We start from the raw sequence: 57,671 nt of genomic DNA, 5'->3' as shown, positions 1-57,671 counted from the left end.
AATCGACGTGCGCACACTCGATGTTGGTGCCCTGCCGACATCGCCACCCAAATTGTCGTCACGTCTGAGCGATCTCGGATACCGGCGCCTCGAGGCCGCCCGGATGTCGGATGCGGTGCTGAGCCCACATGAGGTGGACGGCAAGTACACCGGTGGAGCCGCGGCGGCCGCACACACCGAGGCGAGGTCGGTGACCTTCTACTTGGCCGATGCCGTCGTACCGGTACTGCAGAAATACGACTTCGTCGTGGGGTTCTCGACTGGATCCGCCGACGACTCGCGCCCTCTGACCAAAGCCACGCATGGTAGTCACGAGCGGGAGGGTCTGGTGATAACGGTGCTTCGGTTTCCGGATGCGACGGCGGCAGAGGCCGCGGCTAAGGAACTCGATACCGTGGATTTCGGGCTCAGTCCAGAGAATGTCGCGGTCACGCTGCCCAAATATCCGACATCTAGCGCGCACTGGCGACCGGCGGTTCCTACGCTCGGCAGTACGACCGCGCACGGGGTTTACGTGGTGAGCGTCCTTGCGGATGCTCGGTCAGCGGATCTCACTCGGCTGACCGAGATGACGCAGAAATACCTCGACGCGGAACTCCCGGAACTGGACAAATTCGTACCAACGCCGATCGGCAAATTAAATACCCTTCGTCAGGATCCGGATAGCGTCCTCATTCGTGCTCTGCATGCTGGTGGAGTCGTTCCGGAACCCGATGGTCAAGGCGAGGTCGTCTACACCGCGCGTGGCTATCTGAACTACATCCTCGATCAGGGCGGACGATTCCCGGTGTTGCAGCGCGCTGGCGTGGATCGGGTCGCGATGACGCCGAGCGTACTGGTGTTCCGAACCCGAGACGACGCGGCCGCAACCGTATTCGTCGCTGAATCGGTGGAATTGGGTGCGGCGGTTGATCGCCGTGCGGTGGATCCACCCGAGGACGTTCCGAATACGGCCTGTGTCCAGGACTATTCGGCGCAATCGTCCGACGCGCAGTTCCGGTGTTTCGTCACCTACCGGTGCTACGTCGCATTGCTCCTGGGCCGTCGATTGTGGGAGACCCAGCAGAGGGCAGCGGCACAGTACGCCTTGTTCGCCAACAGTCGATGACGTCTTGTTCGCTCGCCGTCAGTAGCCGCGGTATGCGCCACCGGAATTGACCGCCGCGACACCTGGCACATTGCCGAGCGATCCGTATGTGTCGATCGAGTACCGAACCCCAGCGATGATGTTGTCGACCGGATTCCAGATGTCGTCGTGGCCGGGCGCTTTGTAGGCGTTGAAAGTGCTGTCGATGGTCTGCATGAGCCCTTTGGACGGATGTCCGGCCACCCAGTTACTATCCCAGCGGTTTTCGGCGTACGGATCGCCAGCCGATTCGTGCTGGATGATCAGTGCGATCGCGTTCTCATCGATATCCTTCGGGTCGTAACCCATAGCGATGAGCGCCTTTTTCGCATCCTCGATCCACTTGGCCACATCGCCGGACGGCTTCGCCCCGGTTGGTGCGCTCGAGCTCGTACCACCGGAGTACAGCGAGCTGGAAGGGGATCCGGAGCCGCTGCCGTTGTGGTTGCTCGACACATAACTGGGCTTGCCCGTGTTGGGTGTGGAGGTGGTGGTGGAGGTCGGTGTTGTGCTGGTGTGCTGTGTCTGCGGCGCAACGGCATTCGGGTCGCCGAGGCCGTCGTAGGAGGTTTGGAGTTTCTCGACGGCCTCAGTCACCTTGTCTTTGGCGCGATCAGCCACGCGTTCTGCCTCTGCCAGCGCGTTGACGATTTCCCTTTGCCGGGACGCAGCGTCCAGGGTGGCCTTATCGGTGAGTTGGTTGGCCTCGGACTCGCTCAGATTCGCCTTGTACCAGGCGATTCGGTCATTGGCGTCGACGGTGCCGTCCGAAGCCACATGGAAGCCCGGTTCGGTCTTCGTGCCAGGGACCGGGCAGGTCGGGCTGGTAGCCAGATCGCGTAGCGAGAGCACGCTCCGCTTGGCCCTGTTCAGGTTGTCCACCTCGGCGGTGAACGCCGTCTGGAGATCGTGCACCGCTTGACTCACCGCGGAAGCGCCGGTCTTTTCGGTCTCCATCCGGGTATCGGCCGCAGTAGCGGCCACGCCGGACCACGTCTTGTCGGTTCCCAGTTTCGCGGTGTCTTCGGTGCCCTTGCGGACCGCGGTATCCAGATCCGTCGAGATCTTGCCCGCATTGTTCGCGGCGGTGGTGAGGTGGTCGGGCTCCCATTTGGCGACATCGTCGATGGTGAGGGTCATGGCAGTTGCAGCCCGATCGTCTTCAGGTTGTTGGTGAAGTCGGCCTCGGCGACTTCGAAGGCGCCCGCCACATTGTGGGTGATCGACGCGATCTTCTCGAGGCGCTCGCCGATTCGGGTCAGGCTGCGGTTGACGATATCGGTGGCCGGTTGCACCGCGGCGCCGAATTGGGTGCCGGGCAATGCGTTGATCGCCGCATTGAAGCCGTCACCGGCATTGAGCTTTTTGATGCCGCTCGCCTCGTCGCCAAGACTTTTGGCGAAGGTCTGTAGCGCGCCCGCGTCGACTTTCAATGTCCCCGGGTCATTGGTGTCCGCCACGGAAAACTCCCCCTTCGTCCCCACCTCAGGTCGCGGTCAGCATAGCAAAAACGGGTGGTGTGGACAGGGGGTCGATGGGGGCGGTTAGGTTGGTTACGGCGTCGGTGATGGTCTGAGTGTCGCCGAGTGGACAGAGAGGTCGGCATATGCGCGCAGCCCAGGTCAGCAAGCTGGAGGGGCCGGAAGCGGTCGAGGTCGTCGAGATTGCCGAACCCGCGGCATATCCCGGCAGTGTGGTCATCGACGTGCACGCGGCCGGGGTGGCGTTTCCCGATGTGCTGATGACGCGCGGTCTGTACCAGATGAAGCCGGAGTTGCCGTTCGTCGTCGGCGGTGAAATCTCCGGGATCGTGCGTGAGGCCCCGGAGGGCGCGCACGTCGAGGCGGGCGACCGGGTGGTCGCGCTGACGCTGCTCGGCAATGCCATGGCCGAGGTGGCGGTCGTACCGGCGCAGATGGTGTTCCGCCTGCCGGACAACGTATCGCTGGAGGCCGGGGCCGGGATCCTGTTCAACGATCTGACCGTGCACTTCTGCCTGCGCAACCGCGGCAGACTGGCCGAGGGGGAGACCGTTCTCGTGCACGGTGCGGCCGGTGGCATCGGCACCTCGACGCTGCGCATGGCGGCGGCGCTGGGTGCGGGCCGGGTCATCGCGGTGGTGAGTACCGAGGAGAAGGCGGCGGTCGCGCGCGCCAACGGCGCCACCGATGTGGTGCTGACCGACGGCTGGCTCGCCGCGGTCAAGGAACTCACCGGTGGTCGCGGTGTGGATATCGTGCTCGATCCGGTCGGCGGCGACCGGTTCACCGACAGCATCCGCAGCCTGGCCTCGGCGGGTCGCCTGCTGGTTGTCGGCTTCACCGCGGGGGAGATCCCCACGGTCAAGGTGAATCGACTGCTGCTGAAGAACGTCGAGGTGACCGGTGCGGCCTGGGGCGAATGGATCATGACCCATCCGGGCTACCTGACCGAACAGTGGGCCGAAGTCGAGCCGCTGCTGGCCTCCGGCAAGATCACCCCGCCGGAGCCCGTGCGCTACCCGCTGGAGCGCGCCGCCGAGGCCGTCGCCTCTTTAGAAAATCGCACCGCCACCGGCAAGGTCGTCGTCACCCTGCGCTGATCATGCTGTCCAATCGGGTACTGAATCGGACCTTGCTCACGCGTCAGCATCTGCTGGAGCGTTCGACGCTGACTGTGTTCGAGATGTGTGAGCGTCTGGTCGGGCTGCAGGCGCAGGATTCGCCGCCGCCGTTCGTCGGATTGTGGAGTCGCATAGCGGATTTCGATCCGGCGACGGTTTCGGCCGGGCTGGAGGATCGCTCGCTGGTGCGGATCACATTGATGCGCGGCACAATTCATCTGGTGACGCCGCCGGACGCGCTGCGTATTGCGCCGCATATTCAGCCGGAACTCGAAAAGGTACCCTTCCGAAAGGGTTTCAACTACGGCGCAATGGTCGGGTTGGATCCGGATGAGGTGCGCGAACACGGCGAGGCGGCGCTGGGCGATGAGCCGATGTCGGCGGCCGATCTGCGCGCCGAGGCCGCGGCGATCTACCCGGATCGCGATGCCGGTGCGGTGCTGCAGACCTGGCTGTACCAATTGCCCGTGCTGCAGACCCCGCCGCGCGGCAAGTGGAAGGACAACAGCAGGCCGGTGTGGTCGCGTGTCGAACCCTGGCTCGGCGCACCGCTGGATCCGAGCTATCCACTGGCGGAGTTGGTCTTTCGCTATCTGCGCGCCTTCGGCCCGGCCAGCACCATGGATATGCAGACCTGGTCGAAGCTGACCGGTATGAAGGCCGCCGTGACACAACTCGGCGATCGCCTGCGCACCTACACCGACGAACGCGGCCGCACCCTCTACGACGTCGCCGACGGCGAACTCGCCGATGCGGATGTGCCCGCTCCGGTCCGGCTGCTCGGCTGGTACGACAACGCGATCCTGTCCCATCAGGATCGGTCGCGAATCGTGCCCGATGGCGCGGCGCCGCCGCTGCGGGCATTCGCCGCCGCGGTTTCACCGGTACTGGTCGATGGCTTCCTCGCGGGTTTCTACAAGATCTTCCTGGCGAAGGGCGTCGCCCGACTGCGCATAACGCCGACCAGGAAGTGGACGGCCGCGGAGCGCGCAGCGGTGGATGCCGAGGCCTATGCGCTGGTCGGCTTCCTGGAGGCGGATAAGCAGCCGAGCGTCGAAATCCTCGATGTGGGCGCCGATTTGCGACCCTGACGAGGTCGGCCGGGACGGCGTTGACTGCGCCTACCTGCCCGGTGCTACATCGAGCGCGGTTGCCGCCGCACCCGGACCACGGGCAACGGTTGACCGGGTCCGGCCACCATCTGCTCGGCGATATCGGTTGCCACCAGCACCGCCGCGGTGAGTCCGACCACGGCGATGGCGGGCAGCAGCGACGACACCAGCGCGACGACGATCAAACCCAGCGCCGCCGCAATGCGGGTCGTGGCCACATTGCCCAGCATTCGCCACCGATTCACCACCAGCGCCATGAGGAATAGCGCAGCGCCGCCCGGTGCCAGTGCGGCGGCAACACCGTGCGCGATGTGACCGGGATCGGCCACCGCATGACCCAGCCCGACCGCCACCGCGACCAGTCCGGCCACCAGCCCCAAATGCCCATAGCTCAGCACATCTCGCACGATCAACCCGGGCGCGGGCATGGTCGTCAGCGCGTGCTCGAGCAATCGCGCCGAGCGATGGAAATAGATCCACCACAGCCCTGCGCCCACCAGGAAGGCCAGCACCAGCGTGGTCACCACCTGCGGATCGAGGTCGTTCGATGCGGCCTGCGCGCCCGCGTCGACCACCGATTCACCCAGCGCGATAATGATGAACAGGCCGAACCGCTCCACCAGATGCGAGACCCCGATCGCCCGGTTGCGCACGGCCCTGCCGTACAGCAGCGGTGCGCCCAACTGCACGATGAGCGCCCCGGTCCAGACCCAGATGCGGGTATGTTCCGGCAGCGGCGCGCTCGCGAAAATCGCTATCGCGGTGACCAATCCGATGCTGAACGGATTGATGGTGGTCTCGAAGCCGTGCGTGCGGGTGACGGCGATGAACAGCACGATGCGCAACAGTAGATGCGCACCGGCGAAAACCATTGCGGCCCCGCGTGGTTGGTCCAGTGCCGCGGGCGCCGCCACCGCCATCAAGTAGATGAACAGCCCGCAGCCGAACAGCACGAGACGTTGGGCATTGGTCTCCTCGACGGTATTCACCAGAATGGTGACGCCGACCCAGCCCCACCACAGCGGGGCGAGCAGGACCAGGGCGTGGCCGAGGGTGGCGATCGAGGTGTGGTAGCCCAGCACATGCGCGGTCTGGGTGACCGCGAAGACCAGGACCAAATCGAAGAACAACTCGGCCCAGGTGGCGCGGGCATGGGGTGTGGCGGTGTTGGATTCGGCAGGCTCGCTCATCGGAATCTCGTACTCGGTGACACAGGAATACGAGCCTAGATGGGTTCAGCGCTCCGGGTTGTCCCGGTAGGCGGGCGCTTTGGTGGTCCCGGTCGGTGTCAGCGTGCGCAATAGCGGCAGCGTTCGGTGCGCGATGACCGTCGACAGCACGATCACGCTGTGCGAACGCACCACCGAACTCGTCCGATCGATACTCAACAGCACCGCCTGCAGCCCGGCATGCGAATCCGCGCCGATCCGGCACAGCACATCGCCCGAGCCCGTGGTCGCGTATGCCTCCAAAACCCCTGGAATCGCATCGAGTTCGGCCGCCACGGCATCCAGCGCGCCCTGTGCGATCTCCAGCGTGACGAAGGCCTGCACATCGAAACCCGCTGCGGTGACATCGATCTGCGGATCATAGGAGGCGATGACGCCCGACTCCTCCATTCGTCCGATGCGCGACTGGACGGTGGCCCGCGCGACCCGGGTGCGCCGGGACAGTTCGAGAATGCCCGCCTTCTGATACTCGTGCATCGCGGTGAGGATGGCGAGATCGAGTTCATCCAGTTTCGCGGGCGTGCGCGACATGACGGCCTCCGTTCGGGGCGCGACCGGCGTGGTGCTGGTCGCTCTGATGCTATTCAAATTGTCCAGCATCAAGGGTGAGTTCCTAGCCGAATTCACCACAGTGTCTATCGAAAATCGATGATGTTGCCTATCCGCAGGGGCGGCGATTTCCTTGGATCATGACCATCGAGCACCTGCCGAACTCCCAGCGACACAGCGGCCCGCTGCCCACCGACGGTGAGCTGCGCAGGCTCGTCGGGCTGGTCGATCACGATGACGCCGTCGATCCGTTCCCGGTCATCGGCTGGGACGCGCTGGTCTGGGTGGTCGGCAACGCGACCCAGACCGCCCACTTCCTCGAGTCCGCCTTCGGCATGCGGCTGGAGGCCTACTCGGGCCCGGAGACCGGCAACCGCGATCACAAGGCCTATGTGCTGCGCAGCGGCGCGGCCAGATTCGTCATCACCGGAGCGGTCGCACCGGACAGCCCGCTGGTCGCCCACCATGACCGGCACGGCGACGGCATCGTCGATATCGCGCTGGAGGTGCCGGATGTGGACCGCTGCATCGAATGGGCGCGCACCCACGGCGCGACGATTCTCGCCGAACCACATGACGACACAGACGAATTCGGCACCGTCCGGTCGGCGGCACTGGCCACCTACGGTGAGACCAGGCACACACTGATCGACCGCTCCGGGTACCACGGGCCGTATCTGCCCGGATATATCACCCGCCGCTCCGGCCATCAGCCGCGCCCCGGCACGCCGACCCGGCTGTTCCAGGCCATCGACCATGTCGTCGGAAATGTCGAGCTGGGCATGATGGACGAGTGGGTCGAGTTCTACCGCCGGGTCATGGGTTTCACGAATATGGCCGAATTCGTCGGCGACGATATCGCCACCGAGTACTCGGCGCTCATGAGCAAGGTGGTGGCCAATGGCAATCATCGGGTGAAGTTCCCGCTCAACGAACCCGCGGTGGGTAAGAAGCGTTCCCAGATCGACGAATACCTCGAGTTCTATCGCGGCCCCGGCGTACAGCACATCGCACTGGCCACCAGCGACATTCTCGAATGCGTCGACGTATTGCGCCGCGAGGGCATCGAATTCCTCGAAACACCCGACACCTACTACTCCGATCCCGAACTGCGCGCCCGCATCGGCCATGTCCGCGTCCCGGTGCGCGAACTGCAAAGCCGCGGCATCCTGGTCGACCGCGACGAGGACGGCTATCTCCTGCAGATATTCACCAAACCGCTCACCGACCGCCCCACCGTCTTCTTCGAACTCATCGAACGCCACGGCTCCCTCGGCTTCGGCAAGGGCAACTTCAAGGCCCTGTTCCAGGCGATCGAACGCGAACAGGCCGCCAGGGGCAACCTCTGAACCAGCCCGGTCGGTGCAGCCCGCACCGCACAGCGGGCTGCACCCCGGGTTCCGCCGGTATTGTTCACGGCATGCGGATCCCGTCGGCGATCGTCACCGGTCTGGCCCTGGCATTGACGCTAGCGGCCTGCGGCTCGGACGGTGACTCCGATTCCTCCAACGCCCCGTTGCGTCCGCCGCCGAAGGTCGCCGCGCTCGGCCCGTTCGTCGGTGAATGTGGCCATGTCACCGAACAAGAGGTCCGCGATATCGCCGGACTGACCCAGCTTGCGCGGGTGTATCGGAACTCGGTCGGCTGCAACTTCCAGGCCGCCGGACTCGCCTCGCCGAGTGTCACTTTCGCGTCGTATCGGGGTAGCCCGATCGATCGCGAGAAGGCCTGGGTCTCCAATGTCGGTCGCAATCCGGAGACCATCGATGTCGGCGGTCGCAAGGGATTCCAGGCGCTCGACCCCAGTGGCGCGGTCTGCGATCTCGCGGTGCAGCTCGATGACGACTTCTTCGAATGGTCGATGTCCTACGGACTGTTCTCCAGTCAGGGCAATCCGTGTGACCGGACCCGCAAGCTGGCCGAGTTGACCGTGCAGCGGTTGCAGTGAGGGGAGCACAGATGAGTTCACGTCCGGGCCTCCGGATCGCGGCCGTCGCCGCCACGGTGTGCGCGGTCGCGCTGACCGCCGGTGGCTGCGGTAAGACCGTCAAGGGTTCGGCGCATCCGGCGGGCGGCAGCGGAGCCACCACCGTCAATACCAATTTCGACAAGCTGCTGCGCGAATGCGAGGTGGTCGGGCTCGACCAGATCGGTTCGGCGGTGGGCAATGCGAAGGTCGTCTCGTCGTCGTTCAACGGCGCGGTCTGCATGTGGGATGTCGAGGATGCACCCGGCGGCTCGGCCATGGTCACCCTCAATTGGTACGAGGAAGGCTCACTGAATAACGAGAAGTCCAATAACGACAAGCTGGGCTACAACACCGAGAACATCACCGTGCAGGGGCGGCGCGGTCTGAAGACGACGCGTCCGAACGATCCCGACTCGTGCGGAGTGAGTGCGGGCGCCGCCGATACCGGCATCATCGGCTGGTGGATCAACTATCGACCGGGCGGCCATCCCGATCCGTGTGCCGGCGCCCAGAAATTGGTCGAGCTGACCCTGAATCTGGCCAGGTAGCCCGGCCGGTGATAGTGGCCTTTCGGCCGCGTCGGCCGACCCCACTTTGACCATGTGTCGAGGCCACGGGTATCGTGGATCGCTGTGCCCGGAAGCATGCGGGCAAGTTCGTGCGCAAACGTAGGCCAGCGAGAGCGGCCGACCTTTCCGGCGTGCCCGGAATTCGGACTATGTCTTGCGTGCGACACGCCCGACCTCGGGACGCGAGAAACGTGGTCGGACGTGCGGGTGAAGACTCGATGACACAGACATGAAGTTCCAGACACCGCGTTAACTAATTAAGGAAAGCCGGTCTATGCCAACCATCAACCAGCTGGTCCGCAAGGGTCGTCGCGACAAGGTCACCAAGACCAAGACCGCGGCCCTCAAGGGGAGCCCGCAGCGTCGTGGCGTGTGCACCCGCGTGTACACCACCACCCCGAAGAAGCCGAACTCCGCGCTGCGCAAGGTCGCGCGTGTTCGCCTGACCAGCGCGGTCGAGGTCACGGCCTACATCCCGGGTGAGGGCCACAACCTGCAGGAGCACTCGATGGTGCTCGTTCGCGGCGGTCGTGTGAAGGACCTCCCCGGTGTTCGCTACAAGATCATCCGCGGCTCGCTCGACACCCAGGGTGTGAAGAACCGCAAGCAGGCCCGCAGCCGCTACGGCGCCAAGAAGGAGAAGAGCTGATATGCCACGCAAGGGCCCCGCACCCAAGCGTCCGCTGATCAACGATCCGGTCTACGGTTCGCCGCTGGTTACTCAGCTGGTCAACAAGATCCTGCTGGACGGCAAGAAGTCCACCGCCGAGCGCATCGTCTACGGCGCGCTGGAGCAGGCGCGCGAGAAGACCGGCACCGATCCGGTCGTCACCCTCAAGCGCGCGCTCGACAACGTCAAGCCTGCCCTGGAGGTGAAGCCCCGCCGCGTCGGTGGCGCCACCTACCAGGTCCCGGTCGAGGTTCGTCCCGGTCGCTCCAACACCCTCGCGCTGCGCTGGCTGGTCAACTACTCCCGCGCGCGCCGCGAGAAGACCATGGTCGAGCGGCTGGCCAATGAGCTCCTCGATGCCAGCAACGGTCTCGGTGCTTCGGTGAAGCGCCGTGAGGACACCCACAAGATGGCCGAGTCCAACCGGGCCTTCGCGCACTACCGCTGGTGACGTCTGCCCGGCCCGTCGTTTTCTGGGTCGGGAGGCACAGTCGGAATGCGGCACTAACCTGCCGCTTCCGGCGTTGACATAGAGACGACCACAGGGTCGTCCCCGAAAATCCCATCTAGCTACGAGCGGGGAAGATTTCCGTGGCACAGGACGTGCTCACCGACCTGAACAAGGTCCGCAACATCGGCATCATGGCCCACATTGATGCGGGCAAGACGACCACAACTGAACGCATCCTCTTCTACACCGGTATCACCTACAAGATCGGTGAAGTTCACGATGGCGCCGCCACCATGGACTGGATGGAGCAGGAGCAGGAGCGTGGTATCACCATCACCTCTGCGGCTACCACATGCTTCTGGAACGACAACCAGATCAACATCATCGACACCCCCGGGCACGTCGACTTCACCGTCGAGGTGGAGCGGTCGCTGCGCGTGCTCGACGGCGCCGTTGCGGTGTTCGACGGCAAGGAAGGCGTCGAGCCGCAGTCCGAGCAGGTGTGGCGTCAGGCCGACAAGTACGACGTGCCTCGGATCTGCTTCGTCAACAAGATGGACAAGCTCGGTGCGGATTTCTACTTCACCGTGCAGACCATCAAGGACCGCCTCGGCGCCAAGCCGTTGGTCATCCAGCTGCCGATCGGCGCTGAGGACACCTTCGAGGGCATCGTCGACCTGGTCGAGATGAACGCCAAGGTCTGGAAGGGCGAGACCAAGCTCGGCGAGAAGTACGAGATCGAAGAGATCCCGGCCGATCTGAAGGACAAGGCCGAGCAGTACCGCCAGGAGCTCCTGGAGACTGTCGCCGAATCCGACGAGGCGCTGCTGGAGAAGTTCTTCGGCGGCGAAGAGCTCACGATCGATGAGATCAAGGGCGCCATCCGCAAGATGACGGTCAACTCCGAGCTGTACCCGGTCCTGTGTGGTTCGGCGTTCAAGAACAAGGGCGTGCAGCCCATGCTCGACGCCGTGATCGACTACCTGCCGACGCCGCTGGACGACGGTGGCACCGACGGTCACGTGCCGGGCAAGGAAGACGAGATCATCCACCGCGACGCCAGCACTGCTGAGCCGTTCGCCGGTCTCGCCTTCAAGATCGCCGTGCACCCTTTCTTCGGCAAGCTGACCTACGTGCGCGTGTACTCGGGCAAGGTCGACTCCGGTGCCCAGGTCATCAACTCGACCAAGGGCAAGAAGGAGCGCCTGGGCAAGCTGTTCCAGATGCACTCCAACAAGGAGAACCCGGTCACCGAGGCCGTCGCGGGCCACATCTACGCGGTCATCGGCCTGAAGGACACCACCACCGGTGACACCCTGTGCGATCCGCAGAACCAGATCGTGCTCGAGTCCATGACCTTCCCGGACCCGGTCATCGAGGTCTCGATCGAGCCGAAGACCAAGTCCGACCAGGAGAAGCTGGGCACCGCGATCCAGCGCCTCTCCGAAGAGGATCCGACCTTCTCGGTCAAGCTCGACCAGGAGACCGGCCAGACCGTCATCGGCGGCATGGGCGAGCTGCACCTCGACATCCTTGTCGACCGCATGCGCCGTGAGTTCAAGGTCGAGGCGAACGTCGGTAAGCCGCAGGTGGCCTACCGCGAGACGATCACCAAGAAGGTCGAGAAGCTCGAGTTCACCCACAAGAAGCAGACCGGTGGCTCCGGCCAGTTCGCGAAGGTCATCATCGCTCTCGAGCCGTTCGTCGGCGAGGACGGCGCGACCTACGAGTTCGAGAACAAGGTCTCCGGTGGCCGCGTGCCGCGCGAGTACATCCCTTCGGTGGACGCCGGTGCGCAGGATGCCATGCAGTACGGTGTGCTCGCGGGCTACCCGCTGGTGAACCTGAAGGTCACGCTGCTCGACGGCGCTTACCACGACGTCGACTCGTCGGAAATGGCCTTCAAGATCGCTGGCTCGCAGGCCCTGAAGGAAGCGGCCCGTAAGGCCGGTCCGGTGATCCTCGAACCGCTGATGGCGGTCGAGGTCATCACGCCCGAGGATTACATGGGCGATGTGATCGGCGACCTGAATTCCCGCCGTGGCCAGATCCAGGCCATGGAGGAACGCAGTGGTGCCCGTGTCGTCAAGGCGCTGGTTCCGCTCTCGGAGATGTTCGGTTACATCGGCGATCTGCGGTCGAAGACCCAGGGCCGGGCGAACTACTCCATGGTGTTCGATTCGTACGCGGAGGTTCCGGCCAACGTGTCGAAGGAGATCATCGCCAAGGCGACCGGCGAGTAGGTGTCTTCGGGCACTCCGCAGGCTCCGCGCCTGCACGATGGGGGCAGGTGCAAGACTTGCCCCTATCAGCCGGGAGTCAGCACGACCCCCAATATGTAAACCGCACTGCTGCAACTGCACGCACCAACAAGTCCAGGAGGACACCAAGTGGCGAAGGCGAAGTTCGAGCGGACGAAGCCGCACGTCAACATCGGCACCATCGGTCACGTCGACCACGGCAAGACCACGCTGACCGCAGCGATCACCAAGGTGCTGGCTGACAAGTACCCGGATCTGAACGCGGCGTTCGCGTTCGATCAGATCGACAAGGCGCCGGAGGAGAAGGCTCGTGGTATCACGATCAACATCTCCCACGTCGAGTACCAGACGGAGAAGCGCCACTACGCTCACGTCGACGCGCCGGGTCACGCCGACTACATCAAGAACATGATCACCGGTGCGGCGCAGATGGACGGTGCCATCCTCGTGGTCGCCGCCACCGACGGCCCGATGCCGCAGACCCGTGAGCACGTGCTGCTCGCCCGTCAGGTCGGCGTGCCCTACATCCTGGTCGCGCTGAACAAGTCGGACATGGTCGACGATGAGGAGATCCTCGAGCTCGTCGAGATGGAGGTCCGCGAGCTGCTGGCCGCCCAGGAGTTCGACGAGGACGCGCCGGTCGTGCGGGTTTCCGGTCTGAAGGCGCTCGAGGGCGACCCGAAGTGGACCGAGGCGATCGTCGAGCTGATGAACGCGGTCGACGAGTCCATCCCGGACCCGGTTCGTGAGACCGACAAGCCGTTCCTGATGCCGGTCGAGGACGTCTTCACGATCACCGGTCGTGGCACCGTCGTCACCGGTCGTGTCGAGCGCGGCATCATCAACGTGAACGAGGAAGTCGAGATCGTCGGCATCCGCGAGAAGAGCACCAAGACCACCGTCACCGGTATCGAGATGTTCCGCAAGCTGCTCGACCAGGGCCAGGCCGGTGACAACGTCGGTCTGCTGGTTCGTGGTATCAAGCGCGAAGATGTCGAGCGTGGCCAGGTTGTCGTGAAGCCGGGCACCACCACCCCGCACACCGAGTTCGAGGGTCAGGCCTACATCCTGTCCAAGGACGAGGGCGGCCGCCACACCCCGTTCTTCAACAACTACCGTCCGCAGTTCTACTTCCGTACCACGGACGTGACGGGCGTTGTGACGCTGCCCGAGGGCACCGAGATGGTCATGCCCGGTGACAACACCGAGATGACCGTCAAGCTGATCCAGCCGGTCGCCATGGACGAGGGTCTGCGCTTCGCGATCCGCGAGGGTGGCCGCACCGTCGGCGCCGGTCGCGTCACGAAGATCGTCAAGTGATTCACTGAATCGCTTATCGAACGGCGTCGCTCCGAAAGGGGCGGCGCCGTTCGGCGTTTCGGGGGTTGGCAGCCGCGAGTTTGGTGGGCGGGGGACAACAGTCGGTATCCAATAGGATTTGGCTCCTACCGAAAGGGCCGCTTCCTTGCGGGAGGAGGCCCTTTGTGCACTAATGCCGATTTATCGACGCTGTACAGGCGCGAACAGAAGTTGAATGAAGCAATTAGCGGTCTCGCTCTTGCGGGTAGCACGCCTCGGTTACTACGTACGGTGTGACCAGGAGTTCGTCCGTCCGATTACCGAACAGTTCGGCACATCGAGCATGGTCGGTGTCGCGGCGGTTCAGGTAGGCGACGAGTGGACCAGTGTCAACGATCAGCATCGGTTCGACCGATCTCGTCACGCAGAACGTCTTTGGCGCGCGCGCCGAGGTCAGTCGCAGGACCATCGAACGTTCGTAGGACTGAGAATCGGTCAGATTTCGGTCGGACCAGCCGCAGCACATGCTGCCGCACCTCATCGACCTGCTGGGGCTCCAGTTGGTCGATGAGCGTGTGAAGCTCGGAGTAGTCGCGCGCGGCGGTCACGGGTACATCCTACGGTAGACAGCCTCGACGAGCTCGAGGATCTCATCGCGGGGTCCGGGATGGACTCGTCGACCGCGGCCATGAGCTCGAGCATCGGCGCGGACGCCGCCGCATCGAAAGGTGTTGTGCCGCGCGGGGTTTCAGTTCGCCGTGCCCGGCTTCACATAATCGACGTGCAGTAGCGCTATAGCGGGCTGCACGCAGGCGTCGACGCCGAATGGGAGAGTTACCGCGACGGTCTGGTTCGGTGGATAGATCAGCAGATATTCGGCCGGAGCATGCTCGCAGTCGTAGTTTCCCGCCTGTGTGTACCGCACTGTCGCATGCGCGACCGCGCCGGGGCCGAGGATGACCTGTTGCGGCTCGCCGTCGGTGATCTGCTCGCCTGTGGGGCCGATCGACAGTGGCGGATCTCCGACGGCCAATGACACTGCTGGATAGCCGAAGAGCGCGCAGGTGCGCGCGGTGATATTCGTGAAATCGATCGGGGCGTAGATACTCCCTGCCGCCCCGCCCGCATTCTCCAGCGATAGTGCGACATCCGTGGTGGCACAGTGCGGTGCGCCCAGGGGCGGCGCGTCGGTCGGCGGGCCGGTGGTTGCGGGCGTTGTCGCTCCGGGCACCGATGCTGCGGGAACCGATGGTTCGGGAATCGGCGTATGCGGAGTTACCGCAACAGCGGGCCGGGTGATCATGCTGGCCGATGGCGCGGGCGATGAACTCTCGCAGGCGGCCATCGGCAACGCCGCCACCAGGGCGGCCGCTGCTATCAGGCGCATATTTCAACGGTAACCGCCCGGTGCGCAACTAGGACTACAACGCATCGCATACGCGAACTTGTGGCGAAACTTCGAGCCGGTGCGGTAGCCGAACCCTTCCGAATGGGTACTCGAACCCATGACCTCGGAGGTTATCGCGGGTCGGCATGGCTCGGCGCTAACGTCGAGCGAAGAGGTAAGACCGGTTGATCGGAGGAAGCATGAGTAGTTCGGCCCTGGCCACCGCACTCGACGTCACCGAGGGGACGTGGACGCACGGCATGCCGTATCTCGCACTCGGATCCGGACGTCCGCTGGTCTTCCTGCGGTGGTTCACCCCCGATCACGCCAATCCGACCGGATGGTTGCGACAGTCCGAGATCAGAACATTGGCCCCGCTCGCGGCACATTTCCGGGTCTATGCGGTGAACCGCGCGCCCGGTATGGCCGAGGGCACCACGATGGCCGATATCGCCGCCGACCATGCGCGGGCATTGCACGACGAATTCGGCGAACCCGTCGATGTTGTCGGCGTCTCCTCGGGGGGATCACTGGCCCTACAGCTCGCGGCCGACCACCCCGCCGCCGTCCGGCGACTGATCATCGCCTCGTCGGGCTACACCCTGGAAAACGCCACGCGCACGGCGCAGCTGCGCTACGGCGAGGCGGCCCATGCGGGCAAGCGCGGGCTGCACCACATGGCCGCGGTCGCCTTCAAATCACCGGTCGCGCAGCGCCTCGCCGCCGCGGGCATGTGGTTGGCCGATCCCCTTGCGCGCCCGCGGAATCCCGCCGACACCCTGGCCTTCATCCGTGCCGAGGACGCCTTCGACCTCACGGGTCGGCTCAGCGATATCACCGCACCGACCCTGGTCCTCGGTGGCGACAGCGATGGCGGCTACAGCACGGAAACCTTCCGCCGCACCGCGGACGGAATCCCGAACTCGCGCTTGATCATCTACCCGCATACCACCCACATCGGGGTCGTGAAGCGCTTTGTTCCCGATGTCGTCGCCTTCCTGGCGGACTAGTTTTCGCAGTTGTTCGGGGCCGGGTCGCCGCGCAAGCGGGCGTCGAGCCAGAACAGCACCGCGGGTATCCCGAGCACGGCGGCGCTCAGATGTTCGGGGGAGTAGGTGAGTTCGGCTTGCAGCGCGACACCCGCAGCGCAATACCGCCGGTCGACATTGAGGATCGCGTCGACCGGAATGAGCGGATCGTTCGGCGAATGCCATTCGAAGATCGGTATATTCGGGATGCCGTCGAAGAGTTCCAGACTGTTCTCCTCGACTACCGCCCTGGCATTCCGATCATCGGCCAGGTTCATATTCCGTGCGTAATCGCGGGCGCTGTGCCCGGCGCCGATGTAGAGGATTTCGTTGGTGCAGGCGTTGGCTATCGCGGTGCGTGCTTCCAACCCGCGTTGGTTCAGGTAGTCGCTGATCGGAAAGCGGTACGGGTACTCCCGTTCCAGTCCGATACCGGCCGCCATCAACAGGCCGAATGCCGGATGTGGATCGGTGTTGACCCACTCCACCATTTTCACCAGGTTCATCGGTACGCCGCCGATCGCGGCGCCCGCGATATCCAGTTCGGGCGCGTATCTCGGCGCCATCGCGGCGGCGAATGCGGTGGCCATGCCGCCGCCGGAATAGCCCGCCATCGCGATTCTGCTGTTCGCTATTTCGAGTTCGGGAACTCGGCGAATGGCGCGAATGCCGTCCAGGGTGATCTGGCCGCCGAGCCGGGCCGCGCCATAGGCGGAGTTCGGCCCGAGATGGTCGGGCAGTGCGATGCTCCAGCCGGCGAACAGCAGCGCGTTGAGCAGCACCGCCTCGCGCAGCTGGAGAGCCGGATCGGAGGTGTAGAGCACGCGCGACACCGTGCACTGCGTGCCGAGGCCATTGATGATGTGCTGATAGGACAGAACCGGTCCATCGGGGCGGTGCGAGCGCGGCGTCAGCATTAGCGTCGTCGCCGCGATCGGCTGTCCGGCGGAATTGTTCGAACGGAATTTGATCTGCGTGACCGTGGTTTCCGGAAAAACCAGCAGTGGCGGCATCGGTCGCGTCGCGAGCACCTCACCCGGTCGCTTATTCGCCAGGTCCGGTGGTGCCGCATAAAAGGGGTCCGGGTCCGGAGTCGGGTAAATCGGTGTGGCGTGGGCTCCGGTGCCGCCCAGGAATGTCGTCGAGGCGCCGACCATGAGGCAGACGATCAATGCGCGCGTCGCGAGACCGGTCAGATCTCGAAGGGTTCGATTGATCTGCACAAGCCGAAGGTCTATCACGCGCCCCGAATGACATCGGTAAAGGCGCGCTTTTCAGTTATCCAGTCGAAAGAATAAAAAGCATGCTCAACCGAGCTGCGTCATGCCCGCCGCGACGACCCGCGCGACATTGAAGATCTCATCCGCCGTCGGCAGCGGCACCCCGTCGAGGGCGTGCAGCCGATCGCTGCTGGCAATGGCGAACATGGCCGAAACCCACGCGGCCGCGCAGGCACGCAGCGTGCCGGGCTGGACCGGAACGGGCGCGCTGGCCTGCAGCACCCGGGCGGTGATATCGAGTAGTTGATCGCGCAGGCGGCGCAATTGGCGGCGGACATCGGGATGGGTATCGGCCTCGCGCCACATGATGACGCGCAGCACCGAGGAATGGTGATCGCGCAGATTCAGCGCGGCATCGAGATTGACCAGGCTGGCCGCCGGATCGCCCGGTGCGACCACCGTGCCGATATCGCCGATCGGCTCCGCGGGCACCCGCTCGGCCATCAGTGTGGACAGGATCGAATCCTTGGTGGGGAAGTAGTAGAAGACCAGGCCCTTGGGGACACCGGCAGCCTCGGCGATGGCCGCGGTCGCGGTCGCGTCGAATCCCTGTGCCGCGAACAGTTTTTCCGAGGCATCGAGAATAAGCTGACGGGCGTCGCCGTCGACTTTCGCGCTACGGCGCCGCCCGCCTCGCCGGGGTTTCGGCATCTGCATCAGTGATGCGGCGCCATATCGTGCAGCCGACCCGATACCGTCGGCAGCGCCGCCGCCGCGACCACCACCGTCACCACGCCCACTACCCATGCGGTCCAGGATGCGCCGCGGTAGCCGGTGTAGTCCATCGCCCATGGGGAGATGAACAGCAATGCGCCGAACAGGCCCATCGCATAGTCGGCGGCCGCCAGGGTCGCCCGGTACATCTGCGTCAGGCCGGTGAGGGCGATGAGCACGCCCAGGACGATCAACGACCACATGCCGTTGTCGTTCGTGTTCACCCACAGGGGTGACAGCGCGGTAAAGATGCCCAGCACAACGGCCAGGAAATCCTGCGCGCGACTTTCGGTGAACATGGTGTGCCTCCTCAGGCTCTGAATTGTTCTCCGCACTTCGATCTAACTCTGATTGACCGCCCGATCAATATAAATATGGATACGATTGCGCACCGATCGGTTGGTGATCCGGTGTGGCGGCCCTCACTGTGGTTTGCAACCAAGCAAAGGTTAGGGTGAGCTTCGTGTCACCCTCAGTAACGGATGCCAACTCGACCCGGCGCCGGTTCGGCGCTAATGAAGGGAAGGCCGCATGAACCGGCCGATTGTCATCGTCGGAGCCGGTCTCGCCGGGCTGCGCACCGCCGAGGAGTTGCGTCGCGCGGGATACGAGGGCGAACTGATCCTCATCGGTGAGGAGTCGCGGCTGCCTTACGACCGCCCGCCGCTGTCCAAGCAGTTCGTGCGCGGCGAGACCGACGACACCACCCTGCGGCCCGCCGAATTCTTCGACGAGAAGCAGATCGACCTGCGGCTCGATACCGAGGCGGTCGGCGTGGATACCGCCGCGCGCCAGGTGCGTCTGGCCGATGGCGGCACGCTCGACTATGACCAGCTGATCATCGCGACCGGTCTGCGGCCGCGCCGCCTGCCCGGACTGCCGGATCTGCGGGGCGTGCACGTACTGCGCGGACATGCCGATGCCGCCGCGCTGCGCGCCGAATTGTCCGGCGCGGGTACGGCGCTGGTGGTCGGGGCCGGATTCATCGGTTGTGAACTTGCGGCGAGCTTCCGGGCCAGCGGTGTCGAGGTCGTCCTGATCGAACCGCAGCCGACGCCACTGGCCTCGGTGCTCGGCGCACAAATCGGCGCGCTGGTGGCCCGCATGCATCGGGCCGAGGGCGTCGACCTGCGCTGCGAGACCGGCCTGGACACCTTCCTCGCCGACGATGCCGAGCGGGTGCGCGGCGCCCTGCTCTCCGATGGCAGTGAGGTATCCGCCGATCTGGTGGTCATCGGCGTCGGATCGCGTCCGGTGACCGAATGGCTCGCCGATTCCGGTATCGAGCTCGCCGAGCCCGCGGCCGGTGGCGGCGTGCTCGCCGACGAGGTGGGCCGCACCTCGGTCGATGGGGTGTGGGCGGTCGGCGATGTGGCCGCCTGGCGGCACGAGACCGGGCTGCGCAAGCGCGTCGAGCATTGGACCAATGCGGGTGAACAGGCCAAGCTGCTGGCCTGCGCGCTGCTCGGCGCCGAACCGCCGACCGCGGCGCGGGTGCCGTACTTCTGGAGCGATCAGTACGACGTGAAGATCCAGGCCCTCGGCACCCCGAGCGCCACCGACGATATCCACATCGTCGCCGACGACGGCCGCAAATTCCTCGCCTACTACTCCCAGCACGGCAACCTGACCGGTGTGGTCGGCGCGGGCATGACCGGCCAGGTGATGAAGGCCCGCGCGAAGATCGCCGCGAATGCGCCGATCGCGGATCTGCTCGCGGCCGCACCCTAGCGATTGCTCGCGGGTCGCTCGAAAGGATCAGTCGTAGCGATTGCTCGCCCGGGCGCACTACACAACCAGCCCGGCGGCCGAGTAGGGCGTGATGGTCCGCTGTAATACGGTGGTCGGGTGATCGTCGCGCTCATCGATTCCGGGCTGGGGTTGCTGCCCACGGCCGCCTGGCTGCGCAAGCTGCGGCCGGATGTCGACCTGCTGCTGCGGTTGGATCCGGATGGCGCGCCGTGGGGACCCAAACCCGAGCAGTGGGTGACCGACCGGGTGGTCGACGCCGCGCGGAGTTCGGTTCGCCTCGGGGCGGAGGTGATCGTGCTGCCGTGCAATACGGCCAGCGTCACCGCGCTGGACCAGGTGCGCGCTGAGGTCGGGCCCGGCGTCCCGGTGATCGGCACCGTTCCGGCGATCAAACCGGCTGCGGCGGTGTGCAAGTCGGTCGCGGTGTGGGCCACCGCGGCCACCACCGCCAGTCGGTATCAGGCGGATCTGATCGCCCGGTTCGGCGGTGATGCGAAGGTGGTCGGCATCGCCTGTCACGGTTTGGCGGATTCGATCGATCGCGGCGACCTGGTCGCGGCCCGCGATTCGATTGCACGCGCGGCCGAACAGACTCCGGCCGATGTCGAGGGGGTGGTGCTCGGATGCACCCACTACCCGCTGGTCATCGATGCCATTGTCGCCGCACTGCCCGATGGCGTTCGGCTCTTCGACAGCGCGCAAGCCGTTGCGGCACAGACGATTCGGCGGATGGATGCGCTCGGTAGGCCGACCACCGGCAATGGTGCAGTGCGGGTGCTCAATAGCGGTCGGCCGGGCGAATTGCCGGTCAGCGCAGCGGCTTTCGAATCGGGACGGATCCTGGGAGCGCAGGGATAGCGGTGATGGCCCAACTCGTGCCGACCGCCGCCGCGGTCCATGCGGCGCTGGCCGAGGTCGCCGACCCCGCCGATGCCGGCCAGCTGGCGCGGTTCTTCAAGACCGGGCCCGGTGAGTACGGCGAAGGTGATGTCTTCCTCGGTGTGCGGGTGCCCGTCACCCGATCGATCGCGAAACGCTTTGCGGCACTTCCACTCGACGAGATCGATGCGCTGCTGGACAGTGCCGTGCACGAGGACCGGCTGGCCGCGCTGGTCATCCTCAATGCCAGATTCGCCGCGGCGCGCAAGCCGCGCACGCTCGATACCGACGGGCAGGCGGCGATGGTCGAGCTCTATCTCGCCGCGGTGCGCCGGGGTCGGGTGAACAACTGGGATCTGGTCGACGTCTCCGCCGAGAACGTCATCGGCCCCTGGCTGCTCGATCGGCCACGCGACCTGCTCTTCGAACTCGCGCGCGCGGACTCGCTCTGGGAGCGCCGGGTGGCGCTGCTGTCGAGCTTCGCCTTCATCAAGGCGGGCGATGCCTCGACCACCTTCGAACTCTGCGAACAACTCCTCGACGATCGCCGCGATCTGATCCAGAAGGCGCTCGGCTGGATGCTGCGCGAGGTCGGCAAGCGCGTCGACGAGCGACTGCTGACCGGCTTCCTCGACAAGCATGCGGCCGATATGGGCCGTACCGCACTGAGCTATGCGACCGAGCGCCTGGATCCCGCCCTCCGCGTCCACTACCGCGGACTGTAACCGGTTGCGCCGGATCAGAATTGGATGCGCAGGTGGTCGGTGACCGGATGCGCCTGGCAGCCGAGGATATAGCCGTTCTCGATATCCTCGGGATCGAGGATATCGGCATTGTCCATTTCGACCTTGCCCTCGAGCACCGTGCACGCGCAGGAACCGCATTCGCCTTCCTGGCAGGAATACGGCACATCCAGGCCCTTCGACAGCATGATGTCGACCAGGGTCTGCTTGCGCGGCCACTTCAGCTCGTGCACCTCGCCATCGAGTTCGACCTCGACGGTGGCCGCGTCGGCGGCCTCCTCGTCGGTCATCTCGACCGGTGCCTGATCCGCGAACGGGTCTCCCGCAAGGGAATTGAACACCTCGGCGTGCGTGCGCGAACGCGGCACATCGAGTCGGGCCAGCGCGTCGTGCACCCGGTCCATGAACGGCTTCGGCCCGCACATGTAGGCGTGGTAGCCCACGTACGGCGCGACCAGCGCGGCCAGACCGTCCGCGGTCGGCAGCCCCTGCAGGTGCTCCAGCCAGTGGATCACGATGAGCCGCTGCGGATGCTTCTCGGCCAATTCGCGCAGCTCACCAGCGAAGATCACCGATTCGTGATCACGATTGGCGTACACCAGCACAATTCGGCCGTTCCCGCGCGCCAGCGCCGATTTCAGGATGGACATCACCGGCGTGATGCCGCTGCCGGCGCCGAACAGCAGCAGATCGTCGTCGAGGTTCTTCGGCGTGAAGACGCCCGATGGCGGCAGTACTTCGAGCTGATCGCCCGCTTTGACGTTGTCGCAGACCCAATTCGATCCGTAGCCGCCCACGGTGCGCTTGACGGTCACCTTGGGCCGGTCGTCGGTGTGCGGTGAGCTGGCCAGTGAATAGCAGCGTGCCACCGAGCCGGTGAGGTCGCTCGGGATGCGCAGGGTGAGGAACTGCCCCGGCTGGTAATCGAAACGTTCGCGCAGTTCGTCGGGCACGTCGAAGACCAGCGAACAGGTGTCGGCCGTTTCGGCGATGACTGCGGATACCCGCAGCACGACCGAACGCGAACCGTGTGGAACTTCGACGGTCGTCACGACTGCGCCTCGCTGCCGCTCGGCTCCGTCATGACCACCGAGGGTGCTGTATTTATGGCTCGCTCGCTGCGCTCGCTCACGGTTCTCGTCCTCTCGAACACAACCAAAACTAGAACGTGTTTCAGTTTCATCGTACGTCGGGACCGGGCTGACGGACAAGCTGGGCCTGCAGACCGTCGATCAGCACTTCCATACCGAAGTCGTAGGCGTACTTCCCGCGCAGGTCCGCCATGTATTTGGTGGCTCGCTCCACCGACTCCGGCAGTGCCACCTCCGACAGCGGCGACCGCTCGCGCGGATTCACCCGCCGGCGGCCGAACAGGTAGGTGTGGATCGTCGCGTACGCGGCCAGCACATTGCGGTCATTGAAACCCGCCTCGAACAGGATCTCCATAATGGCGGCGATCAGATCGAGCTGTTTGCCGAGCATCTGCTCGATCAGCACATCGCCGAGTCCGGGATGTTTGCGCAGCTTGTCGTCGATCTGGTCGATCAGATCGCGCAGCCGATGCTGCCACGGCCCGGAATCGGGCGCCGGCTTGCGAACTCCGGTCAGTGCCGCGCTCGCGACGAGGTCGAGCAGCTCGCGTTTATCGGCGACGTAGTAGTACGGCGCCATCGGCGAAACTCCGAGTTCGCGGGAGAGTCGACGCATCGACAATTTCTCCACGCCGTCCTCGCGGACCACGCGCAGCGCGGCCTCGACGATCTCGGATTCCGACAGTGTCCTATTTGCGGCGCTCCCAGGCCCTCCGTGGTTACGCAAGCTCCCGCCTCCGGTCCTCGAGCTCGCACCGCGGGGTCCTATTTGCGGCGCTCCCGGGCCCTCCGTGGTTACGCAAGCTCCCGCCTCCGGTCCTCGAGCTCGCACCGCGGGGTCCTATTTGCGGTGTTCCCGGGCCCTACCTGGTTACGCAAGCTGCTGCCTCCGGGCCTCGAGCTCGCACCGCGGGGTGTAGCCGCCCCCGCTCGTCTGCATTCGTCCGACTCCCATGCCACCTCTACCACTGCGGGCGATGTCGCCCGTCACGTCCTGTTCAGCTGCTTGCCACCCGCAGTCTAGAGCCCGCGGTCGCGGCCCGGTCGGCGTGTGTGGGGAGGCGGACCTGCGGCGACGTGTGGGGTTGCGGCGGCGGCGATACGGCGCTGGTGTAATTCACATACTGAAACGTGTTCCATTTTGTCAGCTTGTGACGTTATCGTGTGAGCACGGCCGCACCCGTGGCCGTGGTAACTGGTCGCATCTCGGAGGTAGGCATGCCGGAGCACGGATCCATCGGACACACCGATACCGACAACACCGGGCGGATCGCGACGATCGAATCCAGGTCGATCGAGGAGGCGCCGCTGATCGAGGAGACCCTCATCGAAGAGGTCTCCATCGACGGTATGTGCGGCGTCTACTGACCGGCGGTACGACCATGCTCGATCTCGATACCCGATGGGAGCCGCATCCGCGGGTGGCGCTGCGGCCGGAGTCGTTCGGTGCGCTGCTCTACCACTTCGGCACGCGCAAACTCTCCTTTCTGAAGAGTCGACGGATCCTCGAGATCGTCCGCTCGCTGCCCGCGCATGTCTCGGCAGGTGCGGCACTGCGGGCGGCGGGCGTCTCGGATGACCTCGCCGGACCGTACGTGCGCGCCTTGGCGCAGTTGGCCGATTCGGACATGATCAGGCAGGCCGCGCCGGGCAGTGTGCCCACGCCGATGCCCGCACCGCTGCCGCACACCGGGCAGCCGCGAGCTGCCACGGGCGGGCGGCTGATCGATAAGTTCGAAACCGGTTTGGCCGCACCGATCTGCCTGACGTGGGAGCTGACCTACGCCTGCAATCTGTCCTGTGTGCACTGCCTGTCCTCCTCCGGCCGCCGCGATCCGCGCGAGCTGAGCACCGAACAGTGCAAGGCGTTGATCGACGAGTTCGAGCGCATGCAGATCTTCTATGTGAATATCGGTGGCGGCGAACCCACTGTGCGCCAGGACTTCTGGGAGCTGGTCGACTATGCGACCGCGCACCATGTCGGAGTGAAGTTCTCCACCAACGGAGTTCGCATCACACCCGAGGTCGCCGCGCGCCTGGCCGCCAGTGACTATGTGGACGTACAGATTTCGTTGGACGGCGCCGACGCTGAGGTCAACGATGCGGTGCGCGGACCGGGGTCCTACGCCATGGCGATCCGGGCGTTGGAGAATCTGGCGGCGGCTGGATTCACCGATGCTAAACTCTCGGTGGTCGCGACCCGGTACAATATCGCCCAGCTCGACGAGTTCAAGGCGATTGCCGATAGGTACGGCGCCACACTGCGTTTGACGCGGCTGCGGCCATCGGGTCGGGGTGCGGATGTCTGGGACGAACTGCATCCGCTTCCGGAACAGCAACGGGTGCTCTATGACTGGCTGGTGCGCAATGGCGAAGGCGTGCTCACCGGCGATTCGTTCTTCCATCTGTCCGCATTCGGCCAGGCGCTGCCCGGTCTGAATATGTGCGGTGCGGGCCGGGTGGTCTGCCTGGTGGATCCGGTCGGCGACGTGTATGCCTGCCCCTTCGCGATTCACGACCGGTTCCGTGCCGGAAATGTGGTGGCGGATGGCGGTTTCCGCACCGTGTGGCAGGAATCGGAACTCTTCGCCGAACTGCGCGAGCCCACCGATGGTGGTGCGTGCTCCGGCTGCGCCCACTACGACGCCTGCCGCGGCGGTTGTATGGCGGCGAAGTTCTTCACCGGACTGCCCGCGGATGGGCCGGACCCGGAGTGCGTGCAGGGCTACGGCGAGGCGGCGCTGGCCGACGCCGGACGGATGATCCCGCGCTCGTCGGTCGACCACTCGCGCCGGACCGCGCCGAGCCGACCGGGATCGCGTAAGTCGGGCCCGATTCCGCTGACACTATCGGTATCTCGCCCCGCCGCTGAACGCACATCACCGGAGCGGCGACCCGCGCGCGCCTGCGACGAGAGTCCACTGACATGATTCCGAACCGGTAGCCAGTTATGTGCTGCACGATCAATCGACGATGGCTATCGAGCGACAATTCGATGATTGCCAGATTGTTGCCGAATGCCTTCGGCGAGTCGCACGCGACCCGCCGGAAAGCCGTGTCGGGAGATATCCCGCCCCGCGGGCGCATTCGTGCGGAATTCCGTCCTTTTTTCCGGACTGATGATGCCAATGCGCGAATCTCCGCCTAGCATGCCAGGAATGCGCCATGATCGCCTGCCCGATGGATTCGGGGTGCGGATCGATCCACGGGTACGCGCATACTCCGGGGGGCGCATCTTGATCGGGGGTTCGCCCGCCCGGTTGCTGCGACTTGCCCCGGAGGCCGCCGAGATGATCGGCGACGGGTACCTCGAGGTCACCGGCCCGAAGTCAGCCGTTGTTGCCAGACGGCTGCTCGACTCCGGTGTCGGTAATCCGCGTCCCCAGCTGCTGCCCGCGCTCGACGACGTGACCGTGATCGTGCCGCTACACAACAATGCCGACGGCCTGGCCCGACTCCTCGCGGCCCTGCGCGGGCACAATGTGATCGTCGTCGACGACGGTTCGGATCAGCCCGTGCAGATCCCGCGCAACCGTGGCACCCGCTGCCGGGTGACGGTACTGCGCCACGACCGCAGACAGGGCCCGGCCGCCGCGCGCAATGCCGGATTGCGGGCCGCGACAACCGACTTCGTCGCCTTCCTGGACTCCGACGTGGTCCCGCGCAGCGGCTGGCTCGAGGTGATGCTCGGGCATTTCAGCGATCCGGAGGTGGCGCTGGTCGCGCCCCGGATCGTCACACTCGATCCGGAGTCGAACGCGCTGGCGCGCTATGAGCACACCCGCTCCTCACTCGATCTCGGTCGGCGCGAATCGGCCGTGCAGTCGCGCGGGCTGGTGTCGTACGTGCCGAGCGCCGCGCTGCTGGTACGCCGCAGGGCGCTGTTGGCCGGGGGCGGATTCGACGAGTCGATGCAGGTGGCCGAGGATGTCGATCTGTGCTGGCGGTTGGAGCAGGCGGGCTGGCGGCTGCGCTATGAGCCCGCGGCACATGTGGCGCACGATAGTCGAATCTCGTTCCGCGCCTGGTTCGGTCGCAAGCTCTTCTACGGCACCGGCGCCGCACCGCTCGGCGAGCGGCATCCGGGCATGGTGACGCCGCTGGCAATGCCGTTGTGGACGGTGGTGGCGACCATACTGTTCGCCACGCTGACGAAGTGGGGACTGCTCGGCGGACTGATCACCATGGTGACCGCGCTGGCCCGACTACGCCGGGTCTTCACCGGATTGGACAACCCCACGCGGATCGCGGCGATCTATCTGGCGCGCGGCTACTTCGCGGGAATCTGGCGACTGGCCTCGGCGATGTGCCGACACTATTGGCCGATCACGATGGTGGCGATGATGCTGTCGCGGCGGGTCCGGCGCATCGCGGTCACCATGGCGGTTGCGGACGGCTTCGCCGACTGGTTCACCCACCGCGATGCGGGCGGCCTCGACCCGTTCCGCTATGTGGCCTACAAGCGGATGGACGATATCGCGTACGGAACCGGCCTGTGGCTGGGCGCATTCCGCGCCCGCAGCCTGGAGTCGCTCAAGCCGAGTACGCCTCGGAACTGAATCGAACGTGTAATGGCTGTACCACCTGATGAGTTGATGTAGAGATGGTCGATACGCTGATCGTCGGTGGTGGCACGGCCGGATGTGTCCTGGCGGCCAGGCTGAGCGAGGATCCGGACCATAGTGTGCTGCTGGTCGAAGCCGGTCCGGTGTCGATCGATGCGGCGCAACTGCTCGACGCGACCCGGATGCCGATCGGCCCCGAATCGACCTTGGTGTGGCGCTATCCCGTCGACCTGGCCGATGATGTTGCCGGAAATATTGTGCGCGGCAGGGTGATCGGTGGATCGGGCGCGATCAACGGCGGCTACTTCGTGCGCGCGACGGGGGCCGACTTCACGGCGTGGAGCAAGGAGCTGGGCGGCTCGGCGAGCTGGTCCTTCGACGCGGTGCTGCCCGCCTATCGCCGCCTCGAGCGCGATCTCGATTACGGCGACCGGCCGGGGCACGGCACGACCGGGCCGATACCGGTGCGCCGCACCGCCGCGCCAACCCCGCTGAGTCGCGAATTCGCCTCGGCCTGTGCGGCACTCGGCCTTGCCGCGATTCCCGACCTGAACGCGCTGCCCGGCGCGGGTCCGGCCGAAGGCTGGGGACCGGTGCCGTGCAATATCGAGCACGGCAGGCGGGTCGACACCGCGACGGCGTATCTGGCACCCGCGCTCGCCCGACCGAACCTCACCGTCACCGGCGCGATGCTGGTGACTCGCATCCGCTTTCACGGCACCCGTGCCGTCGGCGTCGACTATTTGCACGACGGCAAGGCGGGCACGCTCGCGGCCGATCGCATCGTGCTGTGTGCGGGCGCCATCGAATCTGCCGCGCTGTTGCTGCGCTCCGGTATCGGCGATCCGGGACAGCTACGGGCGCTGGATGTTCCGGTGCTGCATCCCGCGCCGGTCGGCGCGTGGTTCAGTGATCATCCCGAGATCGGCATCGACTATCGCGGTGATCCAGCGTTGGCGAGCGGCGTCGGTATCCCGCTGGAATATGTGCTGGAACTCGACGATGTCGAAATCCGTCCGTACGCCGTATCGTTTACCCCGTATATCCATCGTTTAGGTGTTGCGCTCATGCGTCCGCGATCCGAAGGGGTGCTCCGGCTGCGTTCCACCGATCCCACCATCGCGCCGCTCATCGATTTCCGCTACTTATCGGCTGACGCCGATCGGATTCGATTGCGAGAAGCGGTGACCATGGCGGTCGAGGTATTGCACGGAATCCCGATGGTGCGCGCGCCGGAATCGAAACCGGAACCCGCCGATGCGTGGCTCCGAGCGAATCTGGCTACCTCGCAACATCTGTCGGGAACCTGCCGAATGGGCGGTGCGGACGACGAACGCGCGGTGGTCGACGAGCGGTGCCGAGTGCATGGCACGACCGGGTTATCCGTGGTGGATCTTTCCGTCGTGCCGGTGCCGCTGAGCCGCGGTCCGAAGGCGACGACGGTAATGATCGCCGAACGGGTCAGCGAATATCTCACCTAAGGATCTGAAAGACGGGTAGGTCACATTTGTACGAGGTCTGAACGGGATGTGAGCTGGCGGACAAACCAAGACAACCGCCTTTGTCTGGTAATGCGCGCCGGTACAGTTTGGGGCGGAAAGAAAGGCTAATGGTCAGCAATCTTGCAGGTGGGCGGCCCCCACGGCACGGCGTCGAACCCGGCACTCAACTCGGCGCTCTGGAAGCCTATGCCGCACAAGCACACGGATACCTTAGCGCGGGTGGCGAGCAGCTGTCGCAGCTTGCCGGTCTGCTGCGTCCGGTTGTGCTCGAATCCTGGCTGCGCAGCGTGCGCGGCGGCATCGACCCGATGGACCTGCTGGACGGGCGCGGCCTGCGCGGTGCCGATCTGCAGCGCTATCGCGATGCGCACCCGATTGCTGCATTGATGCCATTGATCGACAAATTGCTCGTACAGGACACGGCCAGAACGGGTTTGATCGTCGCGGTGGCCGATCAATTCGGCCGGGTGCTGTGGGTACACGGCAATTCGGATCAGGTCGACGCGGCCGCCGAAATCGGTCTGCGTGCTGGCGACGATCTGAGTGAACGTCGCATCGGAACCAATGCCGTCGGCCTGGTGGTGCGCACCGGCCGGGCCGCGTGGATCCATGGGCCCGAACACTTTCTGCATCGGATGCATCAGATCACCGGTGTCGCCGCGCCGGTACACGATCCCGACGGCAGGCTGGTCGGCGTGCTGATGATCGCCGGGGGCGTGCGGGTGGCCAAGCCGGAGATCCTGGCGCTGGTGAAGGCGACATCGACGGCGGCCGAAATGGATCTGCTGCTGAGTGCCATGCGGGCGGGGCAGCACGGGTCCTCGGGCCGCGCCGTGGCCTATGACAGCACGACGGGCGAAATCGCCGTGGCCCGGCTCGGTCTGGACGTGCTCGGGCTCGGACAGCCGCTGCTGAGTGTCGCGGGTGATCGAGTTCCGTTGTCGCAGCGGCATGCTGAGATCCTGCTGCTGCTCGCCGAACATCCCGAGGGGCTCGGCGCCGACCATCTCGCGCTGCTGCTCGATGACACGGATCTGGACAACGGCACCATTCGTGCCGCCATGTCGCGGCTGCGTGCGGTGGTCGGTCCGACCGTATTCGGTTCGCGCCCTTACCGGTTGCGGGTGCATGTCGCAACCGATATCGAAGCGCTGCGAGCCGCACTCGACTCCGGTGATGTCGATTCTGCATTACGGCTGTACGCCGGACCGGTGCTGCCGCGCTCGACCGCGCCCGGAATTATTGACATTCGGGATGAACTTCGGGTTCGGCTGCGCACCGCGGTGCTCAGTTCCGGCGATACCGCGGTGCTGCGTCGGTGGACCGCATGTGCCGAGGGGCGTGACGATGCCGCGTCCTGGGCCGCCTATCGCGCGACGGTGGATCGTGATTCGCCGTTATATGCGCAGATCGAGGCCAAGATTCGGGTGCTCGATCGACGCTTGGGCGCCGATGCAACGCGGATGCAACGTTCGGGCTCATAGTCTGCACATCTGAAAGTGCTGTGGCTCACATACGCGATCGAAATGTGGTCGCGGACACAGCTTTGCCCTGCTGCGTCGGCCCAGCTGAGCGCGCTGGACGATCGACCAACTTTTTTTAGTGCAAAAAGTTCCTTTTTATTAACGAAGCGCCTAATGTTCGCAATGCACGGATCACATCCGTGTGATCAAGCTGACAAAGCCTCGGCGCCTCGCACCGCGGCAGCAACGTTGGAGGAGCGATCAAGAGCTAGGCGCATGCGGTGACCGTCGGTCGCCGCGGTGGTGACCGTCGGTCACCGATCTCGATTCACGCAATCTGTTCCGATCTCGTGTGGGTGCCGTCGTCGTGCACCGCACATTCGCCGAATCATCTTGTGGTGGCGTCCCAGCCATGCGTCCAACGCTGAACAGCGTTGCCGCAGCGGCTTATTCGTCATGCCCAAAAGCGTTCGGCCAGCTGTTGTTTCGCCGAACGAGGAGGCTCTGGTGCACGATACGGAGTTGGGTGGGGCGCGACCGGAAGGGCCGGCGCACACCGCATTGCGAGCGTTTCCGCTTGCTCCGGCGCAGTTGGGGATCTGGTACGCACAGTTGCTCGAGCCCGACGTGCCGATCAATGTGGCCGAGTACGTGGATGTGCCGCAGGCGCTGGATATCGCGATCCTGCAAGAGGTGACGGTCGAGGCGGCGCGTGAATACGAATCGGCGCTGGTGCGGGTCGGTGAATCCGGCGGTGCACCGTGCCAATGGGTGGATCCCGCGAATTCCATTGGTATCCAGGCGATCGACCTGCGCGACCATGCCGATCCGGTTGCGGCGGCACATGAATGGATGCGGGCCGATGCGGGCGCGCCGGTCGATATGTTGGCCGACCGGCTGTTCGCGGGTGCCGTGCTGCGGGTCGCCGACCATCGGTCGTTCTGGTATCTGCGGGTGCATCACATCGTGCTCGACGGGTTCGGCGCGCTGACCAATATCCAGCGGGTGGCCGAGCTGTACACCGCCCGGGTGCTGGGCACCGAGCCGCCAGCGGTGCGGCCGGGTGCGCTGACCGCGCTGGTCGACGGCGAACTCGCCTACCGCGACAGCACTCGTTTCGAGGCCGACCGGGAGTACTGGGCCGAGCGGGTGGCCGGGCTGGACGGCACGACCACGCTGGACGGGCGCACCGCACCGCGTTCGGCGACCAACCTGATCGCCGGTCGGGTACTGCCGGAAGCGCTGGTCAACCGGATGAATATCGTTGCCGTGAGCCAGGATTCGACGTTGGCGGTGGTGTTGCTCGCGGCCTTCGCCGGATATCTCGGGCGGCTCACCGACCGGGACGAGGCGGTGCTGAGCCTGCCGGTGACCGCGCGCACCACGGCGGTGATGCGGCGGTCGGCGGGGATGCTGTCGAATGTCGTGCCGCTGCGGCTCGCGGTCGACGGCACCTGGGGTGAGCTGTTGCGCGCGACTCGGGTCGAGGTGGCGGGCGCACTGCGGCACCAGCGGTATCGGCACGAGGACATCCGGCGCGATGCCGAGCACGACGGGCAGCCCACGCGCCGGGCGCTATTCGGTCCGCTGGTCAACATCATGCTGTTCGGCAGCGAGTTGACCCTCGGCGATACGGTCGGCCGGTATCACGTGCTCTCCACCGGGCCGGTGGAGGACCTGAGCCTCAATGTGTACTACGGCGAGCGCGACAGCGTGCACGTGGATTTCGAGGCGAATCCGAATCTGTATTCCGCCGATGACATCGCCCGCCATCACACCCGCTTCCTGCAGTACCTGGAGCGGGTGGTGGCCGCCGAGGTCGATACGCCGATGGTGGCGGTGGCGGTGGCGACCGAACTGGAACTCGAGGTGAGCACCAGGATTTGGAATGCGACCGCCTTCGATATGCATACGGTGCTCGCCGGTGCGCCGACGCTGGTGTCGATGTTCGAGGCGCAGGTCGGGCGGACACCGGATGCGGTCGCGGTGCGCTTCGCCGGTGCGCCGGATCTGACCTATCGGGAACTCGGGGCCCGCAGCAATCGGCTGGCAAGGCATCTGATCGGGCTCGGCGCCGGACCCGAAACGCTGATCGCGGTTAACATCCGCCGCTCGCCGGAGCTCATCGTCGCGATCTACGCGATTCTCGCGGCGGGAGCGGCCTATGTGCCGCTCGATCCGGATCATCCGGCCGAGCGCACCGCGCATATTCTGGCCACCGCCGGGCCCGCCTGCGTGCTGACCACCGAAGCGGCTGCGGCACCGGAGTTTTCCGGGATCCCGGAAATCCGCGTCGACCTGGTAGATCTCGCAGAATATGCCGATGGTCCGGTCTGGGATCGGGAGCGCGGCGGCGCCTTGCGGCCGGGACAGCCCGCCTACGCGATCTTCACCTCGGGGTCGACCGGACTGCCGAAGGGCGTGGCAGTCACGCACGAGGCGATTGTGAATCGGCTGGTGTGGATGCAGCAGATGTATCGGCTCTCGTCCGAGGATGTCGTACTCCAGAAGACGCCGGCGACCTTCGATGTGTCGGTATGGGAGTTCTTCTGGCCGCTGCAGGTCGGGGCGCGGCTGGTGCTCGCCGAGCCCGACGGCCATCGCGATCCGGCCTATTTGCGCACGGTGATCAGCCGATACGGCGTGACGACCGCGCATTTCGTACCATCGATGCTGGAAGCGTTTCTGGCTCACCAGGAGTTCACCAACCGCACCTCGTTGCGCACGGTCTTCGCCTCCGGTGAGGCGCTGCCCGCCGCGCTGGCCCAGCGGCTGCGGGTGCTGACCGGTGCGCGGCTGCATAATTTGTACGGTCCGACGGAGGCGGCGGTCGACGTCACCTTCCATGAGGTGACCGATACCGATACCCTCTCGGTGCCGATCGGCGCGCCGGTGTTCAATACCCGGCTCTATGTGCTCGATTCGCGGTTGCGGCCGGTACCGGTCGGGGCTTCGGGCGAGCTGTATCTGTCGGGGGTACAGCTCGCCCGTGGCTATATCGGCCGACCCGGGCTCACCGCCGACCGGTTCGTCGCCGATCCGTTCGGTGGGCCGGACGGCGCCGCCACGCGGATGTACCGCACCGGTGATCTGGTCCGGTGGACCACCCATGGCGAGCTGGAGTATCTGGGGCGTACCGATTTCCAGGTCAAGCTGCGCGGGTTGCGGATCGAGCTCGGTGAGATCGAGGCCGTGCTCGGCGCCGTCGATGCGGTGGTGCGGGCGGTGGTCGTGGTGCGCGATGACGCCGGAGTCGGCGAGCAGTTGGTCGCCTATGTCGTCGAATCCGAGCCGGGCGCAGTATCTTTCGCGCAGTTGCGGGCCGCGGCGAGCCAGGCGCTGCCCGGGTATATGGTGCCCGCGGCATTCGTGGTGCTGGATGCGCTGCCGGTCAATGCCTCCGGCAAATTGGACCGTGCCGCGCTGCCCACGCCCGAGCGCAGCTCGACCGAATACGCCGCGGCGGCGACGCCGATGGAGGCCGCGGTCGCACGGGTTTTCGGCGAGGTGTTGGGTCACGATCGGGTCGGGCGTGACGACGATTTCTTCGCTCTCGGCGGTAACAGCCTGGTGGCCACCCAGGTCGCGGCCCGTTTGGGCGCGGATCTGGGCTGTCGGCTCGGAGTTCGCGAATTGTTCACCGCCACAACGGTGTCCGCACTCGCCGAACTGATCGAGCAGACGGGTGGAGCCAGCGACGTGCCGGTGCTCGCGCTGCTGCGGGCGCGTCACCGGCCGTCGCTGGTTCCGCTATCTCCGGCGCAGCAGCGGATCTGGTTCCTGAACCGGTTCGAGCGTGCCAGCGCCGGTTACAACATGCCTTTCGTGGTGCGGTTGCGCGGTGCGGTCGAGGTGGCCGCGCTGCGGGCGGCCCTGGCCGATGTGGTCGGCAGGCATGAGGTGCTGCGCACGATCTTTCCCGCGGTGTCGGCGCCGGAGGTGGCCGCGCAGCAGGTGGTGCTGTCCGTGGACGAGGCCGCGGTCGTCGGCGAGCCCGAGCCGATCGGTGCCGGTGCGCTGGATGCGGAGTTGGCCCGGTTCGCGGCGCTCGGCTTCGACCTCGAGCGCGAAATTCCCATTCGGGCGCGGATCTTCCTGGTCGATGACGAAAGCTGCGCGCTGGCGCTGGTCCTGCATCACATCGCGGCCGATGGGCTGTCGCTGCGGGTATTGGCGCGAGATGTGATGTCCGCGTACGGATCCCGGCATGCGGGCGCTGCGCCGCAGTGGACGCCACTGCCGGTGCAGTATGCGGACTACAGCCTCTGGCAGCGTGAATTGCTCGGTTCTGCTACGGATCCGGCGGCACCCCTGGCGCAACAGCTGGAGTTCTGGACCGCCACGCTCGCCGGTGCACCCGATCTGATCGAGCTGCCCGCCGATCGGCCACGGCCCGCGGTCTCGTCCGGACGGGGCGCGGTCTTCCGCTTCGAGTTGCCCGGTGACCTGCACGCCGGAATCGCCGAACTCGGACGTGTCCAGGGTGTTTCGAACTTCATGGTGCTGCATGCCGCATTCGCGGTGCTGTTGGCGCGGCTGTCCGGTAGCGATGACATTGTGATCGGCACGCCCGTGGCCGGACGCGGTGAACGGGCGCTGGACGACCTGGTCGGCATGTTCGTCAACACCCTGGTCCTGCGGACCGCGATCGATCCTGCCGCGCCCTTTTCGGCGCTGCTCGCGCGCGTGCGCGAAATCGATCTCGCCGCCTTCGGACACGCCGAATTGCCATTCGAGCAGTTGGTCGAGGCCGTCAACCCGCCGCGCTCGCAGGCACGGCACCCGCTGTTCCAGGTATTGCTCGCTTTCGACAATGCCGCGGACATCCGATTCGAACTCCCCGATTTGGCGGTCGACACCAGTACGCTGGACACCGGCGTGACCAAATTCGATCTCCAACTCACGGTCACCGAAGGTTTCGCCGGTGCCGGACTCGGGGAAGGTTCGGCATCGGCGGAGCTGTCATCGGGGGGTGTCGGGGCCGAATTCACCTATGCCACAGAGCTATTCGACGAATCCACCATCGCGGACTATGCGCAGTGGCTGGTCCGGTTGTTGCGGGCGGTCGTGGTCGATGCCGAGTCGCGGGTGGGGGATCTGCCGCTGCTCGACGCGGCCGGTCGGCAGCGGGCGATCGAATGCGGTACCGCCGAGTCGACGCTGAAAAGTCCGGCTACCTTGCTGGCCGGGTTCCAGGCGCAGGCGCGGCGCACGCCCGGTGCCGTGGCCCTGGTCGGTGCGGACGGCCCGCTGACGTATGCGCAGTTGTCCGGGCGGGTCAATCGGCTCGCTCGGCGGCTGATCGCCGCCGGGGTCGGTCCCGAGGCGCTGGTTGTGCTCGGTATGCGGCGGTCGGTGGATTTCGTGGTGGCCGCCTATGCCGTGCTGACCGCGGGCGGTGCGTATGTGCCGGTGGATCCGGACCAACCGGCGGCCCGGCGCGCGGACGTTATCGCCTCGGCGCGGCCGGTCTGTGTGTTGACGCGCACCTGCGATGGATGGTCGATCGGAGCCGATTCGCCGGTGCTGGCCATCGATGCGCTCGACTGCTCGGGCTATTCGGATGCGCCGGTGACGGATTCGGATCGGCTCCACCCGCTGCGGGCGACCGATACCGCGTACGTGATCTTCACCTCCGGATCGACCGGTAGGCCGAAAGGTGTCGCGGTACCGCATGCGTCGGTGGTGAACCAGATCGAGTGGATTGCCGATGAATACCGCATCGGGTCCGGCGATGTGGTGCTGTTCAAGACTCCGGCGACCTTCGACGTATCGGTGTGGGAGCTGTTCGCACCGCTGGCGCGTGGTGCGCGCGTGGTGGTTGCCGAACACGACGGACACCGCGACAGTGCGTATCTGGCCGCCACCATTGCCGCGCACGGGGTGACGATGACCTCGTTCGTGCCCTCGATGCTGACGGTATTCGCCGATGCCACCGGCATTGCCGAGATCGCCTCGCTGCGGACGGTTTTTGTGGCAGGGGAGGCGATGACCGGTGAGGTCGCGGCCGACTTCGCCGCGGTGAGCCGAGCCGAGCTGCACAATCTATACGGCCCCACGGAATTCACAGTGCATGCCACCTACGCGGCGGTCGACGCCGCGGCGAAGGGCCCGGTGCCGATCGGTCGTCCGGTGCGCGCGAGTCAGGCGCTGGTGCTCGATGCGCGGCTGCGACCGGTGCCGGATCTGGTGATCGGCGAGCTGTACCTGTCCGGAGTCCAGGTGGCGCGGGGGTACCACGGCCGGGCCGAGTTGACTGCCGAGCGTTTCGTGTCCAATCCCTATGGCCCGGCCGGAGCGCGGATGTACCGGACCGGTGATCTGGTGCGGCGCAATCGTGCCGGGGAACTGGAATATCTGGGGCGCAGTGACTTTCAGGTGAAGCTGCGGGGGCAGCGGATCGAGCTCGGCGAGATCGAGGCGGCGCTGGTGGCCGCGGCCGATGTGCGGGCGGCGGCGGTTCGGGTGTTCGCACATGCCGCCGGTGAACTGCTGGTCGCCTATGTGGTTTCCGCCATCCCGGAGACGGAGCTGAGCGCGGTGTCGGAGCAGCGGCTGCGCGCCACGCTGCCGTCATATATGGTGCCGACCGCCTACGTCGCGCTGGCCGAAATGCCGCTGACCAGCTCCGGCAAGCTCGATCGCCGTGCGCTGCCGGATCCGGTGCTGACCGTTGAGGCATATCGCGCGCCGACCACATCGGCGGAACTCGCGGTGGCCGAGGTGTTCGCGGCGGTGCTCGGGCTCGAGCGGGTCGGCCTGGACGACGATTTCTTCGCACTCGGCGGAAATTCGCTGGTGGCCACGCAGATTGCGGCGCGGATCGGCGCCATCGCCGGTGTCGAGGTGCCGGTGCGGCTGCTGTTCGAATATTCGACGGTGGCCGCCTTCGCCGCGCATCTGCCCACCGAGGGCACGGCGCGCAACCGTCGGGCGCTGGTGGCCGGTCCCCGTCCCGATGTGGTGCCGCTGTCCTATGCGCAGCGGCGGATGTGGTTCCTCAATCAGTTCGATGCCGATTCGGTCGCGAACAATCTGACGGCCGCGGTCCGCCTGCAGGGCGCGCTCGATGTGGCCGCCATGAACGTCGCCATTGCCGATTTGCTCATCCGGCATGAGGCGCTGCGCACCAGATACCCAGCGGTGGACGGTATTCCGCACCAGCAGGTATTGGCGGTCGGGGAAGTCACGGGTTCGCTCGTACCGGAGCCGGTGCTGGCGGCGGAGTTGGCCGATCGGATCCGTGTCGTGGCGGCAATGCCTTTCGCCGTGGATCAGGAGCCGCCGGTTCGGCTGACTCTGCTCCGCATGCGGTCCGAGGGTGCCAGTGGCATGGACGAGGACGCTCCGGAAGGCAGCGAGCACGTACTCGTCGTCTCCATCCATCACATCAGCGGCGATGGCTGGTCGATCGCGCCGCTGACCAGGGATCTCATGACCGCGTACGTCGCCCGCCTGACCGGTGCCGAGCCGGGGTGGGCACCGCTGCCGGTGCAGTACGCCGACTACACCATATGGCAGCGTGCGACGCTGGGTGCGGAGGACGATCCGGAATCGCTGATCGCCGAACAGATCCGGTTCTGGGCCGCCGAACTGGCCGGTGTGCCCGAGGTCCTGACCCTGCCGATGGACCGGCCACGCCCCGCGGCTGCCACCGACCGTGGCGCCCGCCACGCATTCACCATCGATGCCGCGACGCATCGGCGACTGCGCGGCCTGGCCGAGGATGCGAACGCCTCGCTGTTCATGGTCCTGCACGCGGCGTTCGCCACGGTATTGGCGAAACTCGCCGGGCAGCAGGATATTGCGATCGGCACGCCCATCGCGGGACGTGGTGATCAGGCGCTGGACGACCTGGTCGGCATGTTCGTCAACACCCTGGTCCTGCGCACCGATGTGCGTCCGGAATTGCGCTTCGCCGACCTGATCGTGGCCGTGCGCGACGGCGATCTGCGCGCCTTCGCACACGCCGATGTGCCGTTCGAGCGGCTGGTCGAGGTATTGCAGCCGGAGCGGTCGGCGGCGCGGCATCCGCTGTTCCAGGTCATGCTGGACTTCCAGAACACCGCGCAAACCAGTTTGGCATTGGCCGGACTCGCGGTATCGGCGCTCGATATCGATACGCAGACAGCGAAATTCGACCTACAGCTGACACTCGCCGAAGCTGTCGATGCCGCCGGTGCTCCCGCCGGGCTGGGTGCGACCCTCGAGTACGCGACCGACCTGTTCGAGGCCGAGACGGTCGCCTCGTTCGCGATCCGGCTGCAGCGGGTACTCGACGCGATGGCGGATCCGGGGATGCGGATCGGCGATATCGACCTGCTCGACGAGAACGAGCGCACGCTGATCCTGAACTCCTGGAATGCGACGGCACATCCGGGCGCCGCCGACGCGACATTGGTGTCGCTGTTCGAGGCGCAGGCGGTACGGACGCCGGAGGCGGTCGCGATCTCGTTCGAGGGTGAATCGCCGGCCCACCCGTCACCCGACCACCACCCCTCAACGAGTCGCTCCGCGACGCTGGCCCACCCGTCACCCGACCACCACCCCTCAACGAGTCGCTCCGCGACGCTGACATATGGGCAGTTCGCGGGCCGGGTCAACCGGCTGGCGCGGCTGCTGGTGTCCATTGGGGTTCGTCCGGATAGCACCGTGGCGATCGGCATGCGGCGCTCCATCGATCTGGTTGTGGCGATGTACGCGGTGCTCACCGCGGGTGGCGCGTATGTTCCGGTCGATCCGGATCATCCGGCGGAGCGCATCGCGCAGGTGCTGCGGACTGCGCGGCCGGTCTGTGTGCTGACCCGCTCGGATGACGGATTGGAACTGCCCACCGAGGTCGAGGGGCGCTCGCGGGTGTGGGCGGTGCTCGATGTGGATCTGTTCGACACCGATGACTATTCGGACGCGCCGCTCACCGATGCGGATCGGCTCGGTGCGTTGCTGCCGGGCAATGCCGCGTACGTGATCTTCACTTCCGGCTCCACCGGACGGCCGAAGGGTGTGGCGGTTTCGCATGCCGCGATCGTGAATCGGCTGGTGTGGATGCAGGACGCATATGCGTTGAGCGCCGATGATGTGGTGCTGCAGAAGACCCCGGCGACCTTCGATGTGTCGGTGTGGGAGTTCTTCTGGCCCTTGCAGATCGGTGCGCGCTTGGCTGTTGCGCAGCCGGACGGACACCGCGACCCGGCGTATCTGGCGGGGGTGATCCGCCGCGAGCGGGTCAGTGTCGTGCACTTTGTGCCGTCGATGCTGGTGGTGTTCGTCGCGGAACCGCTAGCGGCTCAGTGTGATTCGTTGCGGCTGGTATTCGCCTCGGGTGAGGCGCTGCCGCCGAGGCCCGCCCACCGGCTGCGTGCGTTGACCGGTGCGGCGGTGCACAATCTGTACGGCCCGACCGAGGCAGCGGTGGATGTCACCGCCCACGAGGTCACCGCTGCCGATATCGACACCGTGCCGATCGGTGCGCCGGTTTTCAATACCCAGGTCTATGTGCTCGACGGGTGGCTGCGTCCGGTGCCGGTGGGGGTACCCGGTGAGTTGTACCTGGCCGGAGCGCAATTGGCGCGCGGATATGTCGGGCAGCCGGAGCTGACCAGCGATCGGTTCGTGGCGAATCCGTTCGGCGACGGTGCGCGCATGTACCGCACGGGTGATCTGGTGTGCTGGCGGGCCGATGGGGTGCTCGACTACCTGGGACGCACCGACTTCCAAGTGAAGCTGCGCGGTCTGCGGATCGAGCTCGGAGATATCGAAACCGCGCTTGCCACTGTCGATTCGATCGGACAGGCCGTTGTCGTGCTGCGCGAGGAACAGCTGGTGGCCTACCTCGTCGCGCAAGCCGGTGCGACGGTCGATACCGATGCCGTGCAAGCAGCGCTGAGCGGGGAACTACCGGCGTACATGGTGCCAGCGGCCTATGTGGTGCTCGATGAGTTCCCGCTCAATGGCTCCGGCAAGCTGGATCGCAGGGCATTGCCCGCGCCGGTATTCGAGGCCGCCGTCTTCCGTGCGCCCGGCACCGCGATGCAGGTGCTCATCGCCCGGACCTTCGCCGAGGTCCTCGGTATCGAGCGGGTCGGCCTGGACGATGACTTCTTCGCCCTCGGCGGCAATTCGCTGAGTGCCACTCAGGTCGTGGCCAGGTTGGGTGCGGCGCTCGATGTGCGGCTGCCGGTGCGGGTCTTGTTCGAGGCGTGCACGGTCGCGGCGCTCGCGGACGAGGTGTCGCGCGGCGGATTCCCGGGGCTCGGCGATATCGAGTTGACCGCTCGCGTACGTCCGGAGCGGATTCCGCTGTCGCCTGCGCAGCAGCGCATCTGGTTCCTCAATCGTTTTCTCGCGGGGGATGAGACCGGACCCGGCGATGCCGTGGACAACATTCCGGTCGCGCTGCGGCTCACCGGTGCGCTGGATGTCGCGGCCTTGGCCGCTGCGCTGGCGGATGTGGTCGCCCGGCACGAGAGCCTGCGCACCGTCTATCCGGACGGTCCCCAAGGTCCGGAGCAGGTGATCATCCCTGCGGCACAGGCTGTTCCGACGCTGCGGCCGGAGCCGGTCACCGAAGCGGAACTCGCACCGTGCCTCGGCGCATTCGCGGCGGCCACCTTCGATCTGACGGCGGAGCTGCCGATGCGGGCCCGGCTGTTCGCGATCACCGATAATGTCGCGGTCGAGCACGTGTTGGCGATTGTGCTGCACCATATTTCGGCCGACGGCTTCTCGCTCGGCCCGCTTGCGGGCGATCTGATGACCGCCTATGCGGCTCGGCGCGCGGGCGTCGGGCCGGAATGGACCACACTGCCGGTGCAATACGCCGACTACACGCTGTGGCAGGCCGAAACACTCGGCGTCGACGATGATCCGCGGTCGCAGGCGCACCGCCAGCTCGCGTACTGGCGGGGCGCGCTGACGGGTCTGCCGGAGCAACTGGAATTGCCCACCGATCGTCCGCGACCGGCCGTCTCGTCGTATCGCGGTGACACCCATCGGCTGCGTATCGACTCGGATCTGCACAGTGAACTGCGCGAGTTGGCGCGCAAGCGGGAGACCACGCTGTTCAGCACGGTGCACGCGGCGCTGGCGGTGCTGCTGTCGCGGCTGTCGGTCGGCGAGGACATCGCGATCGGCACTCCGGTCGCCGGTCGCGGTGCCGCCGCGCTCGACGGGCTCGTCGGCATGTTCGTCAATACCCTGGTGCTGCGCACGCATATCGACACCAGGGCCCGCTTCGAAACGGTGCTCGACACCGTGCGCGCACAGGATATCTCGGCGCTGTCCAATGCGGACGTGCCGTTCGAGCGGCTGGTCGAGGTCATCGCGCCCACCCGGGCACAGAACCGGCATCCGCTGTTCCAGGTGGCGCTGGCCTTCCAGAACTTCGCGCTGCCCCCGCTCGAACTCGCCGATCTGATGGTGCGGCCGGTCGCATTCGACGCGGCCGCGGCCAAATTCGATCTGCAGTTCACGGTGGTCGAATCCGATGATGCCGATGGTCGCGCCGATGGCATGGATATCGAGATCAGCTACGCGACGGACCTTTTCGACGCGAGCACCATCGCGGTGCTCGGTCGCCGGTTCACCCAGGTGCTGGCCGCCATCGCGGCCGATGCGACGGTGGTGGTGGGGGATATCCAACTGCTCAGCGCCGAGGAACAGCATCGGTCGCTGTACGAATGGGCTACTCCGGTGGCGACCTACGTCACCGAGACCAGCACATTGGCCGACCGGTTCGCGCTGGCCGCGGCGCTGGATCCGGCGGCGGTCGCGGTCCGCGCCGGTGGCCGATCGCTGACCTACGCCGAACTCGACACCTGGTCGAACCGGCTGGCCCGGCGGCTGATCGCGGCCGGAGTCGGACCGGAGGCCCTGGTGGCGGTGGCGCTGCCGCGTTCGGTGGAACTGATCGTCGCGCTGCTCGCGGTGGTCAAAGCCGGGGGCGGATATCTGCCCATCGACCCCAACTATCCGGCGGATCGGATCGAATACGTCCTCGATGACGCGCGTCCGATCTGTGCGATCACCAGTGCCACCGCGGAATTGACCCCCGGTTGGTTCGGCGGACCGGTGCTGGATATGGCCGCCAACCTGAATTCGATGGATCCGGCGCCGATCACCCAGGCCGAGCGTCGGGCACCGCTCGACCCCGCGCATACGGCCTACGTCATCTACACCTCAGGATCCACCGGGCAGCCGAAGGGTGTGGTCATCCCACATCGCAATGTGCTGCGGTTGCTGGACAACACCCGCGGCCATTTCGATTTCGGACCATCGGATATCTGGACGATGTTCCACTCCTACGCCTTCGACTTCTCGGTCTGGGAGCTGTGGGGCGCGCTGCTGCACGGCGGCAGGCTGGTGGTGGTCGACTACTTCACCTCCCGCTCACCGCAACAGTTCCTGGAACTGCTTGCCGCGGAACGGGTGACGGTGCTGAACCAGACGCCGTCGGCGTTCTATCAACTGATCGCCGCCGAGGCCGCCGCTCCGCCTGCCGAACTCGCCTTGCGCTATGTGATCTTCGGTGGTGAGGCGCTGGAACCGCAGCGGCTCGGCGGCTGGTCGGCCCGGCATCCGGGCACGCCGCAGCTGGTGAATATGTACGGCATCACCGAGACCACCGTGCACGTCTCCTACCAGCGGATCGATGCGGGCACCGGCTCGGCGAGCGTCATCGGCAGCGCCATACCGGGATTGGTCGTGCGGGTGCTCGATGCCCGGCTGCGGCCGGTGCCGGTCGGCGTGCCCGGCGAAATCTATGTCTCCGGTGGCCAGTTGGCGCGCGGCTATCTCGGGCGGCCCGCGCTCACCGCGAGCCGGTTCGTGGCCGATCCGTATGCCGACAATGGTGCGCTGGCCTATCGGTCCGGCGATCTCGCACGGTGGACCGTCGACGGTGAGCTGGAGTATCTGGGCCGGGCCGATCAGCAAGTGAATCTGCGCGGGTTCCGGATCGAGCTGGGGGAGATCGAAGCGGCGCTGCTGGATGCGGACGTATCGGTGCACGAGGTGGCGGTTATCGTGCGCACCGATCTGGTGGATGAGCCGCGCATCGTCGCGTATGTGGTCGGCGCCGACGGGGTAGATACCGTGGGGCTGCGCCAACGGCTCGCGCACCGGCTGCCCGAGCATATGGTGCCCGCCGCGATCATGGTGGTGGGTCGAATTCCCCTGACCGTCAATGGGAAATTGGATCGCGCCGCGCTGCCCGCGCCGGTATTCGAGGCCACGGCCTACCGCAAGCCGGGCACGGTCGCAGAGGAAGTCGTCGCCGGAGTCTTCGCCGATGTCCTCGGCATGGGCGCCGACGGTCTGGTCGGCGCGGATGACGACTTCTTCGCACTCGGCGGTAGTTCCCTGCTGGCCGCCAAGGCCGCCGCCCGCATCGGTGCCGCGCTCGGCCGTACCGTCGGCGTCCGCGCGCTGTTCGAGTCGCCGCGGGTGGCCGACCTCGCCGCGGCAGTCGTCGCGAACGATTCGGGTGCGATCCGGCCCGCGCTGATCGCCGGTGCGCGTCCGGCGCAGCTTCCGCTATCACCCGCGCAGCAGCGGATGTGGTTCCTCAATCGGTTCGACCGGGACTCGATCGCCTACAACATTCCGGTGGCGCTGCGGCTGACCGGTGCACTGGATATCGCGGCACTGCAAGCGGCGGTCGCCGATCTGGTCGGCCGACACGAATCGCTGCGGACCCGGTATCCGGAGGTCGACGGTGCGGCGACGCAGCTGATCATGCCGGTCGCGCAGGCGGTTCCGGCGCTCTACCCGATCGACAGCACGGAGGCCGAACTCCCGGAACGGATTCGGGAGCTGGTCGCCACCACCTTCGACGTGACGGCCGATATCCCGGTGCGGATGCGGTTGTTCCGCATCGCGGGACGTGCGGAGTTCGTCCTGGCCGCGGTGCTGCATCACATTGCCGCGGACGGGTCTTCGCTCGCACCGTTCGTCCGGGATCTGATGCAGGCGTACACCGCGCGCCGGAACGACAGCGCACCCGGCTGGACGCCACCCGCCATGCAGTATGCGGACTATGCGCTGTGGCAGCGGGATCTGCTCGGCAGTGAGGACGACCCCGAATCGGTATCGGCGCAACAGCTCGCCTACTGGACGGGGGCATTGGCCGGGCTGCCGGATCAGCTGGCGCTGCCGACCGATCACCCGCGGCCTGCGCGTCAGAGCCTGCGCGGCGCGAAGGTCGAGTTCGCGATCGACGCACAATCGCATGCCGCGCTCGTCACGCTCGGACGACGCAGCGGCGCAACGCTGTTCATGGTTGTCCATGCCGCCTTGGCGGTGCTGCTCGCGCGATTGTCCGGAAGTTCGGATATCGCCGTCGGCACGCCGATCGCGGGACGGGGCGATGCCGAACTCGATGATGTCATCGGCATGTTCGTCAATACGCTGGTCCTGCGGACCCGGGTCGAAGGTGCGGAAGGCTTCGATGAGCTGCTCGGGCGGGCCAGGGCGGCCGATATTGCGGCCTTCTCGCATGCGGATGTGCCGTTCGAGCGCCTGGTGGAGGTGCTGAATCCGGAACGGTCGACGGCACGTCATCCGCTGTTCCAGGTCGGGTATTCGTTCCAGAACCATGAGCGCGGTGAGCTGCGGCTGCCCGGACTCGAGGTGCATGAGCTCGAATTCGACAGTGGGGTAGCGCAATTCGATCTGCATCTGTTCGTGTTCGACCACTACGGTGCGGACGGCGCACCCGAGGGGATCGACCTGGTGCTCGGCTATGCCACCGATCTGTTCGAGTCCGCGAGTGCGCGGCGGTTCAGTGCGCAGCTGCTCCGGATTCTCGAAGGTGTTGTTACCCAGCCTGATACCGCAGTCGGCGAGTTGGACCTGCTCGGGGAGGTTGCTCGTACCCAGTTGCTCGAGGAGTGGAACCGGACGGCGCATCCGGTGGCATCGGCGACGCTGGTGGATCTCATCGATGCCCAGGTGGCACTGACGCCCGACCACGTCGCACTGATCGATGCGACCTCCGAGTCCGTGCTCACCTATGCGGAATTCGATGCCGCGGTCAACCGGCTGGCACGCAGGCTGATAGCCGACGGGGTCGGCCCGGAGGCGACCGTCGTGCTCGCGATGCGGCGTTCGGTCGAACTGGTTGTCGCCATGTACGCGGTGGTGCGGGCGGGTGGTGCGTATGTGCCCATCGACCCGGATCATCCGATCGACCGCATCGCGCACATTATCGAGACCGCCGGACCCAGCTGTGTGCTGACGACCTCGCGCGACGGAATGCCCATCGAAACCGGACTTTCCGCACTGGAAGTGGATCGGCTCGACCTATCGGAATACGACGCGTTGCCGATCACCGATGACGAACGGGTTCGATCACTGCGGCCGGAGCATCCCGCCTACGTGATCTTCACGTCCGGGTCCACGGGGCTGCCCAAGGGCGTCACCATTGCGCATGCCGCGATCGTCAACCAATTGGCCTGGCTGCGTGACCGATTCGCATCCGGACCGAATGCGAGCGCCCTGCTCAAGACACCGGCGACCTTCGATCTGTCGGTATGGGAATTCTGGTCGATCCTGACGACGGGCGGTCGGCTGGTGGTGACCGCGCCGGGCGCCGAACGTGATCCGGACCGGCTCCGTGCCCTGATCGAACGGCATGCGGTAACGGTGTTGCACGCGGTACCGTCCCTGGTCGGCATGCTGCTGGCGGTGTCGGCCGCGCCGCTGCCGGAATCGCTGCGGCAGGTGCTCGCCATTGGTGAGGCGCTGCCGCCGGCTACCGCGATCGAATTCCGGCGCAGGGCCGAACGGACCCACGCGCGCCTGTTCAATCTGTACGGCCCGACCGAGGCCGCGGTATCGATCACCGGTTTCGAGGTCGATGACGATCCGACTCATATCGTGCCGATCGGGACGCCCGCGTGGAACAGCCGGGTCTATGTGCTCGATGGTCGCTTGCGGCCGGTTCCGGTGGGTGTGCCGGGTGAGTTGTATTTGGCCGGTGCCCAATTGGCGCGCGGCTACCAGCGCAGACCGGGCCTGACCGCCGACCGGTTCGTCGCGGATCCGTTCGCCGCCGCCATCGGCACCACGATGTATCGGACCGGCGATATCGTCCGCTGGCGTCCGGAAGGCACGCTGGAGTACCTGGAGCGTGCGGATTTCCAGGTCAAGATCGGCGGATTCCGGATCGAGCTCGGCGAGGTGGAGGCCGCGCTGCTGCGGCTGCCCGATGTGCGAGCCGCGGTGGCGGTGGCGCGCGAGGACGACAATGCGGGAGCGCGGCTCATCGCCTATGTCGCAGTGCCGCAGGCCGATTCGACCGCACTGGCCGCTACGATCCGCACGGCCGTTGCCGCGGAGTTGCCGACCTATATGGTGCCCGCCGCAGTTGTCGTGCTGGAGTCCTTGCCGCTCAATGCCAATGGCAAGGTCGATCGAGCCGCGCTGCCCGAACCAGTGTTCGCCGCGGTGGATTTCCGCGCACCGTCGAGTGCATTGGAACGGTTGGTCGCCGCCACCTTCGGATCGGTGATCGGTACGGCGGCGCGGCACAGCGAGATCGGGGTCGGCACCGATTTCTTCGCGCTCGGCGGCAATTCGCTGCTGGCGACGAGGTTGGCCGCCCAGCTGGGTGCCGCGCTGGGAGTGCGGGTTCCGGTCGCGGCGGTATTCGAAGCGCCGACCGTCGAGCTGCTCGCGGGACACCTGGCCGACTTCGGCGACGCCGATGCCAGGCCCGCGCTCAGCCGCCGGTCCGGCACTGCGCCCGTTCCGCTTTCGCTGGCACAGCAGCGCATGTGGGTGGTCAACCGGCTGGCACCGGACTCCTCGGCCTATCACATTCCGGCGGCACTGCGTCTCACCGGCGCACTGGATATCGCTGCCCTCGACTCGGCCATCCGCGACGTGATCGAACGCCACGAGAGCTTGCGCACCCGGTATCCGGATACCGAACCCGGTCCGGTGCAGGAGGTGCTGACCGTCGCCGATCTGTCATTCGAACTGACGCCGATTCCGGTATCTCGGCACGATATCGACGCGCGGATCGAGGAATTCGTCGCCACCGGTTTCGATATCACCGCGACGGTGCCGGTGCGCGCGGCGCTGTTGCGCACCGATACCGACGAGCACCTGCTCGTCGTGGTGCTGCATCACATCAGCGCCGACGGCTATTCGGTGGCTCCGATGACGCGGGATCTGATGCGCGCCTATCTGGCCAGGACCGCGGGCCACGCACCCGACTGGGCTCCCTTGCCGATCCAGTACGCCGACTACAGCCAGTGGCAACGGTTGGCACTCGGCTCCGACCACGATCCGAACAGCCTGCGCTCGCGGCAACTCGGCTACTGGACAACGGAATTGGCCGGACTGCCCGAGGTGCTGCCGCTGCCGACGGATCGACCGCGGCCACCGCGCCGGAATATGCGCGGCGCGGCAGTCGATTTCGAGATCGACGCCGAACTCGCCGGGCGTTTGGACACCATTGCCCGCGAGCACGGGACCACGCTGTTCACCCTGATCCACAGTGCCTTCGCGGTCCTGCTCGGCAAGCTGTCCGGGACCACGGATATCGCCATCGGCGCACCGGTCGCTGGCCGCGGCGAACGCGAACTCGACGATCTGATCGGCATGTTCGTCAATACCGTCGTGCTGCGCACCGAAGTCGATGGGCGCACCGGTTTCGCCGATCTGCTGCGCCAGGCCAGGGATCGCGATATCGCCGCCCTCTCGCATGCCGATGTGCCGTTCGAGCAGGTGGTCGACGCCATGGGTCGAACCAGATCCAGCGCCTATGCGCCGCTGTTCCAGGTGATGTTCACCTTCCAGAACATGCCGTCGGGCCGCGTCGCGCTGCCCGGGCTCGAGGTCGAGGTGCTCGATCTCGCACTGGCCGAGGCGAAATACGACTTGCAGCTGATCGCCATCGAGATGTTCGACGCGGCGGGGGAGCTGGCCGGGCTGGATATGCGGTTCGGGTACGCGACCGACATTCTCGACGCCGCCACGGTCCGGTTGTTCGCCGAGCGACTTCAGCGTGTGCTCGCGGTCGTGGCAGCAGACCCGTCGATCGCTATTCGCGCCATCGATATTCGCAGCGCCGCCGAGCGCGGCGGAGCCGAGCATTCGCAGCGCGTCGATGACCAGAACACTGCGCCGAAGCTGGCGGACCTGCCCGCGGTCATTGCCGCCGCGGCCGATATCGCATCCGGTGCCGTCGCCTTCACCCACGACGCGCACACGGTGACCTACGGCGAGCTGGCCGCCAAGCTCGCGACGGTCGCCAAGGCCATGGGTGCGACCGCCAAACCGGAAGCGCTCATCAATGTCGCCCTGGCCGGGCTGGTGCCCGGTCTCCTGGCCGCCCTCGGCGGCAGTGGTCTGGCCGCGGTGCTGCGAACCCTGCGCACCGAGGCACAGGCCGTGATCTCCAACTCGGGGTTGGAAGTCGATTCGGAAGGAATTAGCTGATGTCCCACGCAGAATCGGTCGCATCCAGCGGACTCGGCAATCGTAGTGCCGCGCACGATCATTCGGCGCTGCGCCGGGCGTACGGCATCGATGAGCTGCCCGGCCTGATCGATAAGGTCGCCGAACTGGACCCCGACCGGGTCGCCCTGCGACACGACGGGACCACCATCACCTACGGTGTGCTGGCCACCGAGATCATGGTGCTCGACGAGGCCATGGGCGGCGGGCTCGGCGCCGACGCACTGGTATCGGTCGTGGTCTCCGGTCAGCTGCCCGCGCTGCTGGAATCGGCCGACGGTGCGCTGGGCACGGTGCTCGAGCAGCTGCTCGACGATGCGCTGACGGCGGCGGCGCATGTGCTGCCGACGACATTCGCGCCGGTCGAGACCCTGGTCACCGAATTCGAGGAGCAGGTGCGCCGGACGCCGGATGCGGTGGCGCTGGAATTCGCGGGATCGACGCTGGCCCACTCGTCGCCCGACCACCACCCCTCATCGAGTCGCTGCGCGACGCTGGCCCACCCGTCGCCCGACCACCACCCCTCATCGAGTCGCTGCGCGACGCTGACATATGCGGAGTTCGACGGCCGGGTGAACGCCCTCGCGCGGCACCTGATCGACCTGGGCGTCGGCCCGGACGCCCTGGTGGGGCTGGCCGTTCGGCGCTCATTCGACCTGCTGGTCGGCATGTACGCGATCCTGAAGGCGGGCGGTGCGTATGTGCCGATCGATCCCGAGCATCCGGCCGAACGCATCGGTTACGTCCTCGAGGTCGCCGCACCGGTGCTGGTGCTCACCACGACCCAGGACCAGCCGGAGTTCGGGCCCGATATCCGGGTACTGCGGATCGATGAATTCGACGGCGCGGCCATATCCGACGAGGTGCTGGACCGCGCGCCGCTGTCGGCGGACAATACGGCCTACGTCATCTTCACCTCCGGGTCGACGGGCCGCCCGAAAGGTGTTGCGGTATCGCATCGTTCGATCCTTGCCAACCTGCGGTGGCGGCAGCGGCTGTACCGACTACGCGGCGCTGATGTGGTACTGCAGAAGACGCCGTTCACCTTCGATGTCTCGGTCTGGGAGTTCTTCTGGCCGTTGCAGGTCGGTGCGCGGCTGGTGATCGCGGCACCGGACGGTCATCGTGATCCGGCCTATCTGGCCCGCACGATCGCCGGACGCGGCGTCACCGTCGCGCATTTCGTGCCATCGATGCTCGCGGTATTCGTGGCCGAACCACAGATCGAAACGGCGGCGCGGAGTCTGCGCCTGGTCTTCGCCTCCGGTGAGGCGCTGCCCGCCGCCACTGCGGCCGCCTTCCGCGATATCAGCGGCGCGACGCTGCACAACCTGTACGGCCCCACCGAGGCCGCCGTCGATGTCACCGCCCATGAGGTCACCGCCGCCGACCACACCACCGTGCCGATCGGCGCGCCCGCCGACGACACCGAATTGCTGGTGCTCGACGATAATCTGCGGCCGGTCGCCAGCGGTGTCGTCGGTGAGCTGTACCTCGCCGGTGTGCAGTTGGCCCGCGGTTATGTGGCCCGTCCCGGACTGACGGCCGATCGCTTCGTGGCAAATCCCCAGGGCGCGCCGGGTGACCGGATGTATCGCACCGGCGATCTGGTGCGCTGGGTCACCGATGGCAAGGGCGGTCCGGACGAACTGGAATATCTGGGCCGCATCGACTTCCAGGTGAAGCTGCGCGGGCTGCGGATCGAACTCGGTGAGGTCGAGGCGGCGCTATTGCGCAATGAGCAGGTCACGCAGGCCGCGGTGCTGCTGCATCGGCACGCGGGCGGGGATCATCTGGTGGCTTATGTGGTGGCGCACCGTGGCATTGCGCCGGATCCGGCCACCGTGCTGGCATCGACCCGGCGGGACCTGCCGGACTACATGGTGCCGTCGCTGGTCATGGTGCTCGACGAAATGCCGATCAATGCCAACGGCAAATTGGACCGTCGCGCGCTGCCGGAACCGGTATTCGGTTCCGGTGCGGCCGAATACCGTGCCCCGGCGACCGCCGATGAGATTGCGGTCGCGCAGATCTTCGGTGAACTGCTCGGCGCGCAGCGGGTCGGCGCGGATGACGATTTCTTCGCACTCGGCGGCAATTCCCTCATTGCCACCCGTGCCATCGCCAGGATCGGGACCGCACTCGGCATCAGCATTGATGTCCGGGATTTCTTCGACCGCCCGACGGTTGCGGCACTGGCCGGACTGTCGCGGACCGGAGTCGCGCGGCCCGCACTCACGGCGGTCGCCCGGCCGCAGCGCATTCCGCTGTCCCCGGCGCAGCGGCGCATGTGGTTTCTCAACCGGTTCGGCACATACACCGAATCGGCCTATGTCTTCGATACCGCCGCGGTGGACAATATCCCGGTCGCGCTGCGGCTGCGCGGTGCGCTCGAGGTCTCCGCCCTGTCCGCGGCCATTACCGATCTCGTGGCCAGGCACGAGATCCTGCGCACCGTCTACCCGCAGACCGAGGACGGTCCGGTCCAGGTGGTGCGTTCGGTGCACGCCGTATTCGACCTATCGCCGACCGATGTGCCGGAGGCCGAACTCGCGGGCGCCGTATTGGCAACCGCCGTACAGGGATTCGATGTCACGGAGGAGATTCCGGTCCGGGTGCGCCTGCTGCGCAGCGGACCGGAGGATCACACGCTGGTGCTGGTCGTGCATCACATTGCCGCCGACGGTGTGTCGATGGGGCCGCTGATGCGCGATCTCGTCACCGCCTATTCCGCCCGTCGCGCTGGCCGCAATCCGGGTTGGGCCGCATTGGCGGTGCAGTACGCCGACTACGCACTGTGGCAGCAGCAGGTGCTGGGCGACGAGGACGATCCGGATTCGGTGGCCGCGCGCCAACTCGGATTCTGGGCCACCGAATTGGCCGAGCTGCCCGCACAGCTGGATCTGCCCGCCGATCGACCGCGCCCCGCGGTGGCGTCCTATCGCGGGGCCACCCACGAGTTCGCCATCGACGCGCAACTGCGTCATGCGATCGACCGGATCGCCGCCCGCAGCCGTGCCACGCCGTTCATGGTTGTGCACGCCGCGCTCGCCGTGCTGCTGTCGCGGCTGTCCGGCACCTCCGATATCGCCATCGGCACGCCGGTGGCCGGGCGTGGGGAGCGCGCGCTCGACGACCTCGTCGGCATGTTCGTCAATACCCTCGTGCTGCGCACCGAGGTTCGGGGCGAGGCGAGTTTCGCCGATCTCGTCGCCCAGTCGCGCGAGCGGGATCTGAATGCCTTCGCGCACAGCGATATTCCATTCGAGCGGCTGGTCGAGGTGGTCAATCCGGCGCGGTCGCAGGGGCGGCATCCGCTGTTCCAGGTCGCGCTGTTCATGCAGAACATCGGGCCGATCGCGCTGACCATGCCGGGGCTGGACGCGGAGCTGGTCGATTTCGATCCCGGCTTCGCGAAATTCGATCTCCAGCTGACACTTTCCGACACCGGCGCGGACGAATCCGGTTACCGTGCCGAATTCACCTATGCCACAGATCTGTTCGATGCCGCGACCGTGCGCGAATTCGGGGCCAAGTTCCTCCGGCTGCTGCGCGCGGCCGTCGCCGATCCGGATATCGCGGTCGGCGATATCGAGCTGCTGGATATGGGCGAACTCGACTACGTCACCGCGAGCTGGAATGCCAGCGGGCACAAGGTGGCCGACCGATTTCTGCACGAGGGCTTCGATAACCAGGTGCGTCGCACGCCGAATGCCATTGCCCTGGTCTCCGATACGACCGAGCTCACCTACACCGAGCTATCCGAGCGGGTCAATCGGCTGGCCCGCCTGCTCATCGGTACCGGAGTCGGACCGGAATCACTGGTGGTGCTGGCCATACCGCGCTCGATCGAATTGGTCGTCGCGATGTACGCGGTGCTGCGCGCCGGTGCCGCTTACGTCCCGGTGGATCCCGAACATCCGATCGAGCGCATCTGGCACATTCTCGACACCGCCCGGCCGCATTCCGTACTCACCACGCGCGGTAGCGGATTCACCCTCCCCGCCACCGTGCCGCCGAGCGTGCACCTGCACCATATCGACGAGCTCGACCTGTCGGAGTACTCCGCCGCCAAGATCGGCGACGGCGAGCGTCGTGCGCTGCTGCGACCCGAACACCCCGCCTACGTCATCTTCACCTCCGGGTCGACGGGCAAGCCGAAGGGTGTATCGGTCGAACACCGCGCCATCGCCAACCAGCTGGCCTGGATGCACGACGAATACCGGCCGCACCGCGGCGATGTCTACCTGCAGAAGACCGCGACCACCTTCGACGTATCGCTGTGGGGCTATTTCCTGCCGCTGCGCGCGGGCGCGACCCTGCTGCTCGCCGCGCCGGACGGCCACCGCGATCCGCGCTATATCGCGGAAACCATTGCCCGCCACGGCGTCACACTGACCGACTTCGTGCCATCGATGCTCGCGGTCTTCGCGGCGCATGCCGAGGCGGCGGAACTCGATTCGCTGCGCGATGTTTTCGTCATCGGTGAGACATTGCCGCCGGAGACCGTCGCGGCCTTTCATACTGTCAGCGATGCCGCGCTGCACAATCTGTACGGCCCGACCGAGGCGGCGGTATCGATCACCTATCGCGAGATCACCGCCGACGACGAACTGGTGCCGATCGGTGAGCCCGAGTGGAATTCCCAGGTGTACGTGCTGGATTCGCGGCTGCATCCGGTGCCGATCGGGGTACCCGGCGAACTGTATCTGGCCGGTGACCAGCTGGCCCGCGGCTACCACGGCCGGGTCGATTTGACCGCGGAGCGGTTCGTGGCCAACCCTTTCGGCAGATCCGGTGCGCGCATGTACCGCACCGGAGATCTGGTGCGCTGGAGCGCCGATGGCGAGCTCGTCTATCTCGGCCGGATGGATTTCCAGGTGAAGTTCCGCGGCCAGCGCATCGAACTCGCGGAGATCGAGGCGGCCCTGCTGGCGGCGCCAGCGGTGGGGCAGGCCGCGGTCCGGCTGATCGATGGCGATACCGGGGACTATCTGGCGGGCTATGTGATCCGCACACCGGGCAGCGAATTGGATCTGGAGCAGGTCAAAGCGGGCCTGGCACGGCGTCTTCCCGGATATATGGTGCCGACCGCGCTGGTCGAGCTTTCGGAGTTCCCACGCAACACCAGTGGCAAGCTCGATCGCCGAGCCCTGCCGCTTCCGGTATTGCGGCACAAGAGTTTCCGAGCACCGACCAATGCGGCCCAGCGCCTGGTCGCGGCGGTATTCGCCGAGGTGCTGCGGGTCGAACGGGTCGGCCTCGATGACGATTTCTTCGCACTCGGCGGCAGCTCACTCGACGCCACCCAGGTGACCGCCCGGGCCGGGGAGGCCATCGGTGCGCGCATCCCGGTGCGAGCCCTCTTCGACGCGTCCTCGGTCGAGGGGTTCGCGGCCGCCGTCGATGAACTCAGCCGGGCCGCCGCGCCTGCCCGGCCGCTGGTGCGGCAGGAACGTCCGGAGCGCATTCCGCTCTCACCGGCCCAGCAGCGACTGTGGTTTCTCAATCGGATCGAAACCCAGGACCGCGCGGTCAGTGTGTACAACCTTCCCGTCGTCCTCCGGCTCACCGGCAGGCTCGATATCAACGCGCTGGAGCGCGCGGTGCTGGATGTGCTGTCCAGGCACGAATCGCTGCGCACCTGCTACCCCGATAGCGAATCGGGTCCGTACCAGTCGATTCTGGTAGCTGCCGAGATCGGGCTGAATCTCAATCCGGCACCCGTCGAGCGTGCCGAGCTGACCGCCGCCATTACCGCGATCACCAGTGCCGGATTCGATGTGACCAGCGAACTGCCCGTGCGGGTGGCGCTGCTGAGTGTCGACCGCGTCGACGATCGGCGCGGTATCCCCGGTGACGAATACGTGCTGGTCTTCGTCGTGCACCATATCGCCGCCGACGCGCTGTCGATGACGCCGCTGATCAGCGATCTGGTGCGCGCCTATCTGGCCAGATTGGGTACAGCATCGCAAAGCGATTCGATGAGGGGTGGTGGCCGGGTGGCGGGTGGGCCCAGCCGTACACCGGATTGGCAGGAACTGCCGGTGCAGTACGCGGACTACAGTCTCTGGCATCGGGCACTGCTCGGCGCCGAGGACCGGCCCGGCGATCCTGCGCATCAGCAGTTGGGATTCTGGCGCGAAACCCTCGACGGCCTGCCAGCCCAACTCGCGCTACCCACCGACCGGCCGCGTCCGGCGCTGCCGTCGAATCGCGGTGCCGCCGTGGATTTCGAGGTGACGTCCGAGGTCGCGGCAGATCTGCGCGCACTGGCACGGCGTGGCGGCGCGACGCTGTTCATGGTGGTGCACGCGGCCTTCGCGGCAACGCTTGCCCGCTCGAGCGGCACCGACGACGTGGTGATCGGCTCGCCGGTCAGCGGGCGCGGTGCCCGCGAACTCGATGCGCTCATCGGCATGTTCGTCAACACCCTGGTCTTGCGGACCAGGGTCAGCGCGTCGGCGACCTTCGCCGAACTCCTTGCGGGCGTGCGTGATACGGATCTGGCGGCCTTCGCCAATGCGGATCTGCCATTCGAGCGCCTGGTCGATGCCATGGCGGTGGACCGTGGTACCGGCGCGCATCCCTTGTTCCAGGTCATGTTCAGCTTCGGGGAGACACCGCGTGTGGTTGCGGGCAGCCGGGCGTTCGAGGTGCCATGGCTGACGGTGGAGCCGATTGAACCGGCCGATACCGGCGCCAAATTCGATCTGCACCTGGTGGTGAACGAACGCGCCGAGGATGGCGGTCTCACCAGCAGCCTGCGCTACGCCACCGATCTGTTCGATGCGTCGACGATCGCCGCCTTCGTCGCCCGCTTCCTTCGGGTGCTCGCCGCCGCTGCCGCGACGCCACAGACCCGGATCGGTGAGATCGAGCTACTGGATGCCGACGAGCGGTCGCTGTTGGATCGGTGGAACGACACCACTCGCGCAATCGACGAAACTCACACGCTCGCTTCATTATTCGCCGCCCAGGTGGCGCGGACCCCGAACGCACCCGCGCTGACCTTCGATGGGACAACGCTGGCCGACCTGTCGCCCGACCACCACCTCTCATCGAGTCGCTACGCGACGCTGGCCCACCCGTCGCCCGACCACCACCTCTCATCGAGTCGCTACGCGACGCTGGCCCACCCGTCGCCCGACCACCGCCCCTCATCGAGTCGCTACGCGACGCTGACGTATGCCGAATTCGCCGGGCGGGTGCACCGCTTGGCGCGCTGGCTCATCGAGCAGGGTGTCGGACCGGATTCTTTTATTGCACTAGGTATGCGGCGCTCGATCGATCTGGTGGTCGGCATGTACGCGATCAATGCCGCCGGTGGTGCCTATGTGCCGTTGGATCCGGATCATCCGGGTGAGCGCATCGATTACATCTTGGAGACTGCGCGTCCGGTGTGTGTGCTGACCTCCGGCACCGATCTGGAGACCAGGGTGTCGCGGCAGGTCCGCATCGATGAACTCGACCTCGCCGAATTCTCGGACGAGCCACTGACGGATGCGGATCGGCATCGGCCGTTGCGGCCGGGCAATACCGCGTACGTGATCTTCACCTCGGGTTCGACCGGCCGCCCGAAGGGTGTGGCCGTTTCGCATGCCGCGATCGTGAACCGTTTGGTGTGGATGCACGCCGAGTATGGTCTTGCGGCTGATGATGTGGTGTTGCAGAAGACTCCAGCGACCTTCGACGTGTCGGTGTGGGAGTTCTTCTGGCCTTTGCAGGTCGGCGCACGCCTGGTCATCGCCAAGCCTGATGGTCATCGCGATCCGGCTTATATGGCGCGTTTGATCGTCGAGGAGCAGGTCACCACGGTGCATTTTGTGCCGTCGATGCTTTCGGTGTTCGTTGCTGAGGATCGTGCGGCTGAATGCGCGAGTCTGCGGAATGTTTTCGCTTCTGGTGAGGCGTTGCCTGCGGTGGCGGCGCAGCGTTTGCGTCAGTTGACCGGGGCGCGGTTGCACAACCTGTACGGTCCGACCGAGGCCGCGGTGGATGTCACCTTCCACGAGGTGACCGATGCCGATGTGAGTTCGGTGCCGATCGGTGCTCCGGTGTTCAACACGCGGGTGTTTGTGTTGGATTCGCGGTTGCGTCCGGTACCTGCGGGTGTTCCGGGTGAGTTGTATTTGGCGGGCGCGCAGTTGGCGCATGGTTATGTCGGTCGCCCCGACCTGACTACTGAGCGGTTTGTTGCGAATCCGTTCGGTACCGCTGAGCGTATGTACCGCACCGGCGACCTGGTCGTGTGGACTGCGCGCGGCGAACTGGAGTATTTGGGCCGCACTGATTTCCAGGTGAAGTTGCGTGGTCTGCGTATCGAACTCGGGGAGATCGAGTCGGCGCTCACCGCACAGGACGCGGTGGCGCAGGCAGTCGTACTTGTGCATTCCGATGAGCGGACCGGCGATCAGCTGGTCGCCTATCTGGTCGCGAACCCGGACCGCGCCATCGTTGTCGACACCGTGAAGAACACCCTCGGCGAGCAGCTGCCCGCCTACATGGTGCCCACGGCCTATATGGTGCTCGACGCGTTCCCGCTCAACGCCTCCGGCAAGCTGGATCGCAAGGCACTGCCCGTACCGACCTTCGCGGCCAAGGTATTCCGCGCGCCGACCACGCCGGTGGAGGAGATCGTCGCGGGCACCTTCGCCGAGGTGCTCGGTTTGCAGGGTGTCGGCCACGGTGTCGGCCTGGACGACGACTTCTTCGAACTCGGCGGCAATTCGCTGATCGCCACCCAGGTGGCGGCGCGGCTCGGCGCGGCACTGGACACCCAGATCCCGGTGCGCGCGCTGTTCGAGGCCTCGAATGTCGCGGCACTGGCCGCGCTGGTGGAATCGGCCGCCGGAGCGGGCGGCCGGGCGGCGCTGACCGCACAGCCGCGCCCGGAGCTGGTGCCGCTGTCGCTGGCCCAGCAGCGGATGTGGTTCCTCAACCGCTTCGACAACCAGACCGCGGT

The 57,671-nt window shown here is 66.2% G+C and carries 32 protein-coding genes (1 of these 32 running past the window's edge); 21 read left to right on the top strand and 11 right to left on the bottom strand.

The genetic code is table 11. The annotated features are described in order from the left end of the window. A protein-coding gene (locus ABZW16_RS15730) for a hypothetical protein (protein WP_354956333.1) crosses the window boundary here: on the top strand, nt 1-1,108 show its 3' portion. 110 nt of this gene lie to the left of the window's left edge; the window shows 1,108 of its 1,218 coding nt (coding positions 111-1,218); the start codon falls outside the window, past its left edge; the stop codon is at nt 1,106-1,108. Between the two features lie 18 nt (nt 1,109-1,126). Here the strand turns inward: ABZW16_RS15730 and ABZW16_RS15725 are convergent, their stop codons facing one another. Both ABZW16_RS15725 and ABZW16_RS15720 read right to left on the bottom strand, forming a co-directional pair. Further along, nucleotides 1,127-2,266, bottom strand: a complete 1,140-nt coding sequence (locus ABZW16_RS15725) for a transglycosylase SLT domain-containing protein (protein WP_354956331.1) — start codon at nt 2,264-2,266, stop codon at nt 1,127-1,129. Next, a complete protein-coding gene (locus tag ABZW16_RS15720; protein WP_354956329.1) occupies nt 2,263-2,586 on the bottom strand; it encodes an ESX-1 secretion-associated protein in 324 nt (107 codons plus the stop codon). Before ABZW16_RS15720 ends, ABZW16_RS15725 begins: the two co-directional genes overlap by 4 nt. Before the next feature lie 146 nt (nt 2,587-2,732). Between ABZW16_RS15720 and ABZW16_RS15715 the strand changes: the two genes are divergently transcribed. Both ABZW16_RS15715 and ABZW16_RS15710 read left to right on the top strand, forming a co-directional pair. Further along, complete coding sequence (locus tag ABZW16_RS15715) at nt 2,733-3,707, top strand: NADPH:quinone oxidoreductase family protein (RefSeq protein ID WP_354956327.1); 975 nt, start codon at nt 2,733-2,735, stop codon at nt 3,705-3,707. Beyond that, nucleotides 3,707-4,819, top strand: coding sequence for a winged helix DNA-binding domain-containing protein (locus tag ABZW16_RS15710; RefSeq protein WP_354956355.1), 1,113 nt, complete (start codon nt 3,707-3,709; stop codon nt 4,817-4,819). Before ABZW16_RS15715 ends, ABZW16_RS15710 begins: the two co-directional genes overlap by 1 nt. 44 nt (nt 4,820-4,863) lie before the next feature. Here ABZW16_RS15710 and ABZW16_RS15705 read toward each other — a convergent pair whose 3' ends face one another. Then, on the bottom strand, nt 4,864-6,030 hold the full coding sequence (locus ABZW16_RS15705; protein WP_354956325.1) for a low temperature requirement protein A: 1,167 nt from the start codon (nt 6,028-6,030) through the stop codon (nt 4,864-4,866). A gap of 45 nt (nt 6,031-6,075) precedes the next feature. Beyond that, a complete protein-coding gene (locus ABZW16_RS15700; RefSeq protein WP_354956324.1) occupies nt 6,076-6,600 on the bottom strand; it encodes an Lrp/AsnC ligand binding domain-containing protein in 525 nt (174 codons plus the stop codon). A 158-nt stretch (nt 6,601-6,758) separates the two neighbouring features. On the opposite strand from ABZW16_RS15700, the gene hppD reads away from it, so the two are divergent. The 7 genes from hppD (at nt 6,759) to tuf (ending at nt 13,858) form a co-directional block, all read left to right on the top strand. Next, nucleotides 6,759-7,967, top strand: coding sequence for a 4-hydroxyphenylpyruvate dioxygenase (gene hppD, locus ABZW16_RS15695; RefSeq protein ID WP_354956320.1), 1,209 nt, complete (start codon nt 6,759-6,761; stop codon nt 7,965-7,967). 71 nt (nt 7,968-8,038) lie between these two features. Further along, the gene (locus ABZW16_RS15690) at nt 8,039-8,566 is read left to right on the top strand and encodes a DUF3558 domain-containing protein (RefSeq protein ID WP_354956318.1); all 528 of its coding nucleotides are present in this window, start codon (nt 8,039-8,041) and stop codon (nt 8,564-8,566) included. Nucleotides 8,567-8,577: 11 nt separating this feature from the next. Then, nucleotides 8,578-9,135 (top strand): DUF3558 domain-containing protein, encoded by a 558-nt coding sequence (locus tag ABZW16_RS15685; protein ID WP_354956316.1) that lies wholly within the window; start codon nt 8,578-8,580, stop codon nt 9,133-9,135. 295 nt (nt 9,136-9,430) lie between these two features. Further along, a complete protein-coding gene (rpsL, locus tag ABZW16_RS15680) occupies nt 9,431-9,805 on the top strand; it encodes a 30S ribosomal protein S12 (protein WP_067527016.1) in 375 nt (124 codons plus the stop codon). Between the two features lies 1 nt (nt 9,806). Further along, nucleotides 9,807-10,277 (top strand): 30S ribosomal protein S7, encoded by a 471-nt coding sequence (gene rpsG / locus ABZW16_RS15675; protein WP_040739280.1) that lies wholly within the window; start codon nt 9,807-9,809, stop codon nt 10,275-10,277. 140 nt (nt 10,278-10,417) lie between these two features. Next, complete coding sequence (gene fusA / locus ABZW16_RS15670; protein ID WP_354956313.1) at nt 10,418-12,520, top strand: elongation factor G; 2,103 nt, start codon at nt 10,418-10,420, stop codon at nt 12,518-12,520. Between the two features lie 147 nt (nt 12,521-12,667). Then, nucleotides 12,668-13,858 (top strand): elongation factor Tu, encoded by a 1,191-nt coding sequence (gene tuf / locus ABZW16_RS15665; RefSeq protein ID WP_354956311.1) that lies wholly within the window; start codon nt 12,668-12,670, stop codon nt 13,856-13,858. Nucleotides 13,859-14,226: 368 nt separating this feature from the next. On the opposite strand, the gene ABZW16_RS15660 is transcribed toward tuf, so the two are convergent. After that, complete coding sequence (locus tag ABZW16_RS15660) at nt 14,227-14,445, bottom strand: hypothetical protein (protein WP_354956309.1); 219 nt, start codon at nt 14,443-14,445, stop codon at nt 14,227-14,229. Nucleotides 14,446-14,585: 140 nt separating this feature from the next. Next, nucleotides 14,586-15,224, bottom strand: coding sequence for a DUF4232 domain-containing protein (locus ABZW16_RS15655; protein ID WP_354956307.1), 639 nt, complete (start codon nt 15,222-15,224; stop codon nt 14,586-14,588). A gap of 200 nt (nt 15,225-15,424) precedes the next feature. Between ABZW16_RS15655 and ABZW16_RS15650 the strand changes: the two genes are divergently transcribed. Further along, the gene (locus ABZW16_RS15650; protein WP_354956305.1) at nt 15,425-16,234 is read left to right on the top strand and encodes an alpha/beta hydrolase; all 810 of its coding nucleotides are present in this window, start codon (nt 15,425-15,427) and stop codon (nt 16,232-16,234) included. Here ABZW16_RS15650 and ABZW16_RS15645 read toward each other — a convergent pair. From ABZW16_RS15645 to ABZW16_RS15635, 3 genes are all read right to left on the bottom strand, one after another. Further along, nucleotides 16,231-17,409, bottom strand: a complete 1,179-nt coding sequence (locus ABZW16_RS15645) for a lipase family protein (protein ID WP_354956353.1) — start codon at nt 17,407-17,409, stop codon at nt 16,231-16,233. The genes ABZW16_RS15650 and ABZW16_RS15645 overlap by 4 nt on opposite strands. A gap of 150 nt (nt 17,410-17,559) precedes the next feature. Further along, nucleotides 17,560-18,183, bottom strand: a complete 624-nt coding sequence (locus ABZW16_RS15640; protein WP_354956303.1) for a TetR/AcrR family transcriptional regulator — start codon at nt 18,181-18,183, stop codon at nt 17,560-17,562. 5 nt (nt 18,184-18,188) lie between these two features. Next, nucleotides 18,189-18,545 (bottom strand): SPW repeat protein, encoded by a 357-nt coding sequence (locus ABZW16_RS15635; RefSeq protein ID WP_354956301.1) that lies wholly within the window; start codon nt 18,543-18,545, stop codon nt 18,189-18,191. A 232-nt stretch (nt 18,546-18,777) separates the two neighbouring features. Between ABZW16_RS15635 and ABZW16_RS15630 the strand changes: the two genes are divergently transcribed. The 3 genes from ABZW16_RS15630 (at nt 18,778) to ABZW16_RS15620 (ending at nt 21,602) form a co-directional block, all read left to right on the top strand. Next, a complete protein-coding gene (locus ABZW16_RS15630; protein WP_354956299.1) occupies nt 18,778-19,977 on the top strand; it encodes an FAD-dependent oxidoreductase in 1,200 nt (399 codons plus the stop codon). 117 nt (nt 19,978-20,094) lie between these two features. Further along, nucleotides 20,095-20,856: an aspartate/glutamate racemase family protein gene (locus ABZW16_RS15625; RefSeq protein ID WP_354956297.1), complete on the top strand. Its 762-nt coding sequence runs from the start codon at nt 20,095-20,097 to the stop codon at nt 20,854-20,856. Between the two features lie 5 nt (nt 20,857-20,861). Then, nucleotides 20,862-21,602 (top strand): DNA alkylation repair protein, encoded by a 741-nt coding sequence (locus tag ABZW16_RS15620; protein ID WP_354956295.1) that lies wholly within the window; start codon nt 20,862-20,864, stop codon nt 21,600-21,602. A gap of 14 nt (nt 21,603-21,616) precedes the next feature. On the opposite strand, the gene ABZW16_RS15615 is transcribed toward ABZW16_RS15620, so the two are convergent. Together ABZW16_RS15615 and mftR2 are read right to left on the bottom strand one after the other, a co-directional pair. Continuing rightward, nucleotides 21,617-22,672, bottom strand: a complete 1,056-nt coding sequence (locus tag ABZW16_RS15615) for a ferredoxin--NADP reductase (RefSeq protein WP_354956293.1) — start codon at nt 22,670-22,672, stop codon at nt 21,617-21,619. Nucleotides 22,673-22,799: 127 nt separating this feature from the next. Then, nucleotides 22,800-23,438, bottom strand: coding sequence for a mycofactocin system transcriptional regulator MftR2 (gene mftR2, locus ABZW16_RS15610; RefSeq protein WP_354956291.1), 639 nt, complete (start codon nt 23,436-23,438; stop codon nt 22,800-22,802). A 551-nt stretch (nt 23,439-23,989) separates the two neighbouring features. On the opposite strand from mftR2, the gene mftA reads away from it, so the two are divergent. From mftA to ABZW16_RS15575, 7 genes are all read left to right on the top strand, one after another. After that, the gene (gene mftA / locus ABZW16_RS15605; RefSeq protein WP_354956351.1) at nt 23,990-24,079 is read left to right on the top strand and encodes a mycofactocin precursor MftA; all 90 of its coding nucleotides are present in this window, start codon (nt 23,990-23,992) and stop codon (nt 24,077-24,079) included. A gap of 14 nt (nt 24,080-24,093) precedes the next feature. Next, nucleotides 24,094-25,641, top strand: coding sequence for a mycofactocin radical SAM maturase (gene mftC, locus ABZW16_RS15600; protein ID WP_354956349.1), 1,548 nt, complete (start codon nt 24,094-24,096; stop codon nt 25,639-25,641). A 228-nt stretch (nt 25,642-25,869) separates the two neighbouring features. Beyond that, a complete protein-coding gene (mftF, locus tag ABZW16_RS15595; RefSeq protein ID WP_354956289.1) occupies nt 25,870-27,270 on the top strand; it encodes a mycofactocin biosynthesis glycosyltransferase MftF in 1,401 nt (466 codons plus the stop codon). A 44-nt stretch (nt 27,271-27,314) separates the two neighbouring features. Then, on the top strand, nt 27,315-28,757 hold the full coding sequence (gene mftG / locus ABZW16_RS15590; RefSeq protein ID WP_354956287.1) for a mycofactocin system GMC family oxidoreductase MftG: 1,443 nt from the start codon (nt 27,315-27,317) through the stop codon (nt 28,755-28,757). Between the two features lie 128 nt (nt 28,758-28,885). Further along, nucleotides 28,886-30,262: a GAF domain-containing protein gene (locus ABZW16_RS15585; protein WP_354956285.1), complete on the top strand. Its 1,377-nt coding sequence runs from the start codon at nt 28,886-28,888 to the stop codon at nt 30,260-30,262. Nucleotides 30,263-30,748: 486 nt separating this feature from the next. After that, entirely contained in the window at nt 30,749-48,688 is a 17,940-nt protein-coding gene (locus ABZW16_RS15580) for a non-ribosomal peptide synthase/polyketide synthase (protein ID WP_354956283.1), read from the top strand. Next, nucleotides 48,688-57,671, top strand: an 8,984-nt coding sequence (locus ABZW16_RS15575; RefSeq protein WP_354956281.1) for an amino acid adenylation domain-containing protein, incomplete at its 3' end; no start/stop codon positions are given. The genes ABZW16_RS15580 and ABZW16_RS15575, both read left to right, overlap by 1 nt.

It is taken from the genome of Nocardia sp. NPDC004604, assembly GCF_040609795.1.
In the GTDB taxonomy this organism is placed as follows: domain Bacteria; phylum Actinomycetota; class Actinomycetes; order Mycobacteriales; family Mycobacteriaceae; genus Nocardia.
The sequence above is the reverse complement of the archived record's forward strand: the minus strand, read 5'-3'. Positions and strand labels throughout refer to the sequence as shown.

Coding starts and splice junctions, on each gene's coding strand:
- ABZW16_RS15725 (WP_354956331.1), bottom strand. CDS start 2,266: ATGACCCTCACCATCGACGATGTCGCCAAATGGGAGCCCGACCACCTC.
- ABZW16_RS15715 (WP_354956327.1), top strand. CDS start 2,733: ATGCGCGCAGCCCAGGTCAGCAAGCTGGAGGGGCCGGAAGCGGTCGAG.
- ABZW16_RS15705 (WP_354956325.1), bottom strand. CDS start 6,030: ATGAGCGAGCCTGCCGAATCCAACACCGCCACACCCCATGCCCGCGCC.
- ABZW16_RS15700 (WP_354956324.1), bottom strand. CDS start 6,600: ATGTCGCGCACGCCCGCGAAACTGGATGAACTCGATCTCGCCATCCTC.
- hppD (WP_354956320.1), top strand. CDS start 6,759: ATGACCATCGAGCACCTGCCGAACTCCCAGCGACACAGCGGCCCGCTG.
- ABZW16_RS15690 (WP_354956318.1), top strand. CDS start 8,039: ATGCGGATCCCGTCGGCGATCGTCACCGGTCTGGCCCTGGCATTGACG.
- ABZW16_RS15685 (WP_354956316.1), top strand. CDS start 8,578: ATGAGTTCACGTCCGGGCCTCCGGATCGCGGCCGTCGCCGCCACGGTG.
- rpsL (WP_067527016.1), top strand. CDS start 9,431: ATGCCAACCATCAACCAGCTGGTCCGCAAGGGTCGTCGCGACAAGGTC.
- rpsG (WP_040739280.1), top strand. CDS start 9,807: ATGCCACGCAAGGGCCCCGCACCCAAGCGTCCGCTGATCAACGATCCG.
- ABZW16_RS15655 (WP_354956307.1), bottom strand. CDS start 15,224: ATGCGCCTGATAGCAGCGGCCGCCCTGGTGGCGGCGTTGCCGATGGCC.
- ABZW16_RS15650 (WP_354956305.1), top strand. CDS start 15,425: ATGAGTAGTTCGGCCCTGGCCACCGCACTCGACGTCACCGAGGGGACG.
- ABZW16_RS15645 (WP_354956353.1), bottom strand. CDS start 17,409: ATGGTCGGCGCCTCGACGACATTCCTGGGCGGCACCGGAGCCCACGCC.
- ABZW16_RS15640 (WP_354956303.1), bottom strand. CDS start 18,183: ATGCCGAAACCCCGGCGAGGCGGGCGGCGCCGTAGCGCGAAAGTCGAC.
- ABZW16_RS15635 (WP_354956301.1), bottom strand. CDS start 18,545: ATGTTCACCGAAAGTCGCGCGCAGGATTTCCTGGCCGTTGTGCTGGGC.
- ABZW16_RS15630 (WP_354956299.1), top strand. CDS start 18,778: ATGAACCGGCCGATTGTCATCGTCGGAGCCGGTCTCGCCGGGCTGCGC.
- ABZW16_RS15620 (WP_354956295.1), top strand. CDS start 20,862: ATGGCCCAACTCGTGCCGACCGCCGCCGCGGTCCATGCGGCGCTGGCC.
- mftC (WP_354956349.1), top strand. CDS start 24,094: ATGCTCGATCTCGATACCCGATGGGAGCCGCATCCGCGGGTGGCGCTG.
- mftF (WP_354956289.1), top strand. CDS start 25,870: ATGCGCCATGATCGCCTGCCCGATGGATTCGGGGTGCGGATCGATCCA.
- mftG (WP_354956287.1), top strand. CDS start 27,315: ATGGTCGATACGCTGATCGTCGGTGGTGGCACGGCCGGATGTGTCCTG.
- ABZW16_RS15585 (WP_354956285.1), top strand. CDS start 28,886: ATGGTCAGCAATCTTGCAGGTGGGCGGCCCCCACGGCACGGCGTCGAA.